This is a genomic window from Streptomyces sp. NPDC091292 (assembly GCF_044757265.1).
Lineage (GTDB): Bacteria > Actinomycetota > Actinomycetes > Streptomycetales > Streptomycetaceae > Streptomyces.
In genome coordinates this window covers 825241-871279 of record NZ_JBIVUQ010000001.1, presented here as the reverse complement: position 1 = coordinate 871279, position 46039 = coordinate 825241, and the positions used below count along the sequence as shown (strand labels likewise).

General features: G+C 69.3%; 78 protein-coding genes, 1 tRNA gene and 1 pseudogene. 15 read left to right on the top strand and 65 right to left on the bottom strand.

Going from position 1 to position 46039, the window contains the following annotated elements; translation table 11 throughout:
• Positions 1 to 57: 57 nt before the first annotated feature.
• The 12 genes from ACIQNU_RS04235 to ACIQNU_RS04180 all read right to left on the bottom strand — a co-directional run bounded on the left by ACIQNU_RS04235 (position 58) and on the right by ACIQNU_RS04180 (position 6939).
• Entirely contained in the window at positions 58 to 2247 is a 2190-nt protein-coding gene (locus tag ACIQNU_RS04235) for a hypothetical protein (protein ID WP_401360693.1), read from the bottom strand.
• A 57-nt stretch (positions 2248 to 2304) separates the two neighbouring features.
• Positions 2305 to 2898, bottom strand: a complete 594-nt coding sequence (locus ACIQNU_RS04230) for a hypothetical protein (protein WP_401360691.1) — start codon at positions 2896 to 2898, stop codon at positions 2305 to 2307.
• A 22-nt stretch (positions 2899 to 2920) separates the two neighbouring features.
• A complete protein-coding gene (locus ACIQNU_RS04225; RefSeq protein ID WP_401360689.1) occupies positions 2921 to 4309 on the bottom strand; it encodes a hypothetical protein in 1389 nt (462 codons plus the stop codon).
• Positions 4310 to 4344: 35 nt separating this feature from the next.
• Positions 4345 to 4554 (bottom strand): hypothetical protein, encoded by a 210-nt coding sequence (locus ACIQNU_RS04220; RefSeq protein ID WP_401360687.1) that lies wholly within the window; start codon positions 4552 to 4554, stop codon positions 4345 to 4347.
• Positions 4554 to 4760 carry a hypothetical protein gene (locus ACIQNU_RS04215; RefSeq protein WP_401360685.1) on the bottom strand — a complete coding sequence of 69 codons (207 nt, stop codon included), beginning with the start codon at positions 4758 to 4760 and terminating at the stop codon, positions 4554 to 4556. The genes ACIQNU_RS04220 and ACIQNU_RS04215 overlap by 1 nt, the downstream gene beginning before the upstream one ends.
• A 21-nt stretch (positions 4761 to 4781) precedes the next feature.
• Positions 4782 to 4985 carry a hypothetical protein gene (locus ACIQNU_RS04210; RefSeq protein WP_401360684.1) on the bottom strand — a complete coding sequence of 68 codons (204 nt, stop codon included), beginning with the start codon at positions 4983 to 4985 and terminating at the stop codon, positions 4782 to 4784.
• Positions 4986 to 5072: 87 nt separating this feature from the next.
• Positions 5073 to 5252, bottom strand: a complete 180-nt coding sequence (locus ACIQNU_RS04205) for a hypothetical protein (protein WP_401360682.1) — start codon at positions 5250 to 5252, stop codon at positions 5073 to 5075.
• Between the two features lie 118 nt (positions 5253 to 5370).
• Complete coding sequence (locus ACIQNU_RS04200) at positions 5371 to 5628, bottom strand: hypothetical protein (RefSeq protein WP_401360680.1); 258 nt, start codon at positions 5626 to 5628, stop codon at positions 5371 to 5373.
• Positions 5629 to 5687: 59 nt separating this feature from the next.
• Positions 5688 to 5927 (bottom strand): hypothetical protein, encoded by a 240-nt coding sequence (locus ACIQNU_RS04195; protein ID WP_401360678.1) that lies wholly within the window; start codon positions 5925 to 5927, stop codon positions 5688 to 5690.
• A 201-nt stretch (positions 5928 to 6128) separates the two neighbouring features.
• Complete coding sequence (locus tag ACIQNU_RS04190; RefSeq protein WP_401360676.1) at positions 6129 to 6476, bottom strand: hypothetical protein; 348 nt, start codon at positions 6474 to 6476, stop codon at positions 6129 to 6131.
• The gene (locus ACIQNU_RS04185; RefSeq protein WP_401360674.1) at positions 6476 to 6766 is read right to left on the bottom strand and encodes a hypothetical protein; all 291 of its coding nucleotides are present in this window, start codon (positions 6764 to 6766) and stop codon (positions 6476 to 6478) included. Before ACIQNU_RS04185 ends, ACIQNU_RS04190 begins: the two co-directional genes overlap by 1 nt.
• Positions 6763 to 6939, bottom strand: coding sequence for a hypothetical protein (locus ACIQNU_RS04180; protein ID WP_401360672.1), 177 nt, complete (start codon positions 6937 to 6939; stop codon positions 6763 to 6765). The genes ACIQNU_RS04185 and ACIQNU_RS04180 overlap by 4 nt, the downstream gene beginning before the upstream one ends.
• A gap of 407 nt (positions 6940 to 7346) precedes the next feature.
• Between ACIQNU_RS04180 and ACIQNU_RS04175 the strand changes: the two genes are divergently transcribed.
• The 4 genes from ACIQNU_RS04175 to ACIQNU_RS04160 all read left to right on the top strand — a co-directional run bounded on the left by ACIQNU_RS04175 (position 7347) and on the right by ACIQNU_RS04160 (position 9239).
• Positions 7347 to 8075, top strand: a complete 729-nt coding sequence (locus tag ACIQNU_RS04175; protein WP_401360670.1) for a GntR family transcriptional regulator — start codon at positions 7347 to 7349, stop codon at positions 8073 to 8075.
• A 100-nt stretch (positions 8076 to 8175) separates the two neighbouring features.
• Positions 8176 to 8475 (top strand): hypothetical protein, encoded by a 300-nt coding sequence (locus ACIQNU_RS04170; protein WP_401360668.1) that lies wholly within the window; start codon positions 8176 to 8178, stop codon positions 8473 to 8475.
• Positions 8476 to 8570: 95 nt separating this feature from the next.
• Positions 8571 to 8747, top strand: coding sequence for a hypothetical protein (locus ACIQNU_RS04165; RefSeq protein ID WP_401360666.1), 177 nt, complete (start codon positions 8571 to 8573; stop codon positions 8745 to 8747).
• Between the two features lie 201 nt (positions 8748 to 8948).
• Positions 8949 to 9239, top strand: a complete 291-nt coding sequence (locus ACIQNU_RS04160; protein ID WP_401360665.1) for a hypothetical protein — start codon at positions 8949 to 8951, stop codon at positions 9237 to 9239.
• Positions 9240 to 9271: 32 nt separating this feature from the next.
• On the opposite strand, the gene ACIQNU_RS04155 is transcribed toward ACIQNU_RS04160, so the two are convergent.
• The 24 genes from ACIQNU_RS04155 to ACIQNU_RS04040 all read right to left on the bottom strand — a co-directional run bounded on the left by ACIQNU_RS04155 (position 9272) and on the right by ACIQNU_RS04040 (position 19918).
• The gene (locus tag ACIQNU_RS04155; RefSeq protein ID WP_401360663.1) at positions 9272 to 9943 is read right to left on the bottom strand and encodes a hypothetical protein; all 672 of its coding nucleotides are present in this window, start codon (positions 9941 to 9943) and stop codon (positions 9272 to 9274) included.
• Complete coding sequence (locus ACIQNU_RS04150) at positions 9933 to 10142, bottom strand: hypothetical protein (protein ID WP_401360661.1); 210 nt, start codon at positions 10140 to 10142, stop codon at positions 9933 to 9935. Before ACIQNU_RS04150 ends, ACIQNU_RS04155 begins: the two co-directional genes overlap by 11 nt.
• 259 nt (positions 10143 to 10401) lie before the next feature.
• Complete coding sequence (locus tag ACIQNU_RS04145) at positions 10402 to 10683, bottom strand: hypothetical protein (RefSeq protein ID WP_401360659.1); 282 nt, start codon at positions 10681 to 10683, stop codon at positions 10402 to 10404.
• Positions 10684 to 10739: 56 nt separating this feature from the next.
• The gene (locus tag ACIQNU_RS04140; RefSeq protein WP_401360657.1) at positions 10740 to 10934 is read right to left on the bottom strand and encodes a hypothetical protein; all 195 of its coding nucleotides are present in this window, start codon (positions 10932 to 10934) and stop codon (positions 10740 to 10742) included.
• Positions 10935 to 10942: 8 nt separating this feature from the next.
• Positions 10943 to 11332, bottom strand: a complete 390-nt coding sequence (locus tag ACIQNU_RS04135) for a hypothetical protein (RefSeq protein ID WP_401360655.1) — start codon at positions 11330 to 11332, stop codon at positions 10943 to 10945.
• A gap of 85 nt (positions 11333 to 11417) precedes the next feature.
• A complete protein-coding gene (locus tag ACIQNU_RS04130) occupies positions 11418 to 11639 on the bottom strand; it encodes a hypothetical protein (protein WP_401360653.1) in 222 nt (73 codons plus the stop codon).
• Entirely contained in the window at positions 11636 to 11824 is a 189-nt protein-coding gene (locus tag ACIQNU_RS04125) for a hypothetical protein (protein WP_401360652.1), read from the bottom strand. Before ACIQNU_RS04125 ends, ACIQNU_RS04130 begins: the two co-directional genes overlap by 4 nt.
• Positions 11821 to 12054, bottom strand: coding sequence for a helix-turn-helix domain-containing protein (locus tag ACIQNU_RS04120; RefSeq protein WP_401360650.1), 234 nt, complete (start codon positions 12052 to 12054; stop codon positions 11821 to 11823). The genes ACIQNU_RS04125 and ACIQNU_RS04120 overlap by 4 nt, the downstream gene beginning before the upstream one ends.
• A complete protein-coding gene (locus ACIQNU_RS04115) occupies positions 12051 to 12254 on the bottom strand; it encodes a hypothetical protein (protein ID WP_401360648.1) in 204 nt (67 codons plus the stop codon). Before ACIQNU_RS04115 ends, ACIQNU_RS04120 begins: the two co-directional genes overlap by 4 nt.
• Positions 12251 to 12625 carry a hypothetical protein gene (locus tag ACIQNU_RS04110; protein WP_401360646.1) on the bottom strand — a complete coding sequence of 125 codons (375 nt, stop codon included), beginning with the start codon at positions 12623 to 12625 and terminating at the stop codon, positions 12251 to 12253. The genes ACIQNU_RS04115 and ACIQNU_RS04110 overlap by 4 nt, the downstream gene beginning before the upstream one ends.
• Positions 12626 to 12722: 97 nt before the next feature.
• A complete protein-coding gene (locus tag ACIQNU_RS04105; RefSeq protein ID WP_401360644.1) occupies positions 12723 to 12980 on the bottom strand; it encodes a hypothetical protein in 258 nt (85 codons plus the stop codon).
• Positions 12977 to 13309, bottom strand: a complete 333-nt coding sequence (locus tag ACIQNU_RS04100; protein WP_401360642.1) for a hypothetical protein — start codon at positions 13307 to 13309, stop codon at positions 12977 to 12979. Before ACIQNU_RS04100 ends, ACIQNU_RS04105 begins: the two co-directional genes overlap by 4 nt.
• Before the next feature lie 3 nt (positions 13310 to 13312).
• On the bottom strand, positions 13313 to 14152 hold the full coding sequence (locus ACIQNU_RS04095; protein ID WP_401360640.1) for a hypothetical protein: 840 nt from the start codon (positions 14150 to 14152) through the stop codon (positions 13313 to 13315).
• Between the two features lie 13 nt (positions 14153 to 14165).
• A complete protein-coding gene (locus ACIQNU_RS04090; RefSeq protein ID WP_401360638.1) occupies positions 14166 to 14450 on the bottom strand; it encodes a hypothetical protein in 285 nt (94 codons plus the stop codon).
• Between the two features lie 90 nt (positions 14451 to 14540).
• A complete protein-coding gene (locus ACIQNU_RS04085; protein WP_401360636.1) occupies positions 14541 to 15011 on the bottom strand; it encodes a hypothetical protein in 471 nt (156 codons plus the stop codon).
• Between the two features lie 295 nt (positions 15012 to 15306).
• Entirely contained in the window at positions 15307 to 15888 is a 582-nt protein-coding gene (locus ACIQNU_RS04080) for a hypothetical protein (RefSeq protein ID WP_401360634.1), read from the bottom strand.
• Complete coding sequence (locus ACIQNU_RS04075) at positions 15885 to 16115, bottom strand: hypothetical protein (protein ID WP_401360632.1); 231 nt, start codon at positions 16113 to 16115, stop codon at positions 15885 to 15887. The genes ACIQNU_RS04080 and ACIQNU_RS04075 overlap by 4 nt, the downstream gene beginning before the upstream one ends.
• A 50-nt stretch (positions 16116 to 16165) precedes the next feature.
• Positions 16166 to 16291, bottom strand: a complete 126-nt coding sequence (locus ACIQNU_RS04070; RefSeq protein WP_401360630.1) for a hypothetical protein — start codon at positions 16289 to 16291, stop codon at positions 16166 to 16168.
• A 125-nt stretch (positions 16292 to 16416) separates the two neighbouring features.
• On the bottom strand, positions 16417 to 16635 hold the full coding sequence (locus tag ACIQNU_RS04065; RefSeq protein WP_401360628.1) for a hypothetical protein: 219 nt from the start codon (positions 16633 to 16635) through the stop codon (positions 16417 to 16419).
• Positions 16632 to 16943 (bottom strand): hypothetical protein, encoded by a 312-nt coding sequence (locus tag ACIQNU_RS04060; RefSeq protein WP_401360626.1) that lies wholly within the window; start codon positions 16941 to 16943, stop codon positions 16632 to 16634. The genes ACIQNU_RS04065 and ACIQNU_RS04060 overlap by 4 nt, the downstream gene beginning before the upstream one ends.
• Complete coding sequence (locus tag ACIQNU_RS04055) at positions 16943 to 17263, bottom strand: hypothetical protein (RefSeq protein ID WP_401360624.1); 321 nt, start codon at positions 17261 to 17263, stop codon at positions 16943 to 16945. The genes ACIQNU_RS04060 and ACIQNU_RS04055 overlap by 1 nt, the downstream gene beginning before the upstream one ends.
• Positions 17260 to 18006 carry a hypothetical protein gene (locus ACIQNU_RS04050; protein ID WP_401360622.1) on the bottom strand — a complete coding sequence of 249 codons (747 nt, stop codon included), beginning with the start codon at positions 18004 to 18006 and terminating at the stop codon, positions 17260 to 17262. Before ACIQNU_RS04050 ends, ACIQNU_RS04055 begins: the two co-directional genes overlap by 4 nt.
• Positions 18003 to 19133, bottom strand: coding sequence for an HNH endonuclease (locus ACIQNU_RS04045; protein ID WP_401360620.1), 1131 nt, complete (start codon positions 19131 to 19133; stop codon positions 18003 to 18005). The genes ACIQNU_RS04050 and ACIQNU_RS04045 overlap by 4 nt, the downstream gene beginning before the upstream one ends.
• A gap of 17 nt (positions 19134 to 19150) precedes the next feature.
• Positions 19151 to 19918, bottom strand: coding sequence for an HNH endonuclease (locus ACIQNU_RS04040; RefSeq protein WP_401360618.1), 768 nt, complete (start codon positions 19916 to 19918; stop codon positions 19151 to 19153).
• 126 nt (positions 19919 to 20044) lie between these two features.
• On the opposite strand from ACIQNU_RS04040, the gene ACIQNU_RS04035 reads away from it, so the two are divergent.
• The gene (locus ACIQNU_RS04035) at positions 20045 to 20380 is read left to right on the top strand and encodes a type II toxin-antitoxin system prevent-host-death family antitoxin (protein ID WP_401360616.1); all 336 of its coding nucleotides are present in this window, start codon (positions 20045 to 20047) and stop codon (positions 20378 to 20380) included.
• Between the two features lie 58 nt (positions 20381 to 20438).
• Here ACIQNU_RS04035 and ACIQNU_RS04030 read toward each other — a convergent pair whose 3' ends face one another.
• The 23 genes and pseudogenes from ACIQNU_RS04030 to ACIQNU_RS03920 form a co-directional block, all read right to left on the bottom strand.
• Positions 20439 to 20594 (bottom strand): hypothetical protein, encoded by a 156-nt coding sequence (locus ACIQNU_RS04030; protein ID WP_401360615.1) that lies wholly within the window; start codon positions 20592 to 20594, stop codon positions 20439 to 20441.
• Positions 20591 to 20749, bottom strand: a complete 159-nt coding sequence (locus ACIQNU_RS04025) for a hypothetical protein (RefSeq protein WP_401362566.1) — start codon at positions 20747 to 20749, stop codon at positions 20591 to 20593. Before ACIQNU_RS04025 ends, ACIQNU_RS04030 begins: the two co-directional genes overlap by 4 nt.
• Positions 20750 to 20772: 23 nt before the next feature.
• Positions 20773 to 21444, bottom strand: a complete 672-nt coding sequence (locus tag ACIQNU_RS04020) for a hypothetical protein (protein WP_401362563.1) — start codon at positions 21442 to 21444, stop codon at positions 20773 to 20775.
• A gap of 106 nt (positions 21445 to 21550) precedes the next feature.
• Positions 21551 to 22135: pseudogene (locus ACIQNU_RS04015) on the bottom strand (DNA cytosine methyltransferase); the annotation flags it as partial.
• Positions 22132 to 22974, bottom strand: coding sequence for a hypothetical protein (locus ACIQNU_RS04010; RefSeq protein WP_401360613.1), 843 nt, complete (start codon positions 22972 to 22974; stop codon positions 22132 to 22134). The gene ACIQNU_RS04010 and the pseudogene ACIQNU_RS04015, both read right to left, overlap by 4 nt.
• The gene (locus tag ACIQNU_RS04005; RefSeq protein ID WP_401360611.1) at positions 22971 to 23120 is read right to left on the bottom strand and encodes a hypothetical protein; all 150 of its coding nucleotides are present in this window, start codon (positions 23118 to 23120) and stop codon (positions 22971 to 22973) included. The genes ACIQNU_RS04010 and ACIQNU_RS04005 overlap by 4 nt, the downstream gene beginning before the upstream one ends.
• On the bottom strand, positions 23120 to 23515 hold the full coding sequence (locus ACIQNU_RS04000) for a hypothetical protein (protein ID WP_401360609.1): 396 nt from the start codon (positions 23513 to 23515) through the stop codon (positions 23120 to 23122). The genes ACIQNU_RS04005 and ACIQNU_RS04000 overlap by 1 nt, the downstream gene beginning before the upstream one ends.
• Positions 23512 to 23769, bottom strand: coding sequence for a hypothetical protein (locus tag ACIQNU_RS03995; protein WP_401360607.1), 258 nt, complete (start codon positions 23767 to 23769; stop codon positions 23512 to 23514). The genes ACIQNU_RS04000 and ACIQNU_RS03995 overlap by 4 nt, the downstream gene beginning before the upstream one ends.
• Positions 23770 to 23835: 66 nt before the next feature.
• Positions 23836 to 24810, bottom strand: a complete 975-nt coding sequence (locus ACIQNU_RS03990) for an ATP-binding protein (protein ID WP_401360605.1) — start codon at positions 24808 to 24810, stop codon at positions 23836 to 23838.
• Between the two features lie 10 nt (positions 24811 to 24820).
• Positions 24821 to 25648: a PD-(D/E)XK nuclease-like domain-containing protein gene (locus tag ACIQNU_RS03985; protein WP_401360603.1), complete on the bottom strand. Its 828-nt coding sequence runs from the start codon at positions 25646 to 25648 to the stop codon at positions 24821 to 24823.
• Positions 25649 to 25653: 5 nt separating this feature from the next.
• A complete protein-coding gene (locus ACIQNU_RS03980; protein ID WP_401360601.1) occupies positions 25654 to 26352 on the bottom strand; it encodes an exonuclease domain-containing protein in 699 nt (232 codons plus the stop codon).
• A gap of 164 nt (positions 26353 to 26516) precedes the next feature.
• Positions 26517 to 26897, bottom strand: a complete 381-nt coding sequence (locus ACIQNU_RS03975; protein ID WP_401360599.1) for a hypothetical protein — start codon at positions 26895 to 26897, stop codon at positions 26517 to 26519.
• 2 nt (positions 26898 to 26899) lie between these two features.
• Positions 26900 to 27058, bottom strand: a complete 159-nt coding sequence (locus ACIQNU_RS03970) for a hypothetical protein (RefSeq protein ID WP_401360597.1) — start codon at positions 27056 to 27058, stop codon at positions 26900 to 26902.
• Positions 27055 to 27399: a hypothetical protein gene (locus tag ACIQNU_RS03965; RefSeq protein ID WP_401360596.1), complete on the bottom strand. Its 345-nt coding sequence runs from the start codon at positions 27397 to 27399 to the stop codon at positions 27055 to 27057. The genes ACIQNU_RS03970 and ACIQNU_RS03965 overlap by 4 nt, the downstream gene beginning before the upstream one ends.
• Entirely contained in the window at positions 27396 to 27581 is a 186-nt protein-coding gene (locus ACIQNU_RS03960) for a hypothetical protein (protein ID WP_401360594.1), read from the bottom strand. Before ACIQNU_RS03960 ends, ACIQNU_RS03965 begins: the two co-directional genes overlap by 4 nt.
• Positions 27578 to 27931, bottom strand: a complete 354-nt coding sequence (locus tag ACIQNU_RS03955; protein ID WP_401360592.1) for a hypothetical protein — start codon at positions 27929 to 27931, stop codon at positions 27578 to 27580. The genes ACIQNU_RS03960 and ACIQNU_RS03955 overlap by 4 nt, the downstream gene beginning before the upstream one ends.
• Positions 27931 to 28209: a hypothetical protein gene (locus ACIQNU_RS03950; protein WP_401360590.1), complete on the bottom strand. Its 279-nt coding sequence runs from the start codon at positions 28207 to 28209 to the stop codon at positions 27931 to 27933. Before ACIQNU_RS03950 ends, ACIQNU_RS03955 begins: the two co-directional genes overlap by 1 nt.
• Positions 28206 to 28445 (bottom strand): hypothetical protein, encoded by a 240-nt coding sequence (locus tag ACIQNU_RS03945; protein WP_401360588.1) that lies wholly within the window; start codon positions 28443 to 28445, stop codon positions 28206 to 28208. Before ACIQNU_RS03945 ends, ACIQNU_RS03950 begins: the two co-directional genes overlap by 4 nt.
• Complete coding sequence (locus tag ACIQNU_RS03940) at positions 28442 to 28855, bottom strand: hypothetical protein (RefSeq protein WP_401360586.1); 414 nt, start codon at positions 28853 to 28855, stop codon at positions 28442 to 28444. Before ACIQNU_RS03940 ends, ACIQNU_RS03945 begins: the two co-directional genes overlap by 4 nt.
• Positions 28852 to 29325 carry a hypothetical protein gene (locus tag ACIQNU_RS03935; RefSeq protein ID WP_401360584.1) on the bottom strand — a complete coding sequence of 158 codons (474 nt, stop codon included), beginning with the start codon at positions 29323 to 29325 and terminating at the stop codon, positions 28852 to 28854. Before ACIQNU_RS03935 ends, ACIQNU_RS03940 begins: the two co-directional genes overlap by 4 nt.
• On the bottom strand, positions 29322 to 29633 hold the full coding sequence (locus ACIQNU_RS03930; RefSeq protein ID WP_401360582.1) for a hypothetical protein: 312 nt from the start codon (positions 29631 to 29633) through the stop codon (positions 29322 to 29324). The genes ACIQNU_RS03935 and ACIQNU_RS03930 overlap by 4 nt, the downstream gene beginning before the upstream one ends.
• Before the next feature lie 112 nt (positions 29634 to 29745).
• Positions 29746 to 30021, bottom strand: coding sequence for a hypothetical protein (locus tag ACIQNU_RS03925; RefSeq protein WP_401360580.1), 276 nt, complete (start codon positions 30019 to 30021; stop codon positions 29746 to 29748).
• Positions 30018 to 30233 carry a helix-turn-helix domain-containing protein gene (locus ACIQNU_RS03920; RefSeq protein ID WP_401360578.1) on the bottom strand — a complete coding sequence of 72 codons (216 nt, stop codon included), beginning with the start codon at positions 30231 to 30233 and terminating at the stop codon, positions 30018 to 30020. The genes ACIQNU_RS03925 and ACIQNU_RS03920 overlap by 4 nt, the downstream gene beginning before the upstream one ends.
• A gap of 217 nt (positions 30234 to 30450) precedes the next feature.
• Here ACIQNU_RS03920 and ACIQNU_RS03915 point away from each other — a divergent pair, with 217 nt between their 5' ends.
• From ACIQNU_RS03915 to ACIQNU_RS03905, 3 genes are all read left to right on the top strand, one after another.
• Positions 30451 to 30990 carry a helix-turn-helix domain-containing protein gene (locus ACIQNU_RS03915; RefSeq protein WP_401360577.1) on the top strand — a complete coding sequence of 180 codons (540 nt, stop codon included), beginning with the start codon at positions 30451 to 30453 and terminating at the stop codon, positions 30988 to 30990.
• A gap of 96 nt (positions 30991 to 31086) precedes the next feature.
• Positions 31087 to 31488 (top strand): hypothetical protein, encoded by a 402-nt coding sequence (locus tag ACIQNU_RS03910; protein WP_401360575.1) that lies wholly within the window; start codon positions 31087 to 31089, stop codon positions 31486 to 31488.
• A 25-nt stretch (positions 31489 to 31513) separates the two neighbouring features.
• Positions 31514 to 32857, top strand: a complete 1344-nt coding sequence (locus tag ACIQNU_RS03905; RefSeq protein ID WP_401360573.1) for a hypothetical protein — start codon at positions 31514 to 31516, stop codon at positions 32855 to 32857.
• Positions 32858 to 32954: 97 nt separating this feature from the next.
• Here ACIQNU_RS03905 and ACIQNU_RS03900 read toward each other — a convergent pair.
• Positions 32955 to 33026, bottom strand: a tRNA-Val gene (locus ACIQNU_RS03900).
• A 260-nt stretch (positions 33027 to 33286) separates the two neighbouring features.
• On the opposite strand from ACIQNU_RS03900, the gene ACIQNU_RS03895 reads away from it, so the two are divergent.
• From ACIQNU_RS03895 to ACIQNU_RS03875, 5 genes are all read left to right on the top strand, one after another.
• A complete protein-coding gene (locus ACIQNU_RS03895; RefSeq protein ID WP_401360571.1) occupies positions 33287 to 34120 on the top strand; it encodes a DUF4097 family beta strand repeat-containing protein in 834 nt (277 codons plus the stop codon).
• A gap of 74 nt (positions 34121 to 34194) precedes the next feature.
• Positions 34195 to 35721: a hypothetical protein gene (locus ACIQNU_RS03890; RefSeq protein ID WP_401360569.1), complete on the top strand. Its 1527-nt coding sequence runs from the start codon at positions 34195 to 34197 to the stop codon at positions 35719 to 35721.
• Between the two features lie 124 nt (positions 35722 to 35845).
• Positions 35846 to 36466: a bifunctional 4-hydroxy-2-oxoglutarate aldolase/2-dehydro-3-deoxy-phosphogluconate aldolase gene (locus tag ACIQNU_RS03885; RefSeq protein ID WP_401360567.1), complete on the top strand. Its 621-nt coding sequence runs from the start codon at positions 35846 to 35848 to the stop codon at positions 36464 to 36466.
• Positions 36463 to 37470, top strand: coding sequence for a sugar kinase (locus ACIQNU_RS03880; protein WP_401360565.1), 1008 nt, complete (start codon positions 36463 to 36465; stop codon positions 37468 to 37470). The genes ACIQNU_RS03885 and ACIQNU_RS03880 overlap by 4 nt, the downstream gene beginning before the upstream one ends.
• 54 nt (positions 37471 to 37524) lie before the next feature.
• Positions 37525 to 37740, top strand: coding sequence for a zinc ribbon domain-containing protein (locus ACIQNU_RS03875; protein ID WP_401360563.1), 216 nt, complete (start codon positions 37525 to 37527; stop codon positions 37738 to 37740).
• A gap of 22 nt (positions 37741 to 37762) precedes the next feature.
• On the opposite strand, the gene ACIQNU_RS03870 is transcribed toward ACIQNU_RS03875, so the two are convergent.
• The gene (locus ACIQNU_RS03870) at positions 37763 to 38407 is read right to left on the bottom strand and encodes a response regulator (protein WP_401360561.1); all 645 of its coding nucleotides are present in this window, start codon (positions 38405 to 38407) and stop codon (positions 37763 to 37765) included.
• Positions 38398 to 39537, bottom strand: coding sequence for a sensor histidine kinase (locus ACIQNU_RS03865; protein ID WP_401360559.1), 1140 nt, complete (start codon positions 39535 to 39537; stop codon positions 38398 to 38400). The genes ACIQNU_RS03870 and ACIQNU_RS03865 overlap by 10 nt, the downstream gene beginning before the upstream one ends.
• Before the next feature lie 133 nt (positions 39538 to 39670).
• Here ACIQNU_RS03865 and ACIQNU_RS03860 point away from each other — a divergent pair, with 133 nt between their 5' ends.
• Complete coding sequence (locus ACIQNU_RS03860) at positions 39671 to 40309, top strand: DedA family protein (protein ID WP_401360557.1); 639 nt, start codon at positions 39671 to 39673, stop codon at positions 40307 to 40309.
• Here ACIQNU_RS03860 and ACIQNU_RS03855 read toward each other — a convergent pair.
• The 3 genes from ACIQNU_RS03855 to ACIQNU_RS03845 are packed head-to-tail and all read right to left on the bottom strand — an operon-like array spanning position 40266 to position 44923.
• Positions 40266 to 41069 (bottom strand): HAD family hydrolase, encoded by an 804-nt coding sequence (locus tag ACIQNU_RS03855; RefSeq protein WP_401362432.1) that lies wholly within the window; start codon positions 41067 to 41069, stop codon positions 40266 to 40268. The genes ACIQNU_RS03860 and ACIQNU_RS03855 overlap by 44 nt on opposite strands.
• 50 nt (positions 41070 to 41119) lie before the next feature.
• The gene (locus ACIQNU_RS03850; RefSeq protein ID WP_401360555.1) at positions 41120 to 43756 is read right to left on the bottom strand and encodes a phosphoribosyltransferase; all 2637 of its coding nucleotides are present in this window, start codon (positions 43754 to 43756) and stop codon (positions 41120 to 41122) included.
• Positions 43757 to 44923 carry an HpcH/HpaI aldolase/citrate lyase family protein gene (locus tag ACIQNU_RS03845; protein WP_401360553.1) on the bottom strand — a complete coding sequence of 389 codons (1167 nt, stop codon included), beginning with the start codon at positions 44921 to 44923 and terminating at the stop codon, positions 43757 to 43759.
• Positions 44924 to 45121: 198 nt separating this feature from the next.
• Between ACIQNU_RS03845 and ACIQNU_RS03840 the strand changes: the two genes are divergently transcribed.
• Positions 45122 to 45988 carry a TerD family protein gene (locus tag ACIQNU_RS03840; protein WP_401360551.1) on the top strand — a complete coding sequence of 289 codons (867 nt, stop codon included), beginning with the start codon at positions 45122 to 45124 and terminating at the stop codon, positions 45986 to 45988.
• Positions 45989 to 46039: the final 51 nt, after the last annotated feature.

Below are 46039 nucleotides of genomic sequence, written 5' to 3'. Positions count from 1 at the left end.
CATACCGGGCACTGTCCGGGTGACAGTCCGGGGCATAGTCCACATTTCAGAGCGGATCTAGTTGCCTTCGAGGAGGCTGAGCGCGTCGACGATGTCGGCCTTCTCGTAGCCGTTCACGCGTCCCACGCCGTCGATGTCGACCTTGACAGTGCCGCCCGCTCCGCCGTCCCGCAGGAGCTTGCCGAGCCGGGCCTCTGTCATACCGCCGCCAATAATCTCGGCCATCTCCCGAACCTGCGCCACCTCCCGGCCAAGACCGCTCATGGCCTTCAGGCAGCCCCGCAGCACCTCCATCTGCATGCGCTGCTCCGGTGTGTGGTTCAGCACGTTCCGGCCCGGGACGCCGTCCCGCTTCGGCCCGCCGGCCGCCGACGACAGGCCGGTGGCGTTGAGGAGGTGCTTCTCGATCGGGTCCTCCCACTGCCCGGCGAGGCGGCCTTGCTTCTCTCGGATCGCGGCGGCCTTGCCGAGCAGTGTGCTGATCTCGCCGCGCTCGTCCTCGTCGAGATCGAAGGAGCGGGCCAGGTCGGTGACTCCGGCGAACGGGTTGACCAGCCAGCCGAAGCCGGGGCGCGGCGGGTCGAACTTGGACGCGTCACGGCCAGCGCCCGCCTGTCCGGCGCCAAGGATCGCGTTGGACTGGGTAGCGTTCTCCACTCGCATCGCCCACTTGGCGCCCAGGTTCGCGGACAGGGCCTGCGGGATGACGTCGACCTCCGGGTACTGCGTGATCAGCACAAGGATGATGCCAGCGCCGAGAGCAACCGCAGACAGTTCGATCAACGCCTCAGTGATCTCCTCGCGCAGTGGCTTGCCCGGCCTCGTGTAGGTGGCCACCTCGTCGATGACGACGACCTCCAGGCCGCCGATCTGGTCGATGATGGGCGCTACCAGCTTGCTCTTGCCGAGGTCGTTGAGCACGCGTTCCCGCCGGTCCTTGTCGGCGAGCAGGGCGTTGAGGAGTGCAAGCAGACGGGCCGGGTCGGGCTTGAAGTAGGTGCTCGCTACGCCTGCCTTGGCGTAGGGGTTCCATTCGGCGTTCTGCTTACCCGCGACGATCCGCAAGTTGATCCGCGGGTCGAAGCTGGCGCCGACGACCAGGTTGGACGCGCCTACTCCCTTGCCGGAGCGGCTCGTGCCGGCGACGACGAAGGACTGGTTGTTGATCGCAAGCCGGATGGTGATGCCGCGCTTGTTCCAGCCGACCGGTACGCCGTCCTTCCAGGCGTCGAGCTGGGTCGGCTTCTTGATGAGCGGTGAGGGCCTGGTGTCTGCGAAGGGGTCCCTGTCAGTCATCCACAGGGATGTGCGGACTTCGGTTCCTGCCTTCTCAATGTCGACCATGGACACGTCGCGGCCGAGGGCGCCGGCGAGCTTGGGCAGCTTCTTCTTCAGCTCGGCGACGGTGGTGCGGGGCGGCAGGTCGAAAACCACGGTGGTGTTGCCGTCTGTGCCACGCTGCGGCACCGCGAGGATCTGCAACTGCTCGTCGCCGCGCACCTCGCCGATCGCCCGGAGCGCCTGGTCGAGTTCGTCAACCGTGAGCGCGGGCGGCGGCGGGGCGTTGAAGTCCCGCATCCCGGGCTGCGGCTCCGCCTTCACCATGTCCACCGGGGTGGCCAGGGGCTGCATCTCCGTGGTCGGGGCAGGTGCAGGCTGGCCGGCGTCGAAAGGGCGGGACACGAGGTACCAGCCGTAGCCCGCGGCTGTACCGAGGGCTGCGAGGAGGATCGGCTGCCCGTTGGCGGCCTGCTCGACGGCGGTACCGAGGACGGAAAGGGTGCCAAGTCCCCCGGCGGCGACGATCGCCGCCCTGCTCGCCTTCTTGGCGTGGCGGACGCCGTTGGCGTCCCGCTGGCTCGGCGGGAGGACGGGGGTGTTCTGTAGGGCGGCAAGCTTGGACTCTTCGGCAGCGACGCGGCCTGCGAGGCTCGTGCGGGCTCCCGTTCCGGCGCCGGACTCGCTGTGCTCGGCCTGCGCTTCGGCCGCGTGGAAGCGGCCGTGGGCTTCGGCGACGGTGCGCTGCTGGCGGGCGACCTTGTCGTCGTGCTTGCGCTGCTTGCGCTCGCCGGCGAGCTGCCAGATCTCGGCGTCGTCGATGTCGCTGGTCGCGAGCCATTCCTTGGTGCGGGCGGCGGCGTGGCTGTACTGCTCCGCGACCGCAGCCTTGATGCGGTCCTTGCGGGCGGGCTCGGCGGCCTCTTCGACGGGCTGCTGCTCGGTGTCGGGCTGCGCTTCGGTGGCCACTGGCCGATGTCCTTCCTCGTTGGGGGCAGGGCCTGGCAAGGCACCTGCGGGCGGGGTCTAGAAACCGGACCAGACGTTGCCTAGGCCGGTGGCAGCAGACCCGCCGAGCTGTTGGATCAGCGGGCCGAAGAACGTGGGAGCCAGGTAAATGCCGAGGGCGACGCAGGCGAACGCCTGGGCGAACTTCACGTGCCCCTTCTTGACCATGACGATGACGATCGCCAGCAGGGCGATACCGATCACCACGGTGACACTGATCGCCCCTGCCCCGGCTTGGGTCTGGATCTGCTGCGGGTTGTACCCCGTGGTCGGCGCCTGCTGGTACGGGCCGGTGATAGCAGCCCCCTGCCCGTTGTCGGGGGTGAGGCCGGTGCCGATACCGGTCGGGTCCGAGTCCGTCTTGGCGGCGGCGAGGACGATCGTGGAGTGCTGCTCCGGGGTCGCCGCGTACCCGGCGTTGTCGAGCCCGGGGACACGCAGGACACGTCCGTCGGGCAGGGTGACGGGCGCTCCGGTGGCGCGGTTGATGACGGTCTGCATGTCGGCCGCGGTGGCGGTGTCGGCGCCTGTGACCGTGATCGTGGCGGCGCCTCCGAGGAGGGCTACGGCCGCGCTGCCCGAAACGGCGATCCGGCGGATGGTGAGGTTCATGACGATCTCTCCTGTGGGTGGGTTAGTTGGCGTTCGGGCGGGCGGTCGTGGTGGTCTGCTTGGCGGTGATGGCGGCCTGCTTACGGGCGGCCGGGACGTAGGGCGCGGTGTCGCCGCGGCGGCGGATCGGGGGCTTACGCGCGGGCCCTCGCTGAGTCCGAGGCATTTGGTTTGCACGCTGTGCGTTCGTGGTCTTGCTGAGGGTGTTCACGGATCCGTTGAAGCGGGCCAACTCGACGCGCTTTGCGGCCACGTTGCGGGCGCGGATCGTCTCTGCTGACTCGCCCGGATCGGTGCCCTCGATGTCGAGGTGCGCGCGCCGCCAGACCGCCTCGGTGACGGTGGTCTCGCCAAGCGCGGCAGCCAGCCGCAGAGCGTGCTTCCACACCCCCGGGAACTCTGTGGCGCGCGTCTCAGCAAGCCGCTTTGCTGCCTCTCCCGCGGCCTTGTCCGCAGCTTCCTTCTCGGTGCGCTTCCGGGCTTCCTCGGCGGCCTTCCGCGCGGCCTCTTCCTTGGCGGCCTTCTCCGCCGCCTTCCGCTCCCGCCGGGTCGGGACGCCATCGCGCTTGCGGATGCGGCCGTGCTCGTGCAGGTCCCACACTCCGGGGCCGGCGACGGAGGCGAATGCGGTGGCGACTGCCGTGGCGGGGTCGAAGGCTGTCCAGCCGTGCCACAGGTTGATGCCTGCGGCGACGAACGCGAGGAGCCATGCGATCGACCGGTAGTGCCACAGTGGGCGCCGGTTCGCGACCGCCGATGCGGCGCCCCGCTGGACGACCCACGAGCCGCCTTCGAGCATCACGGGCGCGGCAACCAGCCACCATGCCTCCGGGTTCCAGAACGCCGCGATCTGCACAGGCAGGGCGACGATGCCGCAGACGATGGCGAAGCGGATGGCGTAGGCTCGCCACTTGTCGTCGGCGGTCTTGATCTCCTCGGCTGCGGCGTCCTCCGTGGCCCGCTGGTCTTCGGCCTGCCGAGCGGCATCGACGCGAGCGCGGTCGGCTTCGGCACGGCGCCGGTTGTGCTCGGCGATCCGCGCGACTGACGCAGCTTCCTCTTCGGCGGCCTTCCGTTCGGCCCGGTCGTTGGCGAGCCGCATCTTGCGTGCGTCTTCCTCCGCCTTGATACGGATGGCGTCGGCTTCGGCCTGCGCCCTCACACGGCGCTCCTCAGCCTCAGCCTCGGCGGCGATGCGCTGCTCTTCGGACTTGGCCCACGCTTCGGCGCGGATCGCCTCAGCCTTGGCCTGGGCGACGGCATCGGACTCGGCGGTGGCCGCTTCGGGCACAACGGATGTGGGGGCGTCGGCCTCGGGGGTGGGGGTGGCCTTTATGGGCTGCCAGTCCCCCAACACGGGCACGGCAGGCGGCCGGACGTGGCCGTTCACCTTCGGCGGACTGGCAGTCATGGCGAATGATTCCCTTCAGGACTTTGGGGGGGCGTTCAGTCGGTGTGCTGGTCGTCGGTGATGTCGCGGGGGTCGCGGTAGCGGTCGGGCAGGTGCGGGTTCGCATCGGCTCGGGCGACCGCACTGTTGAGGCGCCTGTACATCGGCGTCTCGGCCGTGATCCCGGCGGCCTTGAGGGCAGTGGAGTGAAGGGCGAGAGCGGCGTCCGCAGCCTTGAGCGATGCGACCGCAGCGAGGGCCCGCATCACGACACCGCCCGGAGTTGGTCGGCGGTGTAGGTGCGGTAGCCGCGGATCTCCTCAAGGAGCGGGCAGTCGATGCCCGTTACGGCGATCCGGCCGCCGGACGTGGAGCCGTCGTCGATGACGGTCCCGAACTCTCCGACCGTGGCGGCATTCCCCGGGTCGGCGGCGATCACAATCACGCGGTCGCCGGGCTTGAACGTGCTCACTGGTGTCCTCTCGGGTGCCGGTCAGCGGTTGCCGCCGCGCCAGCGGGATACCTTGTCGGCGGCCTGATTCGCGGCGAGGTTGAGGCGCTCGTACTCGGGGGTCTCGTAGTCGATGCCGGCGGCCTGCTCACGGCGCTGATTGGCGTGGAGGGCGGCGTCGGCCTTACGGAGCTTCCGGACGTTTTCGCGGCGCTCGGCGCGGGTCTTTCCTTCGGTTCGGCTCACTGGTGATCCTCTCGGTGGGTTGGCTTGCTGAGCGGTTTCCCTCGGCCGGGTCCGTGCGAGACGGGCCCGGCGGGCACCGGTCAGCGGCTAGCCGAAGACCTCGCCGCACCAACCGCACTCCCAGTCCCCGTGCTGGTTGATCGACGCCTCGACGCGGCAGTGGAGCGGGGGAAGTCCCTGATCCCGACGCTTATCGTTGGCGATGCGGTCCTCGGCCTCGCCGGCCATCTCGCTTTCGCGCTGCCACATCTTTTCGAGCTCTCCCATGGACCTGTGCCGACCCATCGCTATCTCCTCTGTCTCGCTCGTCGTGGGCTGGTTGTGCGTGCCCCGGGCCGGAGTCGATCCGGCGCCCTTCACGGCTGGTAACCGGGGCTGTGGTGGGTTAGCGACCGAACTTGGCGTTCAGCGCGCGGGTCTCCGCGTCGCGGGCTTCCCTCTGGGCGCAGTCCCGATTGCGGATGGCCACATCGCGGCCCACGTGGTCCTCACCACGGGCGGTCATCCGCCGGACCACGGTGTCCCACTTCCGCACGCGGGCTTCCGCTTCCTTCTGCTCGCGAACGGCCACGACCTCGGCAAAGTGGGCATCAGCACGCCGTTTCAGATCCTCCCTACGCGCGGCGCGGGAATCCTTCGACATAGTCAGTCCTCTCGGGTGGGAGACCGCGCCGCTCGGCGTGGCTGCAGGGGCTGGGTTGGTCAGGCCGCCGCCAGGTAGTCGAAGCCGTCCAGTTCATCGACTAGGGCCAGGTCGATCGAGGCGGCGTGGCGGCGGATCGAGTCCATGCGGGCGTAGTCGCCGACCATGCGGGCGTCGGCATACTCGGCGAAGAGGCTGCTCACACTCGCCGACAGGGCCTCGCCCACCGACGTGACGGTGCGAGCCTTCAGGCCGATCTCGGTGACGCCCAGGTCGGCGGAAAACAGGTACGGAGACATGCGGAATCACGGAACCTCTCGGTCAGGTAGTACTTGGGGGTGATGCGGGGTGGAAGCCGCGGGCGGCGGGGGCCGTGGGGGAACGTCATCCCCGCCACCCGCGGCGGTATGGGGGCTAACGCGGCCGGGACGCGGTGCGCTTGTTGACCTCACGGACCTTCTCGGAGAGCTTCTTGCGCTCCTCATCCGTGATGCGAGTCATCAGATGCCACCCCCCTCAGCGGGCGGGGCGATGTCGGCGCGGATCGCGCCGCCGACCAGATCGCCACGGTCGAACCGGGCGTACAGGACCACGGACCCGTCATCACGCCGCCGCTCCGACGACGCGACACCCAGATAGGCGACCCAGGCCGCGAAGGCCGTCCGCTGCTTCTCCGGCGTCGACCCGAGGGCGCCGACCTCGCCGGTGATCGCACCAGTCGTCGCGATCGTCCACGTGATCGTGGGCAAACCCAGAGTCCGCGCATCGGCGAGGAACACGCCCACCTCATCGTGCGACAACCGCTGCCAACGCACACGATCCGCATCGGAGATGCCATAGTCGCCCATCACGACACCACCCCAGCAGCGTGCGGGTGCGGGCCGCGCGGACGCCTCGGCAACGGCAGCTTCGGCTGCGGCCTCTCATGCTCATCGGCCCCGATCAGATGCAGCCAGCGGCCGGACACAACGCCATCGACCTGGTACGAGACGAAACCCGTCGCGAGACGCTGACCGGTGACCGGATCGGTGACCGACACTTGCAGCAGCAGGCCACTATCCGGGGCTGTCGCCACCATGCGGATCACGTCATCCGCCACCGTCTGAGCGGCACGCAGACGCCCAACCTCGGCGCTCATGACGCGCCGCCGATCAAGTCCAGGCGCCCGGCGGTGGCGAGTACGGCGCTGGCGCCGGCCATCAGATCCTCGGCGGCGGCCAGTGAGTCCGCGTCCAAATCCGACATCCGGCCCGACGCGGCCAGCACACCCAGCTCCCGGGCATGCACAGCAGCCGTCTCGTACACAGTCACAGCGCGGGCCACAGCCGCAGGGGCAGACCCGTTGAGCGCCAAATCCAGACGGCGCAGCGCGGCACGAGCAGCCGACGGAAGCGGAGCAGTACGACGGACATGCGACGCCGCCACATGAGCAGCGACATCGGCGGCCGACGGGGAGAACGGAATGGGCGTTGCGATGACGAGGCTGTGATCACGGTGCACTAGAGCACGGGTAGAGTGCTGCATTGGCTAGCTCCTGCCTTCATCAGGTTGCTGGCTGCCCGGGGCGGGTGGTGACGCACCCGCCCTGGGACCCTTGGCCCTGTTCGGTGGTGACGCACCAAATGGGGCCGTTTCTTGTTGTTGCGCGGCCTAGCCGCTGGCATTACGTTAGAGCTACTGTAGAGCAGATGCAACCCCCGATACCCGCCAGGAGAGTCATGCCGCCGAAAAGGCGCTACGAGGAGATCGCCGCCCACTACCGGCGGCTCATTCAGGACGGAGAACTGGCGCCCGGCGACTACCTCCCGTCCCTGCGCAAGGTGTGCGACGAATTCGACGTCGCCATGGGTACTGCGAACCGCGCCTTTCAGTTGCTCAAGGCGGAGAACCTCACGGTGGCCACCTCGGAAGGTACTGCTGTCGCCCATCGTCCAGATGTCGCAGTGACCGGCGCGGCCCGCCTCAAGCGAATGGAGCGCACGGGGCAACGCTACGGCCCCGGCGAAACCTCAACTGATCACTGGAGGGCGATGCGGTCGGTCGCCGATCCGGTCATCGCCGGCCTGCTCGATGTTGAGCTGCACGACGAGATCGTCATTCGACGGCGAGTGCACCGCCATGAGGGGGGTCCGTCCACGTTCGACAGCTCGTTCATCCATGTCCGCGCCCTCGGTCCTGTCCCGGAACTCCTGGACGAGGGCCCGCTAGAGCGCTGGTGGCAGGAGCTGTACAAGGAACGCACTGGCCGAGAGGTCACCAGGTCTCCGGAGAGGCGCACCGCCCGGATCATCTCGAAAACCGAGATTGAGGCGCTAGGGATCGACCTGCCGCCGGAAGTGGCGGCATCGGTGCTCGTCGTCGTCAACGTCTTCCACGACGAAGACGGACCGCTGGAAGTCTGGGAAGACGTGTACCCGCCCGGCGCCTGGCAGGTCGACACCGAATAAGCGAACGGCCGAGCGGTTGCACCCGCCCGGCCGATTCGAACAGCGAGTTCGTACCTCGCCGATCAGTGAAACCCAACCCATCCAGATCGGAGTTCTACGCATGACTTTAGCAATCCCTGCCTGTCCGTCGCCGGATCGTCGTCCGTCGGCTGAGGAGATCCTCGGCACTCCGCTGCCGCAGTTGCTGGCCGATACGGGTGTGGAGCTGTTCGACAGTCCGATCACTGACGCCGGCTTCTTTGGTGCGATCGTCCAGCGGAAGAAGGGCGGGATCTCCCTGTCGATGCCGGCGGGTCGTAGCGGGTTGGAGCACGACACCATCGCCCGATACTTGGTCGCCCAGATCTTCGATGTGGACTTGCCGGATCTGCCGCCGCCTTTCACGACGACCGAGATCTGACCACCAGGTCCGGGTGAGGGCAGCAGCGATGAGCGGCCGGACGGGGTACCGTCTGGCCGCTTCCGGCTTGGCGCTTCCGTGGCTAGCCTGTCGACATGAGCAACTATGAGGTTCCTGAGCTGCCGGACGATACGGAGGGGCGTGAGGCGACGCTGCCGGATGGCTCGCGGATGGTGATTGCCGTGAAGAAGGGTCTCTCGCAGGATGAGGTGGATTTGCTGGCGGCCCAGATCTGGCAGGAGGTGCCGGAGCCGGGCATGACCGGGAGGTAGCCGGGCCGACGCGTCGTGGCGCGCCCCAGCCGTTGTGTCGGCTGGGGCGCGCGTTGCGTCCTGCCGGTGAGCCGCGTCACAGTCCCGGCGAGTAGCTTGTCGTGGATCTCTCGCCTGCGGAGTGTCGTTGTGACCAACTCCCTCCGCCCCCAGCGAGGTTGCCCTGTGATCTGTCCGAGTCCGAAGTGTGGATCGTCGAACGTGCAGTTGCTGTCCCACTACCGGGACAGCCTGCCGCCGGGGTCGCCGCTGCGTGCCGCCTACGCTCCCCCGGCCGCAGCGGGGGCACCGTACCTCCCCGCGGCCGGTGTGGCGCTGCTGGGCGTGGTCGGGCTGGCGTCCGGGGTGATCTTGGTCGGGCTGGCGGCGATCGTGGCCGGCATCGGCTGGGGTGTGGTGATCCGGAAGCGGGCGGACGCCGCGGATGCCGCGCGCGCCGAGTGGGACAGTTCCCTGATCTGCCTCGCCTGCACAGGCACCTTCCGGCGGTAGCGGGCCGTCGCCTGAGCAGCGACGGCACCGCGCTACCGGTTCAACGCGTCGTGCTTGTGCAAGTACTCGCGTGCGACCTCGGGATGCCGTCGAATCGCCGCGCGAAGCTGGTTCATCTGGAACTTGTCTCGACCCGCCTGAAGGATCTTCTGGTGTCCGTCGTGCGGGACTGCAAGGCGTTCGACGACCAGGAACTCGATGAGGTCTTCAAGGCAGGGACGGAACCGTGTGCCGCCTACCGGGAAGTGCAGGTCACCGAGGGGCCGCTTCTGCTCGGCGGGTCTGTTGAGCGCCGCCAGAATCGTCGACTGCCCGTGGATCTGCACGTGCGCGTCGGGGTAGCCGTCTTTCTTGTCGCGTTCGTAGTCGTAGTGGCAGAGACACGAGCTGCCTTCGGCGCCCTCGAAGACCCCGAAGAACGACTGCTGCACCATGAGGTGTTCCTGCTCCGCATCCAGCCGGAGTTGGAAGCTCACGTCCATCCACAGGTCCGCTTTGTCGTTGGCTGGCTTGAGCCGGAATCGCCGCGCAGTCATGGTTGCCTGGGTCAGGTGGTTGCCCAGGTTGAAGATGCGGTCGTCGCCGCGTTTCGTCGGGTGGGCGACTGCGAGAATGCGCACGTTTTGGCTGATGGTGCCGTTGAGGAGTGCTTGGATCTCCTTGGCGAAGCCTGTTGTCTTGCGCCGTAAGTCGTCAGAGATCAAGTGTGCCGCCGATCGTCACCCACAATGAGTGCGCTTCAGCTGAGGAGAAGTTCCGGTTTCGTGCCTGCTCGCGAAGTTCGGCGTATGTCAGGCCCAGGCGCTCCAGAGCTGCTAACGCCGCGGCTTGGAACTCCTCGAACGTCAGCTCGGTGATGATGTCGTCATCGTGATCGGTCGTCCACTGTTCCTGGATCGTCATCTCGATCGCCTACCCCCCTGTTGGCTACTCGTGAGTGAAGTGTGCTCCATGGGTCTGACACTCTGTCGCATCGGCCAAGGTCCCGGGAGCGTTTAGGAGTTATCGAATGGGTGATACCCCGAACGGCCCCCTGCCGATCGTGCCGAGGCGGTCCAAAAGGGCGCCCCTACCTGTGCAGGTGGGGGCGCTGTTGTGCCAGGCTTCTACCTGGCGTGGGTGTAGGTGACGGGTCACGCCGGGGGCAGGCTTCACACATGGATCAGTCGAGTCGGACAACCGCGGCCGACGGGCCGTCGGTGTCCCACACGATCACCTCGCGGGCGCGGCCTGGGCGTGGCGGCGCCTGAATCCTTGGTGCTCCCACGGTGCCGGCGGCGAGGGCGTGACAGCTTTCACCGTTGGCCGGGTGGAAGGACATGGTGGCGCGGCGGTGCGTGCGGCAGTTCACGGGCTCCTCGACGTCGATGCCTCCGCAAGGGAAGATCTCGCAGTCGCACGGGCCGATGGCGTACATCGGTACGCCGTGGGCGGGTGTGCTCATCAGTGCCGCTCCTTGACGGGGTTTGAGTGGTGGTGGTCCACAGGACTTGTGCTCTGCTAGTAGGCGGTGTCTGCGGGGACCCTGTCGCCTTCGTCGTCCGGGTCGTAGATCTGGTAGTCGCAGTCGTGCTCGGTGACTTCCTCTTCGACGATTGCGTCGATCTCCTCGCACTTGCATTGCCTGCTGCCGGGGTCGCGGGTGGGGCAGCCGATCCGGTGTATGCCGTCGCTGGTGGTGTCTGCTGTGGCCATGTGGCCTCTCACCGGGCTGGGTGTACGTAGGTCTTGTGCAGGGCGTCGGCGTCCGCGAGCACGTCGAAGAGGCTGTCCGGGGTTCTGCGGTCCAGCGGGAGCGGTGTGACGGCGAGCGTGTGCGTTCCGAGGGTCTCGGCGACTTCAGCGGCCCACTGGTCCCACGCCTCGAAGTCGCGCTCTTCCAGGTCCGGCCGGCCGATCTGGGCGAGCCGGGGGTGCTGTTCGGTCACCCAGGCATGGCACACCTGCCTCCAGCGGAGGGCCTCCATAGGGCTGCTGATGGGGTCCCCGGTGAGGTGCTGGAGGAACTCCTGATAAGGCGTGGCCTTGATGGGGTAGCGGCAGATGAGCTGGAGTATGGGGCCGAGTTCGAAGGTGCGGGTGGGCTCGGTCATGTGTCGAGTCTCCTCACTGCAGAGGGCCGGTTTGGGGGCTTCGGCTGAACTGTCAGGTTTCTGTCCGCTTTCGAAGGGGTGCAGGTCAGTTCTCCTTGGTCGGGTTGAGGGTGGCGTTCCACCGGTCGTAGTCCGCCTCTGGCACAGTGGCGCGGTACCGCATGGGGTCGTTGGGGCTGGGCCACGCGGGTTCGAAGCGGCCGAGGATGTCGCGGAGCGCGTGGCGGAGCGTCTGGTTCTCCGTCTCGGATGCGGCCAGGGCGCTGATGACGGCGGCGAGTTGGCGCTGGAGTTCGGGGTCGGTCATGGCTTCCTCCGTGCTGCGCGCGTGATGGCGCGCCTGGTCTCGCGGTTGGGTGTGGGTAGGTCCCGCCAGCCGAACGGGGACTCGTCGGTGTCGACCACGACCTCGGTCGTGATGAGCGCGGTTTCCCAGCGCGCGCCGGGTGTGCCGGCGCGCTCACCGCGCGGGGCGCTGGACGGGCCGGTCACTCGGTGTCCTTGGGTTTGATCATGATGGCTAGGTCGGTGTCGAGGTCGAGCCAGACGAGCAGGGAGACCAACGCGTCGGCGTCGGGCCGGTGGCCGTCGCCGATGCGGGAGAGCGTGGACGACGACAGGCCGGTGATGGCGGCGAGTTGGCGCCATGTCAGGCCGCGGTCCTGCCGCCGTTGGTCGAGGCGTCGGTGCAGCTCGGGGACGTCGAGGAGGTAGGCGGTCATGCTGCGCTCCGTGGGTCGTCGTGGCCGGGGATGTCGAGGTCGGCGGTGATCTGGTCGAAGCGGCGTCGCTCGTCGGCGAGGAACGCCGCGTTGTCCTGCTCGGCGCTGCCGCCGATGTGGATGATCTGGATGCGGGCGGTGCGGTGGCCGAGGCTCCAGCCGACGGCGAGGGCGAGGAGTGCGGTGAGGAAGTAGGTCACGGCTGCTCACCGCCGCTGATGGCGCGGGCGACCGCAAGGGCGCGGTCGAGGCCGCCGTTGATCGGCGCCCACGCGGTGCGGGAGACGGTCTCGGCCTCCCACTCCAGCCAGGCGGCGAGGGCGGTCCCGACGCCGGGGTGCATGGCGGCGATGTAGTCGGCGTCGGCCTGTCGCCATGGGCAATCGGCGACCGTCTCCACGGTCGTGAACCCGTCGCCGACGTTGTACTCGGTGTTCACCCAGTGCGCCGGGCGGGCGTGGGTGTCGTCTGGCGGCAGTTCTTCGGCGCGCCAGGTGCCGGGTGTGGCGGCTGTGGCCCGGGTCCGGAGCCGCGTGCTGGCGGCGCGGATTTCGTCGGCAGGGTTGATCATCGGTTCCTCCGGTGTTCGCGGACGATCAGGGCGAGTAGGTAGAGGGCGGCTGCGAGTGGGGTGGAGGCGATGGCGGTGCCGAGGATGCGGGCGGCGGTCACGCTGCCTCCCGGTGGCTGTGCGCTGTTGTGTGGCTGTCTGCGGCCCGTGTGCGGCGTGTGGCGCGTATCCGTGCCTGGAGCGTCCCGTAGGCCCAGGAGGGGCCCGTGGGGCGCCGTCTGACGGCATGCCACGCCCACGCCCCGGTCGCGGTAGCCGCCAGTACGACGATCGTGCCGACGGCGGCGAGGACCGCGATCCAGGCGGCGAGTGCCCAGCCGATGCGGATCGCGGTGTCGACCGCGTCCGCGATCACGGCAGCCTCCGCTCGGCCATACGAAGCGCGTCGCTCACCGTGAAGCCGTTCACCGTGACGAGGGGCGCCTGCTCCTTGGCGAGTTGGAGCGCGGTATCCAGGTCGAACCGGTGCGTCGCCAGCCATTCGTCCTCACGCGACGAGGGGCGCATCTCGTACTCCCAGGTGCCGTCTGCTCCGAGGCACGAGGAGTGTCGTTTCACGGCCCACCGGTCGGCGCCCCGGTACTCCACGGTGATCTCAAAGAGATGGGAATCGATGCAGTCTTCGGGCAGGCAGTTCACGGTGTACTTCGTGGCCTGCACGATCGGCTCGGGTGTTTCGGCCATGGGTCACGCCTCCGTCTCGGGCGCGGCAGCAGCCCCGGACACGGCAGGCAGGCTCTCGGACTCGACGGTGAACGTGGTGGTGGCCCGCACCAGGCGGTACGCGCGGACCCCGGGGCGGCCGGTGGCGCGTTCGTAGCCCTCGACCACCCAGTCCCGGTCGCTGTCCCAGGAGCGGCCGGTGGTGCGCCACTCACCGGTGTGCCAACGGGTCTCGACGCGCCACGTGGTCTCGGGCGGGAGCAGCGGCTCAGGCTCGGCCTGCTGCGCCTCGCCAGCCAGACGGCGCAGCTCCCGGGCCACGTCCAGACCGCCGATGGCGTAGGAGCAGTCGGGTCCGTAGCGCTCGTCCATCATCTGCTCGGCGATGCAGGCAGCCCAGCTCAGCACGGCGGCCCGGTCGGCGTCGACCTGCCGCCGCAAGCCAGCCACCCGGGCGTCGACCTCGGCCGCGCGGTCCCGGAGAGCCGCGCCCTCACAGCGGAGCCGACCGGTCTCGCGGACCAGGGAGTCCCACGTGCCGTCGGCAGGCAGCACGGCCAGTACCGCGTCGGCGTCGGCTTCCGCATCGGCCTGCCACGGGTGCTCGCAGTCGGCGTAGCGGCGGCCGGGGTTCTGCCGCTCGCAGATCGCGGCGGCAACGCGGTCGCGGAGGTCGGCCCGGTCCGCAGACGGCTGCACGGCGAGCGTCGGCAGCACCTCGGCGATCCGGTCCCGCAGCTCGCAGCCCGCACAGCCCAGGTTGACGCCGAGGTTGTCGTGCCGGGCGACGGAGCCGTGCAGGGCGGACAGGTACGACTCGGCATCACGCAGCAGCACGCGGGCGGTCTCGGTCAGGTCGGTCACGGTGAACTCCAGGTCAGGTGTTGTCGGCGAGGTGACGGAGGTTCGCGGCGAGAGCGACCAGGACGTCGGTATCCGGCAGCTCCTCGGCCGGCGGTACGTCCACGCCGCCGCGCTCGGCGATCCACTCGTCGGTGAGCACGCCGACCGGCCCGGCGAGGCTGGCCAGCGCGCAGCTGAGGTCGAGCAGCACCTCACGGAGGGAGCTGGTGGTGCGCAGGTTGTCGATCTCCGCGAGGCGGGCGCTGGCATCACGGATGGCCTGCGCCTCGTCGGCACCGAGGTGGTTGAAGCGGGTCATGGTCAACTCCATTCGGGTGTGGGAGGGTCGGGGCGCCGGCCCGGCGGTGCTATCTCCACCGCCGGGCCGGTTGAGGGCGGTCATGGGTGGCTACTCGGAGCCCTCGGCGGTACCCCACGCCTCGCACGCCGCGTCCAGCACGGCGGCGCCGTTCCACAGCCCGATCCGCCGCCGCCCCGGCTCGCCCTTGTTGATCAGCTCCGCCAGGGCGAACGCGACCTGGACCGGATTGGCGGCCCCCGGGACAGGCATCGCTGCCGGCTCACCGTTGGAGCCGTCCGGCAGGCACTTCGCCCATAGCCACACCGGGCCGCGCTCGGCCTCGCCCGCCTCGATGCCGGGGTGCCACTCCCAGATCAGGAGCAGCCCGTCCGGCCAGCGCGCCGCATCCACGCCGTAGGTGTCCTCAGGGGTGAAGTGGAGACAGGCTCGCAGGTAGCAGTGGCTGCCGCGGGTGTCGCAGTCGTCGAGGGTGATGTCGGCGGGGTCGAGGCCGACGTCGGTGAGGGTGTTGACGACGGCGGTGATGTACGTGTCGTGGGGAAAAGTGCGGTCGGTCATGGTCAATTCCTTCTGCTTTACGGCACTTTGTGACGGTAGGGGGCGGCGGTGGCAGTCGCCGGGCCGGTTGTGGGTGGGGTGGGCAGTCACAGCGCCGTACCGGAGCGGCAGGCGGGGCAGACATCGCGAAGTGCGCCAGGAACGCGACGCACGGCCCACCCGTCGGCGCGGCCGTCAGCGCGAACCTGGCGGGCCGTCATCGACCTAGGCGCGGCCCGGACTGCGGCACTGTCTGGGCAATCGGTTTGGCCGTCGGGCCCATCGCAGGCGACTTCTACGCCCATCGTGTGGACGCTCACCCCTGCACCGCCTTAACGCAGCCGGGGCAGTCCTCCACGGAATCGGGGGCGGCTGAGCCGTCGGCCACCACGTGCGCCTCCTCGGCGGCCGGCCCGGCAAGGTCCTCGCGGAGCACAGCGGCGCGCTCAGGGTCCAGCTCCAGCCAGTACGGCTCGCGAGCGGGTCCGGACAGGAGCACGGTGACGGTGTCGTCGTCGCCCCACAGGACGTCGTTCAGGCCCCAATGCAGCGGGGTGGGGTTGTCGGCTGCCGCAATGTCCGGCTCGGCAGCAGGCTTGCCGCCGAGGAACTCCCGCAGTGCCCTGTCGCCTGCCCCGGACGCGGTGTCCTTCTTGGTCAGTTGGTCGATCAGGTAGCGGCGCTGCTCGCGCAGGCGGTCGATCTCCGTCTTCAAGCCCAGAGCGATCTCGTGCAGCGCCTTCTCGGTGCCGTCGTTGTAGGTCGCGGTGGACCAGGTGCTGGTGCGCTCGCCGTACTGGGCGAGGCGGATTTCGGCGGGGGTCTGCTGCTGGTCGGTGAGTCGGTCGGTCACGGTGGTCTCCAGGCTGTGGTGGGTGAGTGCAGGCATGTCGGTCACGGCCGGACAGCAGAGGTGGCGCAACCGCCCACCGGGTGGTCGGGGCAGTAGTCGCGGCCCTCGTGGTCCGTCCATCCGTCGGCGGCCAGGTCCTCCCGGTGTCGGGCGGCACGCGTCTCGGCGGTGAGCGTCTGGGACGCGGTGACCATGTAGGTGTCGCAGCGGGTGCAGTCGCTGGCCTCGTAGTCGCAGGTGGTCTGGGTGGTGGTGTTTCGGGTGCTGCGCATGATTTCTCCTGTTGGGTGGCGGTCGTGTTGGCGGCTGTATCCGGATGCGGTCAGGCGGTCGGCAGCCCGTCGAGCGGCAGTTCGGTCTGCCCCTCGATCAGCGGGACAGGAGCGGCGGGCGAGGCTCGGGCCGCCACGTTCGCGGCCGGGGAGACACGGAGGCGCCGGGCACACACCGGACCCAGCCCGGACGGCGACGGGCGCAGCAGACGCCGGCCACACGCCGCACACCACCCCTGACCTGCTACGAGACCGGTGCGGGGGCGCGACCCCGGGGGACACCGGTCCCTCTCACCAGGGCTCATGCCGCCTCCCCGTTGATGATCCGGAGTCGCGGTTTGCCGGTGCCGCGGGCTTCGATCTGGTCCAGTTCGGCTTCGAGGGTGGCGACGTGGGCGGCCTGCTCTTCGGATGTCCACCATGAGGCGGGTTCGGTGGGGCGGCGGGGATGGGCACGGTCGGCGTGGCCGAAGGTGCCGGTGGGTAGGGCCTCGGCCATCAGGCGCTCGTAGGGCGTCATGCGGCGGTGGTCTCGGCTTCCTGGTAGCGGGCGGCGTGGACGCTGCCGCTGGGGAGGGCGCGGCCGTCGTGGTGGCAGGGCACTTCGGGGGTGACTTGGCAGGTGGGGCAGCAGGCGACAGTGCGGGCCCATGCGGATACGCGCTGGGGGTGGGGTTGGGTGAGGAATCGGTTGCTGGTGCGGAGGCGGCACGGTTTGTGGGCGGTGGCGCCGCAGTGGGGGCAGGGCACAGAGCGGGCGGGGTGGTGGTTGGCGCGCATGAAGTGGCGGAGGCTGTCGGGCATCGGGGCACCGGCGTGCAGAGTCATCAGGTCTCCTCGGGTGGGCAGTTGCCGCAGTCGCAGGGCTGGTCGGGTCGGTGCTCTTCGTTGCGGTAGTGGCGGATGGCCGCATCCCAGATGGGTTTCGGTATCGACCGTTCGGGCGGCGGGCCGGGCGGGCTGGTGCCGGTGGGCCATGCGCCCGGTTTGTGGCCGGGTGGCTTCAGGTCCACCGGTTTCGGCGTGCCGCCGCGGCGGGCATTGCCGGTAGCGATCTGCTGCCGCATGAAGGCCCGGAAGTCCTGGCCGCCGTTCTCCCGCCGCATGGCCTTGACGTCATCGGCCTCTGGCTCCCAATCACCGGTCACGACGCGGCCTCCTCGTCGACGATGACGGCGTCGGGGATGTCGGCGTCGGCTTGCTCACGGGCGAGGTGGCGGGCCGACATGGCACGGATCCGCTGCTCCTCGGCGGCCCGCTCCTCGACGGTGGCCTCCCGTTCGCCATTGGCGGCCCGCAGGCGGGCGCTGTGCGGCTTGGTGCGGGTCTTGCCCAGCGGCTGCTTGTCGGTGCCGCCCGGCGTCTTGCACGGCTTTCCGATCGCCGCGTGGCAGGCCGGGCATTCAACGCCGAGGGGGCCGGCGCGGCGGACGGTGTCGGTGAGCGCTTCGGCGCTGGGAACGTCGCGGCCGATTTCCCAGCCGCGGGCGTCAAGTTCGGCGACGAACTCCCTGGAGGGGCCGCCTTCGAGCGCGGGACGGTCGGTGGGTGGGGCGACACGGCCGGAGGCTATGGCGGCGACCTGGCCCTTGTAGCGGGCGAGGAACTCCCCCACCGTCTCGTCGGGGCGCGGCTCGTACCGGAAGTTCTCCAGCCGGGCGTCGCGGATCTTCGCCCGGAGGGTGCGGACGTGGTGCGGCAGGATCCACAGCTTCGCGTTCGGATCCTGCGGCGGCGTCGAGTAGTAGGCGGCAACAGCGGCCTTGGCATCCGCGTCCAGCGGCACGTCGTGGAGGGCGGAGGCCCAAGCCACTGCGGCTCCCTGGCTGGGCTTTCGGTTGTCGAACATGGCGCAGTGGCCGAGCAGTTCGGCTGCTTCTCGTGGGTTCATGCGGAGTCCTCGGAGTCGAAGGAGGCGGCCACGGCGGCCCAGCCGGCGAGGTTCGTGTCCGGGCCGGGCAGGTGCGGGCCGGAAGGGAGAGCGATGACGTTGCTGGCGCCTGCGTGATTGCGGATCTTGGAGAAGGCGAACTGGAGGGTGTTGGCGGTGACCGGCTTGCTGGTCTCGCCAAGCTGTTCGAGAGCGCGCCATAGCTCGCTGGAGTCGGTGTCGTTGGCGAGGGCGTCGGCGATGGTGGTTCGCACTTGGCGGCGCTTGTAGGAGTTGCCGCGGGCGAAGCGTTCGAGGAAGGCGTCGGTCATGCGGTCTGGGAGCGCCCTTTCCGTCTGCACGACGGCGGGCTCACCATGCCGATCACCGGGGGGTAGGGGGGTGTTCCCTTCCCTTCCTTTCCCTTCCCTTCCTTTCCCTTCCGTCAGTGAATGGTTCAGTGAAGAAATCTCACTGTCCGTATCTGTCTGGCACCCCGAGTTGAACTCAGCGTCAGATTCGTTCACGGAGTCATTCACTGAACGGTTCAGTGAATCGTTCAGTGAACCTTCAAGCCCGGCGAGACTTGCGGGCGGAATGAACTCCTCCCCATCCCGTGAGCCGCGACGGCTCCGCTCGCACGCCTGGTGCGCGGCACGAACGTTGGAGGGGTGGTCCGTACCCCCTGCGGCGACCGGACGGATGTGGTCGACGGCCAGGTTGTGGTCGTCGTTGCTGACGATCCGTCGCGGGATCTCGCTGCCGCACAGTTGGCACGTCCAGCCGTCCCGGCGGGCATACATTTCGCGGGTCTGCCAGGCGCTCAGTGAGGGTGGCGGGAGCTTGCTCTTCTGAGGCCGGTTGATGCGCTGGTGCTTGCGGAAGTTGACGACGAGAGCCATCTGCTGCCGGGCCACTCCACCGATGAACGGGAAGACGAGGCCCGCGTCGGTGAGGCGCTGCATGAGCTTGCCGACATCACCGATGGTCAGGTCGTCGTCGTACATGAACGCCTGGGCCTTGATGTAGGCCGGCGTCCAACGAAGGATCCCCTCGTCGTCCGCCATGTTGAACGTGGCGATGAACAGCAGCCGGGCGTCACGCGGCATGACGCCGAGGAGTTCGTCCTCCCAGAACTCGGGCTTCACGGTCCGGATGCGAGGCACTAGCTCTCACCGCCCACGGTGCGGAGTGCCGACAGGTGGCGGGTGATGCTGGTATCCCGCGCCTGACCCGCTCGGGCTGCTGCGGCCATGACCGTGTCTCGCTGGGCGGTGGCGTCCAGGAGGAGGACGAGGTGGTGGAGGTCGTCACAGAATTCGGCCAGCTCGTCCATCGAAGGCTGGACGTCCTGGCTGGCCGCTTCCCAACTGGTCGACCAGCGGTTCACCGCGTCGGCGCCGAGGGAGAACTGCTCGTTGCTCAACTGAGGTTCGATGAAGCGCGTGATGTCGGTGGAGCGTGCCGAACCCGCCTTGAACGCGATCTCCGTGAGGCGGTCGGACGTGAAGTCTGATCCGTCGGCGAGGAGAGCCAACCCCTCGAACGCTTCCTGTGCTTCCTCCTCGGTCGGTTCGGTGTGAGTGCGCTTACCCCAGGCCCACTGCCACACCGCGATCAGGTGAGCATGGAAGGCGATCTGGATGTCATTTCCGATCGGCTGCGCAACAGCACGCTTAAGCTCGTCTGCTCGCCGGAACGTCGTCTGTTCAACGTCAGCCACGGGTTCCGCGTTGGGCAGGCTGCTGGTCTTGCCACTGTTGCATTCCACGCAGGCAGTGACGAGGTTGTCAGGCTTGTCGCTGCCGCCGAGGGACGTCGGGATGACGTGGTCGACGTTGAGCTTGACCCGTGGGGCCGTGGCGCCGCAGTAGCGGCAGGCGTGGTTGTCCCGCCGGAGGATCTCGTACCGGAGGCGCTTGGAGACGGCCATCGGGGCTTCTTTCGGTGAGCTTGGACATGCGGAAGCAAGGGCGTCTGGCGGTGCCGGGTCGCACCTGCCACAATACTTTAAAGATTGGTCAGATTGGAAGGATTGGAAATGACTTACACTCTTGCCATGGCTGCTGACCAGGGCATTCAGATCGCGGAGGACGGCGTCGCCGAGGTGTCGATGACCGAGGCGCGTGCGCAACTGACCCGCCTCATCCGCGGGGTCCGTGAGGACGGACGGCCTGGAGCGTTCACGGAGCGTGGTGAACGCCGCGCATACGTTGTGACGCCGGCGATGTTCGACCGGGTCAACAATCAGAGCGAGAAGGAGCGGGCCTTCGCCGAGTTGGTGCGCAAGCTGGACACGCTCTTCCAGGACCCGAAGTTCGCTGCTCGCGTCGCCGAGAAGGATCCCGAGTTGCACGAGGTGCTGGAAGGCGGGGCATACCATCTGCTCCTCTGACGTCACGTCTTGCTCCTCTCCTCCTTGGCCCCGCCACATGGCGGGGCTTTGTCGTGTGTCAGGGCTTGCTGGCGAGGTGCCATCCGTTGCAGGCGCCGCACCGGTATGCGCGGGTTTCGCGTCGCCGCTGGTTGCTGCGGCGCCGGATGACGGCGAGGGCGAGCTGGGCGCCGATACGGTCCCGGTAGCGGCGCTTGCCGGTTGTGCAGCTCATGCGGCGGCCTGCTCGCCGTCGTGGACGGCGCGGCCGTGCAGGAGTCGGATGGCGGTGGCGGCTTGGAGCCGGACGACGCCGTTACCGAGGGCGCGGAGCATGGCGGGCCGGGTGAGGCCGGGGGTGTCGGTGACCCAGCCGTCGGGGAGGCCCATGAGCCATTCGGTGAAGACGGGGCTCAGTCGTCCCAGAGCGTCGGTTGGCCAGGGTGCGGGTCGTCCGAGGACGGCTTCCCAGCGTCGGATGGCGGGTTCGTAATCGCCCCAGTCGAGGTCGGGTTGCCCCGGCCGTAGCTCGAGGACGTCCTCTCGCCGTCCGCCGCTGGCGCCGGAAGGAGTTGCGCCGCCGCGCTCGGCAGCATCAGGTCGCCCTTGCTGCCGCGCTGGTTCGGGCCGCCCTTCGTTCCGTCCGTCGCCCTGGGCGTCGGCAGGAGCCGTACCGCATCGAGGAGCGTCATCCCGTACCCCTCGCTGTACGGCGTCCCGTCCGGACGGAAGTTCGCCGTCGTGCCCGGGAACGATGCCGTCGGCGTGGGCAGCAGCTTCACGGCTATCGCGAGCGGCGTCCCCTGACCGTTCCCGTTGATGCCCTTCGCCAGGTTCCGCTGCCGCCTGGCCTCCCAGGACTCCAGCGACTCCCCGTCGTTCGGGTTCGACGCCGTCGGGGTCGGCAGCAGGTTCACGACGACCTCGTTCAGCGGCCGGGAGTTCCGGTCCATCAGGTTCGACTCCCCCGACTTCCAGTCCCGCGCGGCCGGCGTCGGCAGCAGCGAGATCGCCGTCCGCAGGTCCGGGCCGCCCGTCCCGTGCACTCCGGCCCCGTTCGTGTCCGAGGTCCGCGGCGTCGGCAACAGCTTCCGCGTCTCGTCCCGCAGCCCCCAGCCCGCCGAGGACCCGCGGTCCGTCCCACCGTCCGAGGCGACCGGGGTCGACAGCAGCCGGCCAGGCGTAGACGAAGACCCGCTTCCGGGCGTGGGGAGCGCCGACCTCCGACGCTGCCACGCGCGCCCACTCCGCATGGAACCCGAGGCTGGCCAGGTCTCCGAGAACGGCTCCAAGAGCTCGAAGAACCCGTCCTGTTCCGGCGTCCTGGTCCACAGCCTCAGTTCCGGATTCCAGTCCACGGTCAGCTTCCGCCGAGAGGAGCCCTTCGACATTTTCGATCACCACCAGACGGGGTCGCAGTTCATGGATAGCGCGGGCCATGTGGGCCCACAGGCCGGACCGGGAGTCGGCGGTCAGGCCGGCTCGCATTCCGGCGGAAGACACGTCCTGGCAGGGGAACCCGCCTGTGAGGATGTCGACGGGCCCGTGCTCCTCGATGACGGACAACCAGTCGACGGTTGTGATGTCGCCCAAGTTCGGCACGGTGGGCCAGTGCCGGGCCAGTATCTTCGCCGCATACTGGTGCTTGTCCTCCTTGCCGTTCTTGTCCGGCGGTTCGAACTGCGAGTGCCAGACCACCTCGGCGTCGAAGACGTCCATCGCGGCCAGGTCCAAGGCCCCGGTGCCGGTGAACAGGGATCCGATGCGGTAGCTCATGCCGCCACCTCCATTTGGTCCTGGGGGTGTTCGCGGAGTGCCCGGTCGATGGAGAAGAGGGAGACGCCTAGGCGGTCTGCGGCCTGTTCCCGGTTGAGCCGCCCCGCAGTGATGAGCCAGTGGGCTTCTTCAGCGATGATCTCGGCGCGGAGCTTCTTGTACTCGGGCCGGAAGTGAGGGTCGTCGATGACGTCCATACGATCCGCCCAGTAGGCGGTGGGCGGCCACTGTCGTGAGGCGGCCATGTTGCGGGACTGCTTGAAGTGTTTCGGGTTGACGCCGTGTCGGGCCGGTTTGGTGGTGGCGAGCCGGTCGAAGGCGTCGGAGACTTTCGCGGCGGTGGTGGCCCGTACCTTTTGGCCGTTGTGGCTGCGCTGGGTGAGCGCGTGGACGTAGGTGTGGTAGACCCCGATGTGGTCGGCCAGGTGTGCCATGGGCCACCCGTCGGCGACGAGTGCCTCGATGCGGCGCCCGGTTCCAGTGGGGTCGATGTAGGTGGGTGCCGTGTTGGCCGGGTCGATGGCGAGGACGGCGGCGGCGATCTCGGGGCGGACGGTGTGTCGGACGGGGCGGTGGAAGAGGGGGTGGAGGGAGCAGCCGCGGACGCCTGCGAGGGTCGCTGCCTGCCGGATGCTGATGCCGTGCTCTTTGAGCGTGCGGAGGTGCTGGCGGACGGGTTCGGCGTCGACGTGGGGCTGCCACTGGCCGGCCCGCTTGGCGCGGGTCCGGTTGCGGTTCCACTCCCTGTACCGTTCGGCGCATTCGGGGAGGCGGCAGCCGTAGTTGACGTAGCAGGTGAGCGTGCGGTGGTGGGGGGCTTCGCGGACAGCGGTGGTCACGGTTGCTCCTTCCGGTCCTGTCGCGTGGTGCCATCGGCCCCGTGGCGGAGGCGGTTGGCGAGTGCGCCGATTCCGGCGCCGACGGCGAAGGCGGCGCTCGCGGCGAGCCAGATCAGGCCGAGGTTGATGTGGTTGACGAGGTCCATCAGGCGGCCCGCTTCTCGGCTCGGGCGGCAGCGCGGGCCTCGCGGCGAGCGAGCGCTACGGCTTGCCGCTGGCCGATGGGGACGCCGATCCATACGTGGACGAGGGACTGCCTGGCGCGTGCGGAGCCGCCGTAGCCGTGATGCCGGATGATCCCGTCGTTGAGGAGCCGGCCAGGGAGCCTCCCCCACTGCGTTTTGGGCTGCGGCGGGTCGGGGAGCCGGTGCCTGCGGGCGATCTGGTCGACGGTGAACGGCTGGCCGCTGTCTGCGGCGGCAACGAACGTTTTCCAGACTTCGTCGACCCAGGCTTCGTAGTCGTCGATGCGGCGGCGGGACTTCGCCGGGGCGGGGGCGGCGAGTTCGGCGCCGTCGAACGCGGGCTGTATGTAGGTCACCAGACGCTCCTCGTCACGTCGTAGTCCGGCTCCGGGGCGATAGCGGCAGCGGCCCAAGCGTCACGGTCGGCGCTTGGCTTGCCGGGCCTGACCTGCTGGCCTGCGGTCACGGCGGCGAGGGCGAGAGTCGCGTGGACCTGGGCGGCGGCCAGGATGTTGGTGGTCATCCGGTCATCCGTCTGGACGTCGCCGTCGTTGTCAGTGGCCTGGCCGAGGAGGCGTTCGGCCTCGCGGTAGTGCTCGGGTCCTGTCACGGTGTGGTCTCCTGGTTCTGGGAGCCGCTCGCAATACGAGTGCGAGCGGCTCCCGATCGGGGTGGGCTACTGCTGGGCGTTCTTGAGCGCGGTGCCGCGCTCCTTGATGAAGGCGCCGAGGCTGGTCGGCTGGCCGGTCTGCGGATGGAGCAGCGGGGTGGCGAGGGCGCCATGGGACTCGGCGTCCCGGTACGTGGCCAGCAAGCTTTCCGGGGTCGCTTCGGCGGCGGTCGCGGCATCGATCCACGCGGAGGCGTCGACTGCTTCGGCGCCATCGTTGAGCCAGTCGAGGAGCGGCTTGGCCACGTCGATTGCCCCGGTCGGCTCCTTGATGACCTTGCGGTGCAGGTCGGGGCAGCGGGACTTCAGGACGGTGAGCGTGTTGTCGATGTCCATGGAGCAGACGAGTCCGAACTCGTACTCGACGCCCTTGCGCTGCTCGGCGCGCATCCCCATCGCGACGGGCTCCTTGCGCCCCCGGTCGTTCTCTTGCAGAACCCACTCGGTGTGGGAGCGCATCGTGACGACGACGTGCCCGGGGTAGGCGAGGAGGGCTTCGATCATGTCGTTCTGCATGGGCGTGCCCTCCTTCCAGCCTGCGAAGGAGTTCCCGCCGTAGCGGGTCTTGGCCTTGTCGACCTGCTGGAGGGTGCCGTCGGTGCCTTTCCAGAAGTGGGAGAGGCTGTCGACCATGACGACTGGGTAGTTGTGCTGGGCTGCGGCGGCGAGGGCTTTGACGAGGTCGCGGGGGTCGTAGCGGTTCATTTGTAGGACGTCGAACTGGATGCCGTTGATGCCGACGTACAGGGAGGCGGCGCCGCGTTCGGTGTCGATGACGGCGAACCGCTGGCCTTCGGCGAGTCCCTGGGAGATGGACAGGCCGGTCCAGGTCTTGCCGGAGCCGGAGACGCCCTGGACGGCGACACGGGCCTTGGCCTTGTCCTTGGTGGCGGGGCGGAAGGCGAACGCGCCGTCCTCGTAGTCGTCGGTCTGCTGGTTTTGCCGTCCGGCACGGACGGGCTGGCCGAGGGGCTGATTCATGCGGGTTCTCCTAGGCGTACTGGCGCTCAACCCAGGCGGGGAGCGAGATCATCGGATTGGGGAGGTAGCCGGGCCACTCGCCGCGCTCGCGGCAGATGGCGTAGGTGTTGAGGGCGACCTCGTTGAGGTGGCGGCCGATACCGCGGGCCATCGGGTCGCACGTCGTCACGACGACGAGGTACGGCGGTTCCTTCTCCTGGAGCACGAACTGCATGGGCCGCTCGGGGTCGATCAGATCGAGGGCGGAGCCGGCGGCTTCGTACCAGTCCTGCTGCTGGGGGTATCCGTGCTCGTGGAATGCCTTCTCCAGGTCTTCGCGGCGGCAGGAGCGAGCCGACTTGTAGTCGACGAGCTGGCCGTCGTTGCGGAGCCAGTCGAAGCGGGCCCGCCGCCAGACGCTGTTGTCCTCCCAGAGCGCGGACTGCTCGGCGACTCCGGAGCCGGGCTCAAGGAGACGGGATGCCTCCGGGTCCTTCCTCAGTTCGGCGGCCATGGCTTCGACCTGCTCCAGCTCGGGCCGCTTGAGCGGGATGTTGCCCTCGGCGCGGACCGCAGCGACCTCGGCTCTGATGGCGTTTGTGTCCCAGCGCGGGGCGTCAATGAGGATCAGTTCGGGTCCGTCGTCGAGGACGAGCCGGTGGGCCGCGGTGCCGAGGTCGAGGGCCTTCTTCGGCGGTTCGGGGTTGTCGAGCCAGTGCTTGAACTTGGCAGGGCAGTCCTTGACGAGCTTCCGGGCGCCGGTGGAGGAGAGGCTGCCGCCCGGGATCGGGTCGGAGTGGTAGGTCTCGGCGTCAACGTTGTACAGACCCGGCTCCACCTCGGCCGGCGCCTCCGCCACGGCGGTCACTGGGCACCGCCGTGGGTACGGGAGAGCGACTCGCCTGCCATCTGCGCGAGTTGCTCGTCGGAGGCGGCGTAGAAGGCGTCGGGGGTGGTGACGGCGTCCCACACGTCGCGGGCCCAGCGGGCGTCACCAAGCGCGGTGTGCGCGACGTCCTTCGCTGGCGGGTCGATTTCGACGTGCCTGGAGACTTCGTAGGACTTCCAGGGCCAGCCGATGGCCTTGGTGACCTTGTCGTACCAGGTGGCGTCGCAGTCCTTGTGGGTCCATTCGCTGGCCCGTCCGTAGAGGGCGCCGACGGCGAGGGTTGTGGTGTCGATGGTGCGGTAGTGCCAGGGCTTGGCGACTTCGTAGTAGCGGGCGAACAGGTTGCGGATCATGTCGGCGTCGAAGCTGGGGTTGGAGCCGATGAGGACGGCGCCGTTGAGGAGGTGGTACATGCGGGTCGCCGCGGTGTGCGGGTCGTCCCATGTCCACCCGGGTGTGCTGGTCCGCTCGTGGTACCGGTTGATCTCCAGTGCCTTCGGTTCGGCGTTGGTGAGGTCGGGCCGGATTTGGAAGGTGTGCTCGATGTCCTGGCCGTCGCGGCGGACGATCAGCGCGAACTCCCACGCGTCGTGCATGACCGGGTCCAGGCCCGTGGTTTCCGTGTCGCAGAACACCAGTGGCGGTGCGGGCTTTGTGGTGCTTTCGGTGCTCATGGTTCTCGCTTTCGGGTGTGGTTGATGAGGGCCAGCTCCCCAGGCGGGGGCCCCGGGGAGCTGGCCCTTGGGGCGGCGCGGAGTCGGGGGTCTCGACGCGCCGCCGGTCTGTGGTTGTTGGGCGCCGCCTCGCCGGCCGGGTGGCATCCGGCGCGGCGGCGGGTTCAGGCGGCCTGGTAGCTGGGCTGGTCGAGGATGGGGAGTGCCTGTGTGGTGTCGTTGCTGGTGTCGCGGTGCGGGACTGGCGGCACGTAGGGCAGGACGACGACGGGCGAGTACGGGCGGACGAGGGCGGTCGGCACGGTGGTGATGCGGGGGCGGGCGTTGATGACGGCCTGCCGGAGCCGCTGCTGTTCGGCCTTGGCGCGGATCGTTGCGCGGCGCCACTCTTCGTTCGCTGCTGTCACTGCGGCGAGTTCGGCGCGGAGTTGCGCGACGAGGATGGCGTCCCGGCATCCGCGTACCAGCACGGCGTGGGCATCCCGTTCGCGCAGTCCGAAGTAGGTGGCGGTGTGCTTACCGGTCGATCTGGTGGCGGTGCTCATGCTCAGCTCCCAACGCAGGTGCAGTGGTTCGGGTCGGGCCGCCCGTGGCAGTCGTCGCAGGCGGTGGCCGTGTCGGGGTCGGGTGTCGGGTGGTAGGTGGCGGTGAGGAGCCCGGCGGCGATCAGGCCGATCCCGATGGCGATCAGCTCCGGGGCCGTCACGACGCGGCCCGGTGTTCGCAGCGGCCGAGCAGACAGAGTTCGGCGCGCTGCTTCCACTCGGCGTGGGTGACCAGCTCGTGCCGGTAGCCCTCCGATGCCTCGCGGCGTCGGTCACGGACCCGAGGCGTGAACTGCTTGTGCGCGTCCTCGGCGAGCAGCCCGACGTAGTCACCGAGGGCCGAACCCACCACGCAGCCATGCGGGTTGATGCGGATCCAGAACGTGCGAGCAGCGATGCGTTCGGCGCGGATCGCTGTCACGCAATCCGGGTGGCCAAGAGCTTGGAGGGCCCAGGACCGGTTGTCGGCGATGTCGCGGCAGTCGACACAGGCGGTGGTCATGTCCCCTCCCCCACCAGCTCATCGGGGATGTCGATGAGTCCGGCTTCGATGGACGCGATCAGGCCGGGGTCGGTGATCCATTCCGGGACACGGCTCTTGGTGATGCCGAGGCCGGAGAGGAGGCCGGGCAGGACGACCGGGTCGGCGGTGTCCGGGGTGGGCGGGAGGTCGAGGATGCTCACGACGCCTCCCGGTGGCTCTGGTCGGCCTGCCACGGGGTGAGCGTGTTGGTGGCCGCGTACCAGGTTTGGGTGCGGTTCCAGTCCGCCGTCGGGAAGGCGCCCTGCACGAGGGAGGCGATGTCGCGGGATCCGCCCGGCGGGAGCGGCAGTTGCGTTCCGTCACCGGCCCGAGCGACGGCGAGGAACTTCCGTCCAGCAGGGCCGGCGCTGTCCGTCCACATGGACATCAGCAGGATCGAGGCCGCATCTGGGGCGATCTGGGCGATCCGGTGCGGCAACTGCGTCGTGTGCCGGCGGCGGCGGCCCGCTGACGCCTTCCGGGTATGGTCGGAACGAGCCTCGGTCGCCATCACGCCACCGCCTCGTCACGCCGGTAGCGGCGGTATGCGGGCCGGGTGACGCCGTCTTCGGCGTCGACCTGCGCGGCCACATCCGGCTCGTCGTTCTCCGCGTCGAGGGTCCACAGGATCCGGTCCAGGCTGGACTTCAGAGCCGTGTGGGATCGGATGAGCGCAACGTGGTCGTGGATGCTGGTCGTCTGCGCCGATGCCAACTGCTCGCGTGCGTCGGCCAGGGCGGCATCCAGGAGTGCGGCGTCCAGGAGGCGCGGGGAGGTGGGTGCGGTCATGTCGTGCTCCCGGGAGTCCAGTTGGGGTAGTCGGCGTCGCAGGAGCACGCCTCGGGGTGATCGCATGCGAGGCGGGCGTATGCCGTGTCGGAGGTGTCGACCTGGTGGGCCTGCTCTGCCAGCAGCCGCCGCAGCCGGTCCACGGACACGTCCTGCTGCTGCCGGGCGACGAGCGCGGTCATCTGCTCCCGCAGCGTCGACAACGGGACATCCAGGTCGGAGATCGGGCGCGTCACCGGGCCACCTCCTGGGGGAGCCACTTCAACGCCTCGGCGATTGCGCCACGCGTGGCCTCGTTGTCGTGCATGGGCTCGTTCCAGCCGCAGTTGGCGCACCAGAACTCGGACGGCTCCGGCTTCGGCTGGAACTTCCGGCACAGCTCGCGCGGATTGTCTGGCACGTTCCGGGCTGCGCGCGCCTCCGGGCCGCCGCCCCAGAGCGGCAACGGGTCGACGTGGGTGAGGGCGATGCAGGCGCCGTGCCCGTCGACCCAGACGACGTCGGTGTGGCCGCCGAGGACCTCGGCCTTGCTACGGGTGCGGGTGATGAGCCGCTCGGCGTTCTGGTCGTCCTCCGGACGGACGCCGGGGTACGCGAGAACCGGGGTGCCCACCGGGTAGCGGGCGTTGAACTCGGCGGCGTTCACGCGGCCACCGCCTTGGCGTCCTTGCAGGGCCAGCGGTTACCGCACGCGCACCAGTGGCATCCGTCCGCCGGATCCGGCACCTTGTCGTAGTGCTGCTGCGCTGGGGACTCCCCGACCGTGGTGACGTCGACCCACTCGCGGACCTCGTACTGGCGGGCACCGAATGAGGCGTGCCGCCAGGTGTCGTTCTTCCCGAACCAGCCCCAGGCAGAGATCCGTCCGCTGGTCGGGTGGGTGGTCAGGTACTCGCAGGCGAACCGGTAATCGCCGTGCGCGTAGGTGCGACCGGCCTCGAAGAAGCCCGGATCGGGAATCATCCTCAGGTTGTTCGGACGGACGGCGCCACGGGCGATCTTCGACGCGAGACCCGCAGCCGCGTCGGCTTGTGCCCAGCTCGCGGGAGTGCCTTCAGCCCTGAACTCACGGGCCTTCTTCACCAGCCAGGCGGTGACCTCGGGGTAGTCGGTCACGCCGCACCGCCGTCGCGGACGTCGTCGCCGAGGGCAGTACGCTGGATCGAGGCCACCCGCTCGGGAACCGAAATCGGGTCTTCCCAGCGCATCGCGTTCCGCTCCTCGCGGTCGCAGATGTCCAGCACGCGATTCAGTCGGGACCGCACACCGTGCAGCTCCTCGTAGAGCGCGTAGTACTCGTTGACCATGTCGCTGAGCGCCGAGTTCAGCTCGGCGGCCGACGGGCCCTCGGACCGCATCAGGCGCAGGATCGCGTTCAGGCGGGCTGTCGTGAGGCGGGTCCGGGTAGGCGATACTTGAGGCACGTGAAGCCCCTTTCGTTTCGTGTGTTCTGGTGGGGGTGGATCGGCGACCCTTGGGGTCGCGGGCCCCGGCTGCCGGTGACTCGCCAGAAACCGGCGGTTGGGGCTTAGCCGTCTAGGCGGCGGCCTTGACGGGCTTCGGCGCGGCGAACGGGTCACGGGTGAACTGGGCAGTGATTTCACGAATGTTCAAGCCCGTGAACCAGACACTGTTGCCGTTGTTCACGTGGGTGATCTGTCGGGCGTAAGCCATTTCCTTGAGGCTCCGAGCGGAGAACGGCAACCACTTCGCGGCCTCGGCCGGCTTGTAGTGGAAAAGCTCGCCCTCCGGCGTGCTTGGCGCCGGGATGTTGTCCCGGATCTCGTCCTTCTTGGCCCTGGGGGCGGTCACGTCTTCTCCTTGGGGGTGTCATGAGTGATGTCGTTGGGGGGCACGTTGAGCACCTCCGCGAGCAGGTGGGTGTAGTCGTCGCCGAGCCCGGCGAGCCCGCGTTCTACGCGGGAGAGGTGGCCCTTGTTGATGCCGGTAAGGGTTGACACCGTGCCGAGGCTCATTTTCAGAGCTTGCCGTCTCAGGCGGATGTAATCTCCGTGCGGTCTCACGCTCTGAAACTTAGCCCTCTCAGGCTACGTTGAGCAAGCCCTACGGCTACGTTGAGGCTCTTTTTCTTAGCTCTCGATTGCCCCATACGACACCTACTGCCCGGGAAGTTCCATGCGTCGCATGCAACCCAAGGGCTCTGTTTGCGAGCCAAAGTGCAGGTCAAAAGGCTCAATCCGAGCTACGCGGTTGCATGGGAGTAGTGCATGATGTGGAGACATGGACCGAGATCGAGACCGCTGGGCACGGCTGGGCCGCGCATTCGCGGAAGCGCGCGAGGCGATCGGCCTCTCTCAAGACCAGGTCGCCGGACGGATCGGCGTCACCCGCACCACCATCCAGTCCATCGAACGAGGCCACGTCGGCGGCAAACCGCCGACCAGGGTCACCGGGACGATGCGGGAGTACGCCCGCCTCGTTGGCTGGACCGAAGACTCGATCACCCGCGTCCTCAACGGCAGCAAGCCCGAGCGCGAGCCCACCACTAGCGCATCGCCCGAGCAGAAGGCGCCGTCCGCAGAGCCCTCAGGAGCGGGGCTGCCGGCCGCTGTCGAGTTGGAACTCCGGCAGGGTGAAACTTTGGAGAGCGCCGTACTCCACCTCGGACCGGAGCAGTCTGACGCCCGGGTCGTCGTCGTGTTGAAGGGCTCACCCGACATAACGCCAGAAGAACTGGAGGAGATGATGAAGCAGTGGCGCAAGGCCCGACGCCATCTCCAGAGCCTGGCCGGTGACGGGAAGGCCCCGCCAGCAACGTAGAGAAGATCCTTTTCACGCATACGGCGTGCCTCGTCACAAAGTGTGCTTACATGCTGGGACCACCGAGGGGGGGCACCGCTCGAAGTGGGGGTAAGCATGTTGAGCATGCAGGTGAGGCGCGAGGGTGGTCAGTACTTCGAGCCGTACATCGTCGACCTGGATGACGGCTGTGTCTTCGTGTTCCACGACATCGACATCACCGAAGACGGCGCGTGGTACTTCGCCCAGGCTGTGACGGACCAGGCCGCTAGGTGGCTGCCGCGGACCCCGGAGATGCCGCGGGGTCACATTGTTCCGGTTCTGATCGTTCGCGAGCCCGACCTTCCCGAGGTCTGCGCAATCCACCTTGACGATCGTGCAGAATCGATTCTTTACACCGTCGACGCGGACCTCATGACCGCGCGCGCGGCGGCCGTGATCTCCCGAAAGCTGACCGAGCGCTCCCCACACTGGCATCGTGTCCCCGACAACACGAAGTCGCTGCACGACGCGGTTTGACCAGGGGACATGAGGGGGCACGGCCGTGGCCTACGCGGAGAAGGTCTTCAAGGTCAAGAACGGGAAGACGACCAAGCAATACACCTGGCGGGCCTGCTACAAGAAACCGGACGGCACCAAGGGCACACAGCCCGGATTCCCGACCAAGAAGCTCGCCGAAGACTGGGGAAACCAGCAGGAAGCGGCAATCCGCGCCGGGATCTGGATCGACCCGGCGAAGGCGCTGACCAAATTCGGCGACTGGGTCGAGATCTGGAAGACGGCGAACCATCCGCGTCCAGGGACCATGACGCGCCGCCGACATCTGCTGGACCAGATTCTGCTGCCGGCCTTCGAGCACACGCCGCTCGCCGAGGTGAACAACGTGTTCACGGTGAAGGGCTGGGCGACACGCGCAGCGAAGCCCCAGGGGCGCCATGACCCGAGCACGATCAGCCAGGCACGGAGCCTGCTGAGCACGATCCTCAGCGGCGCGGAGGATGCCGGGTACATCGTTGCGAACAAGCTGTACGGGAGGCGGATCCTCGTGGGTGGGGATCACCATGCGGAAGATGACGAAGAGGTGTGGGCGCAGCCGGATGAGGCATTCCGGCTGTATGAGCGGCTCGGCGGCGTGCACGGTCTGATGGTTCTCGCGGACTGCTATATGGGCCTGCGGTGGGGTGAGCTGACCGGGCTGCACAAGGACAACTGTCTGCTGAAGCGGACGGACAAGATCGACGGGAAGCCGTTTGTGCGTCACGTCCTGCGGATCGACCCGCGTGTCGGCTCGCTGCACGAGGATGAGTTCGAGCTGGGCGAGGAGGAACTCCGGGCCTGGCGGGACGCGGAGGATGCGCGGCTCGCCAGGTGCGTGGAGAAGGGCTGGAAGGCGAATCGGCGCAGGGCGCCGAAGGCTGTGGTGAAGCTGTACGTCGGTCCGCCGAAGAACAAGTACAGCGCGCGTGAGGCGGACGTGCCGCCGTTCCTGGTGCGGCTCCTGGAGGAGCATATTGAGGCGTGGCCGCACGAGTATCCGTTTTCGACGCCGGACGGTTCTTTCTGGCGGCGGGGTAACTTCGGGCGTGTCCTGCGTCCGGCGGCTGACGGGCGCGACGCCTATGCCGGCGCCAGGGGGCACAGGCCGCGTGCAGCGTGGAAACCGGTGCTGTCCGGCTTCACGATGCGTGGGGCGCGGCATACGGCTGACACGTGGATGAAGGACGACGGGGTGGACCGTGCTCTGCGCTTCTTGACTATGGGGTGGGTCCCGAAGGACATTGAGGGGACATACGAGCACGTCACGCCGGAGATGCGGAAGCATAGGCTGGACCGTCTGGAGGCCCGGTGGGTCCGTGGCCGGCGAGTGGCGGAGCAGGGCTCGGATTGAGATCCACGTGAAGTTGATCTCCTAAATTTCCCCTAAATGATCTACCCGGAGCCCCGCAGTGATCTTGCTGCGGGGCTCCGGTGCAGGTCACACCGGGTGGGCGCGGACGGTTTCGAACCGCCGACATCTGCCTTGTAAGGGCAGCGCTCTACCGCTGAGCTACGCGCCCGGGGATGAGTCGACAGCCTACCTTGCCCGCGCCCCGACCCCGCAAACCCGTATCGCGCACGGGAGTCGAGGGGGAACGGACGGCGCACGGGGCGCGGGCGGGGGGCGCGAGGCGCGGGCGGTCAATCGGCCGGGGGTTAACCCCACCCCGGATCCGGTAGCGGCCCGGATCCCACCACGGCCCTTCCCTTCATACGGTCGTAGTGCGCTCACGGAAGAGCGCCGAAGAGCGCCGGGGGCGCGTCACAGGGGGAGATCGTCATGACCGTCCATACTCGCCGTCCGCGTCCGTCGGAGCGCCCGAGCCGTTCCCGCGCCGGTCGGGTGCCGGTGTTCGCCGTCGCCGGCGGCGTGGCCGTACTCGCCCTGCTCGCCTCCGGCTGCGGCGCCGACGCGAGCGACGACTCATCCCCCGACCACCGCTCCTTCGCCCTCCAGGGCAAGACCCTCACCGTCGACTCGGACAACTCCGCGCTCGAACTCGTCCCGGCCGACGTCGACAAGGTCGAGGTCACCCGCTGGTTCCAGGGCCGCGTCGCGATCGGCTCGGACCCCAAGGTCACCTGGTCCATGAAGGACGACCGCCTCACCCTGCGCCTGCGCTGCTCCGGCGTCTTCGCGAACTGCTCGGTCAAGCACCGCGTGGAGGTACCCCGCGATGTCGCGGTGAACGTCAAGAACCACGACGGCTCCGTCCGCGCCTCCGGCTTCTCCACCGCGCTCACCCTCCGCACGGACGACGGTTCCGTCCGCGTCCAGGACTCCACCGGCCGCCTGGAGATGCACAGCGACGACGGCAGCCTCCGCGCCTCCGGCATCCGCGCCCGCCAGATCAGCGCCGACACCCGCGACGGCTCCATCCGTCTCGAACTGGCCACCGTCCCCAACCGCGTGGACGTCAGCAGCCACGACGGCTCCGTCACCGTCGACCTGCCCCGCTCCGACCCGGCCGACGGCTCCGCGACCGCCTACCACGTCACCGCCAAATCCCACGACGGCGGCGTCGACGTCTCCGTCCCCCGCGACAACCGCAGCCCCCATCTGGTGACCGCCGAGTCCCGCGACGGCAAAGTCACGGTACGGAACGCGAACTAACCGGCCCGTGTGTTCGTCACTAACCGGTGGGAGAATGACACCGGGCAGGGCGGACCACAGCACGGGAGAGGGAAGTGACGGCGACACCATCGCAGCCGTACACACCGATGACGACGGAAGCGCTGTGCGCGCATCACCTCCCGGGCCCCGTGCCCCCACCCGATCCCACGGCCTCCGAGCCGCCGGCACCCCCCGCCGTCCTCCCCTCCACCCCTCCAAGACCTGACCCGACCGGTACTCACGCCGCATCCCTCGGTGGCCGCGCCACGACCGGCGCCCGTCACCTCCTCTCGCTCGTCCTCCTCCCGCTGCCCCTGCTCGCCGTCGCCGCCGCGTCGCTGCCCGCCGCCTTCGCCGGGGGCGGCACCCGGCGCTGGTTCGGCGGTCGGGCCGAGGGCCAGCGCGCCGAGGCCCAGGCGGCCAAGGACGCCGCCGCTGCCGCCTTCTACGAACTCGACACCGCCCAGCGCGACCTCCGTATCTCGATAGAGACCATCACCGCCGTCGACGCCACTCCCCCGGCCCGCCGCGCGGTCTCCGACTTCGAAGCGCTCGGCCACCGCATCGACGAGGTCAGCCAGCAGTACATCGGCGCCGTCGACGCCCACGACCTCGACCGCGACGACCTGGAGGCCTCGGCCGCCACCCGCGCCCGCAACGAGCTGACCCAGGCCAAGGACGCCCTCGGCCAGGTCAAAAAGGACCTGGACCGCTTCGCCCAAGGGCTCGAACCCCTCCTCGGCAAGGCCGAGACCCAACTCGCCCGTCTCGCCCCCGCCGTCGAACGAGCCCGCCAGGCCCTCCTCGCCGCCAGCAACGCCCTCGACGCCGTACGCGGCGCCGGACTCCGCGCCGACGACCTGGCCGCCCGCCTCGCCGCCCTGGCCCCCGAACTCACCAAGCTCAACCAGGGCGCCGGCCAGCACGGAGTACCCGAGACCCTTCAGCGGGCCGAACGCGTCTCCCGCGACGCCGAAGCCGTACGCGCCGAGGCAGAGCGCCTTCCCGAACGCGCCGCCGAGATCGACCGCCGCCTCGTCTCCCTGCGCACCCGCGCCCAGGCCCTCACCACCCGCGCGGGCCAGGTCGACCCGGTCCTCAGTGAACTCCGCCGCCGCTTCACCGCCGCCTGCTGGCAGGACCTCCAGCACGTCCCGTCCCAGGCCGTCGACAACGTCCGCCAGGCCGAACTCAAGCTCAAGGAAGCCCAGACCGCCCGCGACGCCCAACGCTGGCCCGACGCCACCTCCCTCCTGTCCACCGTCCGCGCCCTGCTCAACACCACCGACGAGGACGTCTCAGCCGCCGGCAGCCGCCTCCAGCGTCTGAACGCCGTGTCCAAGGACCCCCAGCAGGAGATCGAACGCACCCGCTTCGCCATCCGCGACGCCCAGCGCCTCGCCATGGCCGGCCGCCACACACCCGACCCCCGCCACGCCCGGCCCCTCGACGAGTCGGTCGCCCGGCTCGACCGCGCCGTCGCCACCCTCGACGGACGCCACCCGGACTACTGGCACTTCCTCACCGAGACCGAAGCCGTCCGCCAGACGGTGGCCCACGTCGTCTCCCAGATCCGCGAGGAACGCGGCACCGGCGCCTGACCCACCGGCCAGTACCTCCCTGACGCCTCCAGGCACCTCCCACCCTCCGATTAATTGATAAATAACGAGAACACATGGGATCCTGCCTCCCGCACCTTCCTGCTCTCTCCCCTGACGGAGCACCATGGACTTCATCACCGCCCTCAAAAGAGAACGCCTGGTCGCCATCGTCCGTGGCTCGGACGCCGACGCCTCCTTCCGTACCGTCATGACCCTCGCCGAGTCCGGCGTCCCCCTCATCGAGGTGTCCCTCAGCGGCACCGACCCCCTCCGCGTCATCGAACGCGCCCGAGCCGAACTCGGCCCCGACGCCTGCCTCGGCGCCGGCACCGTCCTCACCGAGGACGACGCCCACCGCGCCACCGCCGCCGGCGCGAACCTCGTCGTCACCCCCGGCCTCGGCCTCGCCGTCGACACGGCCGTACGCCAAGGGCTGCCTGTACTCGCCGGCGTGCTCACCCCGACCGATGTCATCGCCGCCACGGCCGCCGGGGCCACGGCGCTGAAGATCTTCCCCGCCTCCGCCGTAGGCGGCCCTTCCTATCTCAAGGCCCTCCGCGGCCCCTTCCCACACCTCCCCTTCGTGCCCGTCGGCGGAGTCGACGCCCGAGCCGCCGCCTCCTACCTCACTCTCGGCGCCGTCGCGGTCGGCGTCGGCTCCCCTCTCATCGGCGATGCCGCGGACGGCGGGGACCTGGACGCCCTCCGCAAGCGCGCCGCCGAGTTCCGGTCGGTCTGCTCATGAGCCGCCCCGAGTTCCCCGGCTCCGAACTCTCCGGTGATGTCCTCACGTTCGGCGAGACGATGGTCGCCCTGCGCGGCACCGGCCCCCTCAAACTCGGCGGCTCCCTGAACGTCTCCGTCGCCGGCGCCGAGTCCAACGTCGCCATCGGTCTCGCCCGCCTCGGCCACCCCGTCCGCTGGGCGGGCGCGGTCGGCGACGACGAGGCAGGCGAACTCGTCCTGCGCACTCTCCGCGCCGAAGGCGTCGACCTCTCCGGTGCCACCCGCGACAGTGAGGCCCCCACCGGGCTCCTCCTCTTCGAGCCCCGACTCCCCGACGTGACCCGGGTGCACTACTACCGCTCGGGCTCAGCCGGCTCCCGCCTTCACCCCGCCGCCATCGAGGCCGCCTTCGCCGTTCGCCCTCCCCGCGTACTGCACCTCACCGGTATCACCCCCGCCCTGAGCCCCTCGGCCCGCGACACCTCCCTCCGCGCCCTGCAACTCGCCCGCACTTCCGGCTCCCTCGTCAGCCTTGATGTGAACTTCCGCTCCCGTCTCTGGAGTTCCGACGAGGCATCCACCGTCCTCCGCTCCTGGATGCCCTACATCAACCTCCTCATCGCCTCGGACGACGAACTCCCCCTCTGCCTCCCCCGCCCGACCTCGTCCCGTGACACCGACACCACCGGCGACATCTCCGGAGCCGCCAGGGCCCTCCTCGCCCTCGGGGTCCGCGAGGTCGTGGTCAAGCTCGGCGCGGACGGCGCCACCGCCTGCACCGCCGACAGCGAGCTGCACTCCCCGGCCCGCCGCGTCCGCGCGGTCGACGCGGTCGGCGCGGGCGACGCTTTCGTCGCCGGCTATCTGTCCGCCCTCCTCGACGGCGAGGACCTGGCCGGCCGCCTCGACCGTGCCGTCACCACGGGTGCCTTCGCCGTGGCCTCCCCCGGTGACTGGGAAGGCGCCCCCACCCGCGCCGAACTCGGCCTCCTCGGAACTCCTCCCGGCACCGTCGTGAGGTAGCCCACGCTCCGTTCACCGCACCACTGCCACCCCTCCTCCCGCTAACCTGTGCCCATGCCTCGCTACGAGTACCGCTGCCGTACCTGCGGCGACACCTTCGAACTCAGCCGCCCGATGGCCGAGTCCTCCGACCCTGCCGCCTGCCCCGACGGGCACGACGACACGGTCAAGCTGCTCTCGACCGTCGCCGTGGGCGGTACCTCCGCCGCATCGGCACCCCGCCCCGCCGCCGGCGGAGGCGGCTGCTGCGGGGGCGGCTGCTGCGGCTGACCCTTGCGCCTCGCCGCCCCGGTCAGGTCCCGAGGTAGCGCAGCACTGCCAGCACCCGGCGCGAATAGCCCGTACTCCCCGACAGTTCGAGCTTGTCGAAGATCGCGTTGATGTGTTTCTCCACGCCGCTCTGTGAAATGTGCAGTCGCTGGGCGATCGCCGCGTTGGTGTGGCCCTGAGCCATCTCGGCCAGAACGTCCCGCTCCCGCGCGGTGAGCCTGGCCAGCAGATCGGCATGCGGACTGCCCCCGAGCAACTGCCGTACCACCTCCGGGTCGAACGCAGCTCGCCCCTGTCCCACCCGCTCCAACGCGTCGAGGAACTCGTCGACCTGGACCACACGGTCCTTCAGCAGATATCCCACCCCTTCCGATTCTCCGGTCATCAGTTCCGCGGCGTAGCGCTTCTCGACGTACTGCGAGAGCACCAGCACCCCCACGCCCGGCCAGCGCTCACGGATCTCCAGCGCCGCGCGCAGGCCCTCGTCGCTGTGCGTCGGCGGCATCCGCACATCGGCGATCACCACGTCCGGCCGCTCCTCGGCGACCGCCGCCAACAGCCGCTCGGCATCCCCCACGGCCGCCAGCACCTCATGGCCCTCTTCGGCGAGCAGCCGGACCAGGCCCTCCCTCAGCAGGGTCGAGTCCTCGGCGAGAATCAGGCGCACGGCAGCTCCGCTGTGATGACGGTCGGTCCCCCGAGGGGGCTCACCACATCGAACGTCCCGTCCAGCGCGGCGGTTCTTCGCGCCAGCCCTATCAGTCCGCCACCGCCCCGGTCCGCGCCGCCGCGTCCGTCGTCCTCGATCCGCACTCGCAGCGTGTCGCCCATCTCCTCGATCACCACGCCTATCGTGGTCGCCTCCGCGTGCTTGATGGTGTTGGTGACGGCTTCCGACACCACGAAGTAGGCAACGGCGGCCACGGCTCCCCGCGGCTCGTACGGGATCTTGTAGTCCAGCAGCACCGGCACCGCCGACCGCTCCACGACGGTGTCGAGCGCCGTCTTCAGTCCCGCCTCGTCGAGTGCCGTCGGATACACCCGCCAGGCGACCTCTCTGAGGTCGGTGAGCGCGTGCCGGCTCTCCTGGTGGGCCTGGCGCAGCAGTTGGTCCGTGTGGTCAGGGTCCTGGCTGCGCAGGGCACGGCCCAGGAGTATGCCGAGGGCGACCAGCCGCTGCTGCACACCGTCGTGCAGGTCCCGTTCGATACGTCTCCTTTCGTCGTGCACGACCTCGACCACTCCGGCCCGGCTCGTGAAGAGCTGCTCGATACGGCGGCGCAACTCCTCCTGCTCGCTGGGGTCCAGGAAGCGGCGGGCCACCTTTCGCTCCAACGTGCCGACTCCGACGGCTCCTTGGGCGCCCATGAACAGCAGCAGAAACCCGGCGAAGCTCGTCAGTACGAGGTCCATGGGGTGCTGTACGTCCTGTATCACCCAGCCGAAGACGATCCCCGAGCCATATCCGAAGCCGATCACCGCACAGAGAAGGACCACGGCCCCGAGCAGACCGAGCGGCCATCGCGCCGCGAGATAGCGGAGCGCCTGCCCGTCCAGATAGACGGGCGAGCACCGTATCCCCAGGAAGGCCGCCAGTCGTGCCCGCTCCCTCTCCGCGAGCCACCGTCCGGCCGCCCCCACCGGCCGCAGCACGGCCTTCCGTCCACGCGGCCAGGCTTGCACGGGCAACAGGGCCAGTCCGGACAGCAGCACGAAGGCCAGCTCGACGACTGCCGTGCAGGCGCCGAGCACCAGACCGATGGCGAGCCTGAGCCCGCTGCGTACCGCTGTGTCCATGTGGATCACGCTATCCAGCGGCGAGGCACGGGCACATTGCGGAAAACCGCACTTCTTGACTGCGGTGCGCACCACCCCAACCTTGCGGCCGGCTTCAGTGCGCCTTCAGCTTCGGGTTTCTAGCGTTGTCAGCATGATCGAAAGCAACGCACCGAATTGGATCAACAGCCTGATCGACACGCTCGGCGCTCCCGGCGCCGGCCTGGCCATCGCACTGGAGAATCTGTTCCCTCCGCTGCCGAGCGAGGTGATCCTGCCGCTGGCCGGATTCGCTTCGAGTACGGGCCGGATGAGCCTGACAGCGGCTCTGCTGTGGACGACGGCCGGGTCCGTCGTGGGCGCCCTCGCGCTTTATGGAGTGGGCGCGCTGCTGGGGCGTGAGCGGACGGTGGCGATAGCGGCCAGGCTTCCGTTGGTGAAGGTGACGGACATAGAAAGAACGGAGGCGTGGTTCGGCCGTCATGGCACCAAGGCCGTGTTCTTCGGGCGGATGATCCCCCTCTTCCGCAGCCTGATATCGGTGCCCGCGGGCATCGAGCGGATGCCGCTTCCCCTCTTTCTGGCGCTGACGACGCTGGGCAGCGCGATATGGAACACGGTGTTCGTCGGCGCCGGATATGCCCTGGGTGAGAACTGGTCCGAGGTGACGGGCTATGTCTCGGCGTACTCGAAGGTCGTGCTGGCGCTGGCGTTCGTTGCCGTGCTCGTGTTCGTGGGTCTCCGGCTGTTCAGGCCCGGTTCCGGGCAGCGGCGAGGGCGAAGTTCCTCGTGATCTCCTCACCGGCCATGACTCCGGTCTCCGCGAGGGCGGTGAGGTGCGGGGCCTGCCAGCCCTCGTCCGCCAGCTCGCCGTGGCCGGGGCGCCATGCCCGGTCGGCGGCGAGGAGCAGATCGGCGTCGAGGAGGGAGTCACCGGCGGCGAGGGTGAGGGTGTCGCCGGTGCGCCGGACGACTTCCCGCATGGCGGCGCTCTTGGTCAGCGGCTTGGGTACGACGTAGATCTTGCGGCCCTGCAAGGACACGGTCCAGCCGCGTCCCTCGGCCCACGCGGCGAGTTCCTTGACCCAGCCTTCGGGGAGCAGGGGGCGCTCGACTACGAGGTAGGCGAAGAAGTCCTCGGCGACGCGTTCCTTCAGCAGCCACGCGGGGTCGGCGGTGCGCTGGAGGTGGGCGCGGATCTCGGCGAGTGGGGCGCATTCGTCGGCCAGCCTGGCCCTGACGCGGCGCTGCCAGTCCTCGTCGGAGACTCCGTCGACCAGAAGGTGCCCGCCGTTGGCGCAGATCGCGAACTGTGGTGGGGGTCCCGGGAGATGGATGCGGTGGTACTGCTCGCGGGTGCGGGTGGTGGTGGGGACGAAGAACGTGGTGGCGGCCAGGTCTTCGAGCAGTGCGGCAGCGGTTTCCGTCATATAGGACAGCGGCTTGTTGTCGTACACCTCGACGCAGAGCAGTCGGGGTGCCTCGGCGTCGGGCATACGCAGGGCGAGTGCCGGGGTCGAGTAGATCAGGGTGCGGTCGAGGTCGCTGGCGATGAGGGTGGTGCCCTGGGCGGCAGCGTCGGCCGGGCGATCGGGCCGGGTGGTCACTGTCCCGTCACCGCCTTGCCGTCGGCGCCGGTCGCGCCGCGGGTGAACCGCGGATGGATCAGGCCGACGCAGGTGTAGGGAAGGTCGTCGATCTCTTCGACGGGCACGCCGCGTTGGTCGGCCAGCAGCCGCACATGGGCGAGATCGGCGCCCGCGCCGGTGCGGGCGAGGATCTTCCAGGGGACACGGCGCAACAGGACACGGGTCGTCTCACCGACCCCCGGCTTGACGAGGTTCACATCATGAATGCCGTACTCCTCGCTGATCCGTTCCACGGCGGCCCAGCCCTCCCAGGTGGGCGCGCGGTCGGCGGACAGCGCCTCCTTGACCTGGGCGTCCACGGCGTCGCCGACCTGGTCGAAGTGGGCCGTGATCCGGTCGAGGAAGTCGACCGAGACGTCGGCGCCGGCGAGTTCGCGGTAGAACTTCGCGCCGTGGAAGTCGTCGGGGCCGACGAGGTCGGCGCGCAGGACGGTGCGCGAAATGAGTCCGGAGACGGTCGAGTTGAGGCAGGCGGAGGGGATGAGGTAGTCGTCGCGGGTGCCGTAGGTGCGGACGCAGGAGCCGGGGTCGGCGAGTACGGCGATCTCCGGGTGGAAGCCGGTGATCCCTTCGGCGTCCTGGAACTCCTTGAGGGCCTGGGCGAGTTCGCGGGTGATGGCGCCCTTGCCGGTCCAGCCGTCCACGAAGACGACGTCGGCCGGGTCGTGGTGGGCGGCGAGCCAGCGGAGGGCGTTGGCGTCGATGCCGCGTCCGCGCACGATGGAGACGGCGTAGTGCGGCAGGTCGAGTCCGTGCCGCTGCTGGGCCCAGCGCCGCATCAGAACGCCCACGGGTGTGCCCGCTCGGGCGAGCGAGACCAGCACCGGGCGCGGCGAGCGTTCGGCGAGGACGATGTCGGTGACGGTGCCGACGGCCTGGGCGATGCGTGCGGCGGAGGTCCCGAGGGCGGAGTGGAAGAGTTCCTGGTACTGGGGGCTGGGCTGGTACTCGACGGGCAGCGACTCGGCGTAGTGGGCGCCGCCGGCCTGTATCGCTTCCTCGCGTTCCTCCGTGGGCGCCTCCAACTGCACGTCGGAGAGGTCCTGGAGGAGCCAGCCGACGTCTTCGGGCGGGTACGAGGAGAAGGCGGGGCCGCGGAGGGGCTCGGGCAGCATGGGGCGCCTTTCGGGGGCGTGCGACCCGGGTGCCGGGACGTACGAAGGGACGACGGCCAGCACCACGTGCCCGGTGTGGGCGGCGAGCTGGGCCAGCAGGCCGTCGGGGGCGTGCAGTGCGGGGGTGTCGGCGACCGAGTCGACCACGGCGACGACGGCGTCGAATCCGGCGCCGGCGATGTTGTAGGCGTAGCGCTCGCCGGGTCCGTCGCCGGGGTTGTCGTGGGCGGGGAAGACGAGGCGGCTGCGTATCGCGTAACCGGGGTCGTCCACGGCGAGAACGGGCGACCGGGTCGTGGTCGAGTAGGACACCTCGGCGCCGGCGCGCTCCTCCAGGGCGACGCCGAGCCTGAGCGGGGCGTACATCAGCTCTTCGAAACCGAGGACGTGGACGCGTGCGGGAGATGCCCGGTCGGCGCCCAGGACGGGGCCCAGGGCGTCGGTGAGTCGCGCGGTCATCCGGGGCAGGGCCGCTTCCAGGACGGTGCGGTGCCTGGGCGTGAAGCCGTGCCGGCCGCCGTCGGGTATGCCGGTCGGCCAGTCCAGCTCGACCCTGGTGACGGTCGGCCGCCGCTGCCCGGGGACGGTCGGCAAGGATTCGGCCGGTGCAGGGTCGCCGGGCGCCGTCTGCCGCGGGACGGAAGCCTGCGGTGCGTCGGCCACGCGTACGGAAGCCTCCTGCCGGGCCACAAGTGCCTGGCCCTTCTCCAGGACCCCGTCGGGGAGCCGTACGGTCCCGGACGCCGAGGCCACCAGGTCCACACGGGCGCCGATCTCCCGCGCGAACTCGTACAGCCGCCCCTGGTCCTGGGCCGAACGCATGTCGACGAGGGCGACGATGACGTACCGGTCGCGCGGGTAGTCGGCGTGGAGGTCGCGGATGGTGTTGAGGACGGTGTTGCCGGTGGAGAACTCGTCGTCCACGAGGACCAGCGGGCCGTCCCCGGCGAGCAGCGCCGGGTCCTCGGGCAGCAGCAGATGGGAGGTGGCGTGGGAGTGGGCCTCCTCGAAGCCGCCCGCTCGGGGGACGCCGTCGACAGGGCGACGGGTCGAGTGGAGGTAGGGGGCGAGCCCGATGCCGTCGGCGACGGAGTGGCCGAGGCCGGTGGCAGTCTCCGCGTAGCCGAGGACGACGGCCCGGCGCGCCTGCTCGGCGCCGAGGAGGTCGCGGACCCGGAGACCGAGGTCGTGTCCGTGCCGGTAGACGACGGCGGGCGACTGGGGGACGTGCTTGCCGAGCACGTTCGACACGAGCAGATGGGCGCGCTTCGGGTTGCGGCGCAGGGCAAGGCCGAGGAGTTCCTTGAGCTGCCCGGTCCTCTGGGACGGAGCACCTGTATCGGTACCGGCGCCGACACGGCCACCGGCACCGGCAACACCACCGGCACCCGTGCCGTCGTCGCCCACGAGTTCGACCCCGAGCCGCTCGGCGACCCACGTTCCGGTCCACACCACGTTGTTCACAGTTCCTTGCATTCAGTCGACGAGGCCGGCGGTGAGCAGTTCCACGAAGCCGATGTCTTCCCCCGCGACACCGAAGACCTCGGCGCGCTGGAGGGTGCGCTCGGCCCAGGCGCGATGGGGCTTCACCTCGTTCATCTTGTTCGTATAGGCGGAACGCATGACGCCTCCGCCGCCCTTCTCCGGCCGCAGGATGTCCTGGGCATCGCTGTACTCCTCGTGGCTGACCACGGACAACGCGTGCACGGGCAGGACGTGGGAGGGGTGGATGCAGGTCTTGCCGAGGAGGCCGTTGGCGCGATCGAGTTCGATCTCGCGGAGCAGGCCGTCCATGTCGTGCTCGATGAGGGCCTGGCGGAGTTCCTCGGCCCGTCCTTCGAGGAAGGGACTGCGGCGCAGCTGAGGCTTGAACATGCGCTCCTGGTGCCGGAAGTACTCCCACACGGGACCGGTCACGGTGAAGCCGGTGCCGTCGGCGCGGCCGAGGAGGTTCACCACGTCGGCGATCACGGAGGCCACGATCTGCACGTCGTAGGCGGTCATGTCGGGAGGCCTGCGCAGCCCGTAGGCGGAGCAGAAGTCGGTGACGCCGAGCCGGAGCGCGAGGACGCGGTCGCGGTACTTGTCGACGGTGCGGGCGATACCGGACAGGGTCTCCGCGCGGGTCTCCAGATACAGCAGCTCGGGGGACTCCAGGACGGGCATCGCGAAGAGCCGGCGCCCGCTCGCGGACTCCGCGAGCGTGAGGGCTTCGAGGAAGGGGACGCCCCGCTCCTCGGTGAACTTCGGCAGAACGAAGCCGGACAGCAGGCGGACGGCTCCGCCGAGCCGTGCCACGAGGTCGGGTATCTGTTCGGCGGTGCGGACCCGGATGAAGAGAAGGGGGAGTTCCGTGGCGGGCCGCTCTGCCAGTTCGGTGAACTGCCGGACCAGGTTCTCCTCGGCGCCCGCCACCTCGCCGTCGTCTATGGAGTCCTCCAGGCAGAGCACCATGGAGATCACTCCCCGGGCGGCCAGCTTGGTGACGTCGTCGGCGAGCCGGGGCCGGGTGGCGGGGCTGTACAGGGTGGCGCCAAGGGCGACGGAGAGCATGCGAGCCGGAGAGTCCGCGGTGAAGTCGCACGGCTCCCGGTGAAAGAGGCGCTGCCGCTCCTCTGGGGCTATTTGCCCGAAATGTCGCATGAGTCTCCCCCGTTTTGCCGGTGTGGCCCGACGAATGTGGCCGGTAATAGTACGTAGGGATGCATGTCAAGGGTTCCCAACCAGCGTGAAATTCAAGTAACCCGGTCATGTCTCCCATGAATACTCAGGCCCGACGGCCCTGCTGCGCCATAGGCCCCCGCATTGTCCTGGCACGCACCGGGAAGGCAGGATGGCCGCATGACGCACGCGATGCTGAAGGGGTCGAACGTCCCGCTCGAAGCGACGGCGGTCCGTGCCGTGCTGCGCTGGGTTCCGGGGCAGGGCGTCCCGGACGTCGACGCCTCCGCGCTGCTCCTCGGCACCGACGGTCGTGTGCGGTCCGACGAGGACTTCGTCTTCTACAACCAGCCCCGTCACCCCTCCGGGAAGGTCTGGCGGCTCGGCAAGAAGCGGGTGTCCGAGGGCCTGACCGACACGATCCAGACGGATCTGGCGGGGATGACCCCCGAAGTGGGGCGCGTGCTGCTGGTCGCGTCGGCGGACGGCCTCCCGTTCGACCGGGTCCACGCCCTGCGGATCCTGCTGTACGACGTGACCACGCCGGACAGCGAGCCGCTGGCGTACTTCGACATCAAGCCGGAGACGGGCGAGGAGACCGCGCTGATCTGCGGGGAGCTGTACCGGCGCGGGGAGGGCTGGAAGTTCCGCGCCCTGGGTGAGGGGTATTCGAACGGCCTGGTCGGTCTGGCGACGGACTTCGGCATCTCCGTGGACGAGTCGGAGTCCGCGGCCCCGGCCCCCGTACCGAACACCTCGTTCCCCCTGCCGCCCCAGCAGCAGCCCGTCCCGGCGCAGCAGCCGGGCCCACGGCAGCCGGCCCCGCAGGAACCGGCCGCGCAGCCCGCGTACGGCTATCCTCCGGCGCCCGCGACGCAGCCCGCGCCCCAGCCCGCGTACGGCTACCCGCAGCCCGCCCTGACGCAGCCCGTCCCCCCGGGCACCCAGCCGGCCTACGGATATCCGCAGCCGATCGCCGCGCAGCCCGCCCAGCTCGATCCGAACTTCAGGCTGCCGCCGCAGGGCCCCCAGTTCCTGCCCCGCTGATCCTGCCGCGCTGACCGGCGCGCTGGCTAGTGCGACTGGTGCGGCTGGTGC

Excerpts from the sequence above, each read along its gene's own strand:
- ACIQNU_RS04230 (WP_401360691.1), bottom strand. The coding sequence starts at position 2,898 with ATGAACCTCACCATCCGCCGGATCGCCGTTTCGGGCAGCGCGGCCGTA.
- ACIQNU_RS04225 (WP_401360689.1), bottom strand. The coding sequence starts at position 4,309 with ATGACTGCCAGTCCGCCGAAGGTGAACGGCCACGTCCGGCCGCCTGCC.
- ACIQNU_RS04220 (WP_401360687.1), bottom strand. The coding sequence starts at position 4,554 with ATGCGGGCCCTCGCTGCGGTCGCATCGCTCAAGGCTGCGGACGCCGCT.
- ACIQNU_RS04205 (WP_401360682.1), bottom strand. The coding sequence starts at position 5,252 with ATGGGAGAGCTCGAAAAGATGTGGCAGCGCGAAAGCGAGATGGCCGGC.
- ACIQNU_RS04200 (WP_401360680.1), bottom strand. The coding sequence starts at position 5,628 with ATGTCGAAGGATTCCCGCGCCGCGCGTAGGGAGGATCTGAAACGGCGT.
- ACIQNU_RS04195 (WP_401360678.1), bottom strand. The coding sequence starts at position 5,927 with ATGTCTCCGTACCTGTTTTCCGCCGACCTGGGCGTCACCGAGATCGGC.
- ACIQNU_RS04190 (WP_401360676.1), bottom strand. The coding sequence starts at position 6,476 with ATGGGCGACTATGGCATCTCCGATGCGGATCGTGTGCGTTGGCAGCGG.
- ACIQNU_RS04185 (WP_401360674.1), bottom strand. The coding sequence starts at position 6,766 with ATGAGCGCCGAGGTTGGGCGTCTGCGTGCCGCTCAGACGGTGGCGGAT.
- ACIQNU_RS04175 (WP_401360670.1), top strand. The coding sequence starts at position 7,347 with ATGCCGCCGAAAAGGCGCTACGAGGAGATCGCCGCCCACTACCGGCGG.
- ACIQNU_RS04170 (WP_401360668.1), top strand. The coding sequence starts at position 8,176 with ATGACTTTAGCAATCCCTGCCTGTCCGTCGCCGGATCGTCGTCCGTCG.
- ACIQNU_RS04165 (WP_401360666.1), top strand. The coding sequence starts at position 8,571 with ATGAGCAACTATGAGGTTCCTGAGCTGCCGGACGATACGGAGGGGCGT.
- ACIQNU_RS04150 (WP_401360661.1), bottom strand. The coding sequence starts at position 10,142 with ATGACGATCCAGGAACAGTGGACGACCGATCACGATGACGACATCATC.
- ACIQNU_RS04145 (WP_401360659.1), bottom strand. The coding sequence starts at position 10,683 with ATGAGCACACCCGCCCACGGCGTACCGATGTACGCCATCGGCCCGTGC.
- ACIQNU_RS04140 (WP_401360657.1), bottom strand. The coding sequence starts at position 10,934 with ATGGCCACAGCAGACACCACCAGCGACGGCATACACCGGATCGGCTGC.
- ACIQNU_RS04135 (WP_401360655.1), bottom strand. The coding sequence starts at position 11,332 with ATGACCGAGCCCACCCGCACCTTCGAACTCGGCCCCATACTCCAGCTC.
- ACIQNU_RS04130 (WP_401360653.1), bottom strand. The coding sequence starts at position 11,639 with ATGACCGACCCCGAACTCCAGCGCCAACTCGCCGCCGTCATCAGCGCC.
- ACIQNU_RS04120 (WP_401360650.1), bottom strand. The coding sequence starts at position 12,054 with ATGACCGCCTACCTCCTCGACGTCCCCGAGCTGCACCGACGCCTCGAC.
- ACIQNU_RS04110 (WP_401360646.1), bottom strand. The coding sequence starts at position 12,625 with ATGATCAACCCTGCCGACGAAATCCGCGCCGCCAGCACGCGGCTCCGG.
- ACIQNU_RS04100 (WP_401360642.1), bottom strand. The coding sequence starts at position 13,309 with ATGGCCGAAACACCCGAGCCGATCGTGCAGGCCACGAAGTACACCGTG.
- ACIQNU_RS04090 (WP_401360638.1), bottom strand. The coding sequence starts at position 14,450 with ATGACCCGCTTCAACCACCTCGGTGCCGACGAGGCGCAGGCCATCCGT.
- ACIQNU_RS04085 (WP_401360636.1), bottom strand. The coding sequence starts at position 15,011 with ATGACCGACCGCACTTTTCCCCACGACACGTACATCACCGCCGTCGTC.
- ACIQNU_RS04075 (WP_401360632.1), bottom strand. The coding sequence starts at position 16,115 with ATGCGCAGCACCCGAAACACCACCACCCAGACCACCTGCGACTACGAG.
- ACIQNU_RS04065 (WP_401360628.1), bottom strand. The coding sequence starts at position 16,635 with ATGACGCCCTACGAGCGCCTGATGGCCGAGGCCCTACCCACCGGCACC.
- ACIQNU_RS04060 (WP_401360626.1), bottom strand. The coding sequence starts at position 16,943 with ATGACTCTGCACGCCGGTGCCCCGATGCCCGACAGCCTCCGCCACTTC.
- ACIQNU_RS04050 (WP_401360622.1), bottom strand. The coding sequence starts at position 18,006 with ATGAACCCACGAGAAGCAGCCGAACTGCTCGGCCACTGCGCCATGTTC.
- ACIQNU_RS04040 (WP_401360618.1), bottom strand. The coding sequence starts at position 19,918 with ATGGCCGTCTCCAAGCGCCTCCGGTACGAGATCCTCCGGCGGGACAAC.
- ACIQNU_RS04035 (WP_401360616.1), top strand. The coding sequence starts at position 20,045 with ATGGCTGCTGACCAGGGCATTCAGATCGCGGAGGACGGCGTCGCCGAG.
- ACIQNU_RS04030 (WP_401360615.1), bottom strand. The coding sequence starts at position 20,594 with ATGAGCTGCACAACCGGCAAGCGCCGCTACCGGGACCGTATCGGCGCC.
- ACIQNU_RS04025 (WP_401362566.1), bottom strand. The coding sequence starts at position 20,749 with ATGGGCCTCCCCGACGGCTGGGTCACCGACACCCCCGGCCTCACCCGG.
- ACIQNU_RS04005 (WP_401360611.1), bottom strand. The coding sequence starts at position 23,120 with ATGGACCTCGTCAACCACATCAACCTCGGCCTGATCTGGCTCGCCGCG.
- ACIQNU_RS03990 (WP_401360605.1), bottom strand. The coding sequence starts at position 24,810 with ATGAATCAGCCCCTCGGCCAGCCCGTCCGTGCCGGACGGCAAAACCAG.
- ACIQNU_RS03980 (WP_401360601.1), bottom strand. The coding sequence starts at position 26,352 with ATGAGCACCGAAAGCACCACAAAGCCCGCACCGCCACTGGTGTTCTGC.
- ACIQNU_RS03975 (WP_401360599.1), bottom strand. The coding sequence starts at position 26,897 with ATGAGCACCGCCACCAGATCGACCGGTAAGCACACCGCCACCTACTTC.
- ACIQNU_RS03965 (WP_401360596.1), bottom strand. The coding sequence starts at position 27,399 with ATGACCACCGCCTGTGTCGACTGCCGCGACATCGCCGACAACCGGTCC.
- ACIQNU_RS03955 (WP_401360592.1), bottom strand. The coding sequence starts at position 27,931 with ATGGCGACCGAGGCTCGTTCCGACCATACCCGGAAGGCGTCAGCGGGC.
- ACIQNU_RS03950 (WP_401360590.1), bottom strand. The coding sequence starts at position 28,209 with ATGACCGCACCCACCTCCCCGCGCCTCCTGGACGCCGCACTCCTGGAT.
- ACIQNU_RS03915 (WP_401360577.1), top strand. The coding sequence starts at position 30,451 with ATGGACCGAGATCGAGACCGCTGGGCACGGCTGGGCCGCGCATTCGCG.
- ACIQNU_RS03910 (WP_401360575.1), top strand. The coding sequence starts at position 31,087 with ATGTTGAGCATGCAGGTGAGGCGCGAGGGTGGTCAGTACTTCGAGCCG.
- ACIQNU_RS03895 (WP_401360571.1), top strand. The coding sequence starts at position 33,287 with ATGACCGTCCATACTCGCCGTCCGCGTCCGTCGGAGCGCCCGAGCCGT.
- ACIQNU_RS03885 (WP_401360567.1), top strand. The coding sequence starts at position 35,846 with ATGGACTTCATCACCGCCCTCAAAAGAGAACGCCTGGTCGCCATCGTC.
- ACIQNU_RS03880 (WP_401360565.1), top strand. The coding sequence starts at position 36,463 with ATGAGCCGCCCCGAGTTCCCCGGCTCCGAACTCTCCGGTGATGTCCTC.
- ACIQNU_RS03875 (WP_401360563.1), top strand. The coding sequence starts at position 37,525 with ATGCCTCGCTACGAGTACCGCTGCCGTACCTGCGGCGACACCTTCGAA.
- ACIQNU_RS03865 (WP_401360559.1), bottom strand. The coding sequence starts at position 39,537 with ATGGACACAGCGGTACGCAGCGGGCTCAGGCTCGCCATCGGTCTGGTG.
- ACIQNU_RS03860 (WP_401360557.1), top strand. The coding sequence starts at position 39,671 with ATGATCGAAAGCAACGCACCGAATTGGATCAACAGCCTGATCGACACG.
- ACIQNU_RS03850 (WP_401360555.1), bottom strand. The coding sequence starts at position 43,756 with ATGCAAGGAACTGTGAACAACGTGGTGTGGACCGGAACGTGGGTCGCC.
- ACIQNU_RS03845 (WP_401360553.1), bottom strand. The coding sequence starts at position 44,923 with ATGCGACATTTCGGGCAAATAGCCCCAGAGGAGCGGCAGCGCCTCTTT.
- ACIQNU_RS03840 (WP_401360551.1), top strand. The coding sequence starts at position 45,122 with ATGACGCACGCGATGCTGAAGGGGTCGAACGTCCCGCTCGAAGCGACG.